The organism is Maribacter sp. 2-571 (assembly GCF_050589625.1).
In the GTDB taxonomy this organism is placed as follows: domain Bacteria; phylum Bacteroidota; class Bacteroidia; order Flavobacteriales; family Flavobacteriaceae; genus Pelagihabitans.
Map to the genome: position 1 here is coordinate 1 of NZ_JBNGOP010000017.1, position 57,671 is coordinate 57,671.

A 57,671-nucleotide genomic window follows, 5' to 3' on the forward strand; every position below is an offset into this window, starting at 1 on the left:
TGCCCTGATTCATTGGTAGTATATTTTAGTTTACCACCAAAAAACGAACATTTCAAATCAAAAAATCAAAGAACGGCTGTAACTTGTATATTTTTAAGGTCTTTACAAAGATTACTATTACATTAACCGGACACTATTGACTAACTACTCGGTACTTACTACTCGGTAATAACTATTAAATACTCACGACTCAGTACTAGGTACTCGGTACTCACAACTCGGTACTAACTACTTAATACTCACTACTCGGTACTCACTACTCGGTACTCACCACTCAATTAATCGTCCTGTTTCCAAAGAATCAAAACCTATTGTCTCCATCCAAAATATCTCCCAATCCTCCTAAAATACTTCCTTCGCCTTTACTGTTCCCTCTTCGCGGAAGCGCCGCCAAAACCCTTCCGGCCAATCGGCTAAAGGGTAGCGACTGTATGTAAACCGTACCGGGACCTCTTAAGGTGGCAAAAAACAGCCCTTCCCCTCCGAATATGGTATTTTTAATACCGCCGATAAATTCGATATCGTAGTCTACGTTCTGGGTAAAACCGACAATACACCCGGTATCCACTTTAAGGGTTTCCCCCATGGCCAAATCTTTACGTGCCAAGGTACCTCCCGCGTGGACGAATGCCATTCCGTCCCCTTCCAATTTTTGCATGATAAAGCCTTCGCCACCAAAGAGTCCCCTTCCCAGTTTTTTAGAAAATTCCACTCCTACCGCAACCCCTTTTGCGGCACATAAAAAGGCATCCTTTTGGCAAACGAACTTGCCTTGGTTTTCAGAAAGGTCGATCGGGACAATTTTTCCGGGATATGGCGAGGCAAAGCTTACCTTTCTTTTGTTTTGCCCAACGTTCAAAAAGGCCGTCATAAACAGACTCTCTCCGGTGAGAATACGTTTTCCAGCGGAAAAAATTTTTCCCAAAACCCCTTTTTCCTGATTGGAACCATCGCCAAATATGGTATCCATCTTAATATCGTTGTCCATCATCATAAAACTACCGGCCTCAGCGACCACCGCTTCCTGAGGGTCCAGTTCAATTTCGACATACTGCATTTCTTCCCCGTATATCTCGTAGTCTATTTCGTGTGAGTTCATAATAAGTTCGTTTTTAATTTTATTAAGGTAACAGCTGTTGGTAAGCGAATGCGCTCTTTTGTTACAAAAGATTTGGGAGGCACCTTCACCGTTCGCCCTTCAACCGTACCGTCCATTCAAAGTTAAAGGTGGAAACCGTTATTCCGGCCTCGTTTACGCCAACGGATTTCATCCAAAAGGTTTGCCCCTCCCCTGTTGCAATGGTGGCGTCCAATGCTTCCTTGATCAAGTGGCCGTCCTCGCAGGTAAATGTTATTTTTCCGGTAGCCTTTTTGGAAAAGTTCGCATTGTTGTTGGCCACCAACATCGATATCCGTTTTCCGGAGGTCCGTATTTGAACGGTGACCATGGCTCCGGTGGCATACTCCGCTGCCATACCCTGTACCGCCCAAAACATGGACTTAAAGGGGTTTTGATTGATCCATCGGTGCCTTACGGTTACGATAGCTTTCTTGTTATCGATGTATTTTAAACGTACACCGCACCACCACGCAGCCGGTAATTTAAAAAAAGAAAAGGTGTTGAATTTCCGCGGAGATACCGTCATTTATTGCTTGTTTGGGTTAAACCCGTTTTATGCATTAGAAAATCTACTACGGCGCGAAACTGCTTCAAAACCGGGCGTTTTACTATGTTTCCGGGTTTAACCGTAGCCCCGAAGTTTCGGGGCTATGCCCAAACCCGGGAACATCCGGTTTTATTGCATTTTCGACCCTCATAACGAAGTTCTAACGCATAAACCGGGTTAAAAGTATCAAAAATAACAGACATCAACAATGTTAATTAAATGTTAATTCTTAGTACTATGTGTTGCATAGTACCTTTGTTTAGATATATATTTGCATAAGAAAATAACATGCCATGACCAATACCTTATCAAAACACGAGCGAAATTTATCGGCCTTGATCCATGCGTCAACCTTCTCAAAATTCTTTATTCCGTTCGGGAATTTTATTATTCCGTTGGTACTATGGACCGCAAATAAAAAGGAATACGAGTTTGTGGATTACAACGGGAAGCAGGCATTGAACTTTCAATTGAGCCTACTGCTTTATTCCATCATCATCAGTCTTGCCAGCATTCCCTTTTTTATAGGGGTCCTCCCAGATCTTTTTGATTTTGGGCATCTGGGTTTTGACCGGCTACAAAACTTTAACAGTTTCAACATCCGATTCGATAGCGATGACTTTCGTTTTGGCAGGTGGTGGCTTCCATTTGGGATCAGCGGTCTGTTACAAGCCGCACTTATGATCGTCAATATCGTATATACTATTTTAGCCGTTATCCGAACCAACGAGGGGCAGGCCTTTGCCTATCCCATAACCGTAAAATTCATCAAATAATGAAACACATCATTTCTTTTTTGTCCGGTATATTTTTAATGGCCATTGGTAGTGTCGACGCCCAAGTGGCAAGGGATTCTGAATTGTACCAAACCCTAATGCAGCAAGACAGCATTTTGTTCGAGGCCGCCTTCGATACCTGCGACGTAGCGACTTTGGAAGGCATTTTCACGGAAGACTTTGAATTTTATCACGACAAGGGCGGCCTGTCGGAAGGTAGGGCCATGTTTCTGGGACCCATGCGTGAAAACTGCGAAAAACGGGATGCCTCAAAACCGCAAGCGTCCAAAAGGATCTTGATTACGAACAGCTTGGAGGTGTACCCCTTATATAAGAAAGATGTGCTCTATGGGGCCATACAACATGGTGTACACCGCTTTGAATCGCTGGACGAAAACAATACCTATGTAAAGGGCGATATCGCCAAGTTTACCCATGTGTGGATAAAGGAAGACAATATATGGAAGGTAAAACGGGAACTCAGTTATGACCATCAATACCGACCGCAACAATAAAGGGTACTCATCACACCCGTTACCTAGGAGTTTATTCATCAATCATCAGTATTTGGGTCGCTAAGCGACCCGCTCGAACAGCGCCGTTAAGGCGACGCACGGGCACATCAAAAAACGAACCGTTAACCATGCAGACATCATTCTCGAAAGAAAAGCAAGAGCGACCGAAGAGATCGGAACTGCGTCAAAAGCAAAAAGAAATTATGAATGTAGAAAACACAAAGGCACAAATGCGCAAAGGAGTGCTGGAGTATTGTATCCTTTCCATTCTGAACGGAAAGGATAAGTATGCCTCGGAAATCCTGAGCACGCTAAAAGATGCCAAAATGCTGGTAGTGGAGGGAACCATTTACCCTTTGCTTACCAGGTTAAAAAATGCCGGCCTGCTCAATTATCGTTGGGAAGAGTCCACTTCGGGCCCTCCTCGGAAATATTACACCCTTACCGAAACAGGAAAAATGTTTCTAAAAGAGCTGGATACCACATGGGACGAACTGCGGAACGCGACCAATTTGGTAACGCAAAACAAATAACCATCAACAAAAAACGCCGATCGCTATCCCATAACGATACGGTGCATAAAACAATCAGAAAATGAACAAGACAGTAAATATTAATCTAGCCAACATCCTCTTTCATATCGATGAGGATGCCTACAACAAAATGAGGCGCTATTTGGAATCCGTACGGCGTTCGTTCGCCAATACGCCCGGTAGCGACGAGATCTTGGCCGATATTGAAGCACGGATCGCCGAACTTTTTCATGAAAAATTGGAAAACGAACGACAGGTAATCACGCAAAAAGAAGTAGACGAGGTTATTACCATCATGGGACAGCCCGAAGATTACATGGTCGATGAAGATATTTTTGACGACAATCCCAAACAATCTGCCCAAAGCGCGCCCAATAGGGTAAAAAAACTGTATCGGGACACCGAACAAAAATATGTTGCGGGGGTTTCCTCCGGACTGGCCCATTACCTCGGTATCGACCCCTTATGGGTACGCCTATTGTGGATATTGCTTACGGTAGGATCGGGAGGCGGTTTCATATTATTGTACGGCCTATTGTGGATCCTGATTCCGGAAGCCGCTACCACGGCCCAAAAATTGGACATGCGGGGCGAAGCCGTTAACATCAGTAATATCGAGCGAAAAGTAAAGGAAGGTTTTGATGATGTTACCGAAAAAATTAAAAGTGTCGACTATGACAAGGTCGGCAACAGGGTAAAAAATAGTGGAAAAACGTTTTTTGATACCCTGGGCGACATCATCATGTTCTTGTTCAAAATATTCGGTAAGTTCATCGGCATCATACTTATCGTAACGGGAGCTTCCGTGATCATCGGTATGTTCATCGGTATGCTGACCGTGGGTACCTTGGATTGGATCCATTTGCCCGGTGTCGATAGCATAATGGCCGACGTTACCCAATCGCCGGTATGGCTATTGTCCCTGTTGTTATTTTTTGCAGTGGGCATCCCGTTTTTCTTTCTGTTATATCTAGGGCTAAAAATTCTGGTAACCAATCTTAAATCGATCGGGAACATCGCCAAATTTTCCCTATTGGGCCTATGGTTGCTATCGGTAATCTCTTTAGTGGTCATGGGTGTTCGCGAGGCGGCCTCCCATGCCTTCGAGGGTACCGTTAAAACCGAAAACAGCTATACCCTACCCGCTTCGGACACGCTACGCTTGAGTTTGACCTCAACTGACCTGTGGGACAAAAGGGAACAGATACGAATGGACGACCTTGTAAAAACCTACACTGACGAGGGAGACGCCATACTGCTATCGGACGACCTTCGTTTCAGGATACGGAAATCACGGGATAGCATGGTGCATATCCAAATACGGAAAGAGGCCAATGGCGCATCCGTATCCGAGGCACGGGAAACGGCCAGCACCATTAACTATGATTACGAGGTAATCGGAAATGAGCTGCGCTTCGACAGTTTTTTGACCGCAACGGAGCAATTTAAGTTCAAAGGCCAGCAAGTACGGGTCGATATTTATATACCCCAAGGGCGATTTCTAAAATTGGAAGCCCCTATGGGAAGGGCTAACTGGAGGGTAAGGGCCAATACCGACACCAACCGGCGTATTGAGGACAACCTATGGATGATGGGCTACGATGGTAGGCTCAAATGTCAGGAATGCCCCGAAGATGACGATGATGACAACGAAATGGAAGATGGCCGTATCATCATCAACGAAGATGGTATCGACATCAATTTTCAAGATGAGGATGGGGAATCCTTTAAAATGAAAATCGATGAAGATGGCGTGAATATTCGGGCGAAGGACAAGAACGGCAACAACATCGACAAAGTAATCATTAATGAAGAAGGTATGGATATCGATGTCAATAATGACAACGACTCCCAATAGCCACTTTTAACCCGGATTATGCATTAGAACTTCGTAATGAAGCTTTTAGCTACGATAAAATATGACATTTTATGAATGTAAGCATAGCCCCGAAGTTTCGGGGCTACGGTTACATTTAAAAATGTAGCGCAGCACCATAGTTTGAAGTAGCTGGAAGCTGTAATAGATTTTCTAATGCATAAAGCGGGTTTAAAGAAACTGTAGTAGCAAATATAGATTTTAACGTGGCGACTTACAGTTCATCCCCTTTATTTGACAATTCGGTATCATATATTAAAAAACATGTTGCCTAACTTGCATCTTTACATCAGTTAAAAAACAATCATCAACCGTCACATTCCAGGCAAGTGGGAATGTTGCAAAAAACAAACATCATGACAACACTAATTAAATTAACGATTGCCCTTTTATTGTCCCTTTTTCTTTCTTCTTGTGGTTTTGACATTAAAATCAATGGGGAGAGCTGGGGAAGCGGCACCAAAGGAAACGGTTCGGTAACTACGGAATCGCGATCGGTCTCCGAGGATTTTACGGAGATAACCGCTCAAGAAGGTCTTATGGTATATGTTACCCAAGCCGATGAATTTAAAATTGAAGTGGAGGCCGACGAGAATATTTTGGAGTTGATCGGAACCGATATCAGCAATGGGAGACTAAAGGTACATGCCCGTAAAAATATAGGCCGCGCCACGAAAAACGTTTACGTATCGTTACCGGATGTCAGTGCCTTAAAAAGTTCGAGCGGTGCACATTTAAAAACCAAGAATACCATTGTGGGCGACCGTATCGAAATAGATGCCAGTAGCGGTGCCAACCTATTTATCGATTTGGATGCCGACGATGTGGAGGTAGATGCCAGTAGCGGCGCCAACCTTGAAATCGTAGGAACTACCGATCAGGCCGATTTTGATATCAGTAGCGGAAGTAACGTCAATGCAAAAGATTTTGAATCGAATACCTGCGAGGCCGAGGCCAGCAGCGGAGCAAACCTTAAGATCTATGTTACGGAAGCGCTCGTTGCCAATGCCAGTAGCGGTGGCAACATTTCCTACTACGGAAACGCTTCTTTTGAAGGGCAAAAAAATATTTCGGGAAGTATCGTACATCGCGATTAAAAAAAACTCGCAGCCTCCTTCCGCAATTTCACCAAGCAGTTGGAAATGAATACCAAAAAAGGGCTTTCGGAAATACCGAAAGCCCTTTTTATAAACAGGAAGTAACACTACTCAACAACAAACTTTTTTAAGGATTCCGTATCCCCTTGAAGAATACGTACAAAATACATACCACTGGGATATTTGGCCACGTTTAAATCGTAACTTCCATCCACTCCCTTGGCTCGATGCAATTCTTGACCGATCATGTTGTACACCTTAATTTCCGTGAACAAGGAGCTACTGCCCCCATCCAACTGTATTCGTACCATTTCCTTGGCTGGATTGGGATACAGTGTAATACCGGTTCGGGAAAGGCCATTTTTTTGTTCAACGGCCGTTGGTCCGCTGCTTTTACCGGATAACTCGCCAACAGAAAGTAAGCGTGCATATAGTTTCACCTCATCGATACGGCCACTCCACGTATTCCAACTATTCCCGTTGCCCATGGCACCCAGAAACAATGTCCTATCAAATCGGGTACCTGCGGATACTGTACCAGTGTGGACGGAAACGCCATTTACGTATATTACATATTCCCCATTGGAAACGGTAAGGGCCACCAAATTCCATTGATCGAACGGAAAAGCCCCTGCCGCGGATTTGGTAAAATCACTATTGTTCTCGCCTTGGGTCTGAAATGCAATAGTACCGTCGGTAGTATCCCAAGAATTTACAAAAAAGTTAAATCCGGTTTCCGCGCCCGAATCATTGTTGCCCAACAACCAATTCTGATGCTCTTGCTCCCCGTTATTAAAGGCCCACATGGTTATGGTAAACGTATCGGGAAGCACAATGGTTCCAAGCTCGGCCATCGCACGGTCCGAAACCGATAAATCCAGTGAGGCACTACCAACAGAGGACTGATCGGCATACACCGCACCATTCACCAAACTGGCATCCTTATCCCCTACGATATCCTCGGGAGAATTGTCGAACTCCCAATGGTGTAACAATTTGGGGGTTTCGTTCCCTGCTACATAGGGAATAAGGGAACTTCCCGGGATTACTTCCGATGGTTCCGATGTCGGTTCTCCAGGTTTCGACCAGCCTACGGCAAGATTGTCCAACCCGTATCCCTCTTTCATAAGCGCTTCTATATAATATTTTTTACCGGCCTCCAATTGGATCTGCGCCGATCTTTGTGTTGTAAAAACATTCCAGTCGCGGGGTCCTGTCCAAGACGTATGGTAAGCTATTCTGTTGGCCGAATTCGGATCCTCGCCCGTTCCCAACCACAATGCCACATGATCATCGCCAGCGACCCAGAAACGATAGTTACCGGAAACCGGAGGACAAAGATGTCCTCGCATGCGCAGCCCATATTCGTCCAACACATCGGTTTCCGCCTCAAAGCTGGTCGCACTGTACGTGGTATCGGGATTATCAGGGTACTTGACCGAATTGGTCAGGTCGGAAATTGCGGTTCCTAAAATACCCTCGAAGCGTTCCACCAAAATTGTTCCGGTATTCGAACAACTCACCCCCGTTTGAGCAAAAGAAGCGGTAATGGACTTTGAGCCGTCCATGGTGATCGTAATCGGGTTTTCAGTTGTGTCGATGGCCCCTGACCATTGGTCAAATGCATATCCATCATTTGGTATTGCGGTCAACACTACCGATTCGCCAAGTTCATAACTCGCTTTATCCGGATCTTTGGTAACCGATCCTTCAGTGCCATTAACGGTCACGTCGAGTACGATGGCGTTGTTACAACCCAAATCCGATATCACAACATTTTTTTCCCCCGCTGGGGTTGGGAGCGATATTCTTCCCCTGTCGTCATAAGCCACAGCGGTAATCAATACTTCGGTACCGACATCAAGAGCAGGTTGCCACGTCAAGGCAAAATTATTTTGGGCGTCCCGGCTTTCCCCGATGTAATGCCATTCATAATAGTATTTGATTACTCTGGTATCGGCAGATGCAGATACCGAAAGTTCGCATCCGTTCTTTGAAAAATTCTGCCCTTCGGAAAGGTTCAATACAAGCGTTGGTCTGGGGTTTAACGTATACCGATTGCCAGAGGCATTTGAAGAAGCTTTTAAAAAGCCCATGGTATAGATCATATAATTGTTCTGTTGGTGGATGGTATATTCGCCACCTTGTATGCTGAACTTATTATAAAATTTAGATTCGGCCTCAGGCCATACGTTTGGCGTATCATTCGCTTGTGGGAAGGAGCCTCCCCTTGCAAAGAATTCTGAAAAGACCGAATCGGTAAACCAAAAGTTCATTGCACCAAAATAGGAGGTATACCCAATGTTGGCCTCATTATAATACACTTTACTATTGTAGTCGTTGACCAACCATCCATTGGGATTAAACACCCACTTATCGTCCCGTTCTCCCAATCCGGACAAGTAGGTAAGGTTCAATTGATTACCGCCCAATACGTAATTTGCAGCGTTTTGAACGGTGTTCAGGTATTTTTCATCTCCCGTAAGTCGGTGTGCCACCGCAACCAATGTCATACGGGGTGTTGTAAACGGTCCCAATTCAAAGGATTGATAATTTTCCATTCCATTGCGAAAAGCATTGATCTGGGAACGGTCGACCTTTAGATCGGTCGCCTTAGATCGGATTTCAGTTTTGATATCGTTTTGCAAGGCTACATCCAAATCATTAAAGGTCTGTGGTATCAATGCATAACTCGCGATAACCATGTCATACGAGTTTGGACCGGACCACTCGCCATAGGAACTATCGGGCTCCCAATCGCGATAAGTTCGAAAAGTATCCTGATATGTGCTATTACCGGTTGCGCGAAATAGATTGCCCGCAGCAAAGCCCCTCGCACGACGTTCTTCATTATTTAAATTGCCCCGTGCATTCGCCCAGGCATACGCTTCATTTGCCTCCCTTACCCATTCGTCAAACTCCGGGTGGTTGCCAGAACCGGTCAATTGGTGTAATTTATTTAAGCATACCGCGTACCACGATGCCAAACCGGCATACAGAAAGGTTTGTTCGGTGTTTTCCGCAGATACATACCAATCCCTGAAATCCGTCCAGGCCACGATACCATCGCCACCTTCTATCCCATCACGGCCGGTGTATCCTGGAACGCCCCCGGTTCCTCCATAATCCCGTTGTAGTACCGTTCTCGCCCTGCGATAATATTTGATCAACCACGATGCTTCATCCAACAGATCGGGAACCCCGTTTGTACCCTCATCGATCCATTGCGGATCGTTGGCATCCAACTTGTAGCGATTATCTACCTCCCCGTCATAAAATCGGCCCGGATACAGATCGTACAACAATAATAGCGACATCGGTGTCTTTGCATGCGAAATGTAAGCATCCCAATCCCCGGCATCATGGTAGTGTCCCCATATGTTTTTTACCTGTGGCGAACCGGTATTGAAAGTGGCATTTGTAGTTTCGCTACCCTCCCAATCCTTATCGTAGCGCCAAACAATATCATCCGGGTGGTGGTCCCTTGGCATTATTTTGCCGTTTTCCATTTCCTTTACAATACCTTGTCGTTGCCAAAACAGTCCTTTCATTGCGTAATAAAAGGTTTCCTTATTGATGTCATCATTTATTTCAAAGGGATACGAACATCCGATTCCCTCGACCGCCACAATATACTCCCCAACACTATTGAACGCAGTAAAATCGCATTGCCAAACATCGGCGTGCGAATAATTATTTTCTGGCCCATACGCTTGATTTTCGTTCTCCACTAGTGTTTTATCGGCGCGCTTTTCAATGGTTCCACTAAAAACCGTTTCTCCAGTACGATACTCAAGTATCCGAAATTCGTTGCCCAGCTTGTCGTCCAGATCGAGCCCTCCTTTTTGATGGGGACCGTTATCGAAATTGCCCATCCACTGCGAGAGGTATGCAAACTTTTGGCCGTTTCTTGGGAAACCGATCATGTTAACGTGTACCGTTTCGGAACGCAACCGATCAACATCATAAACAAAGGTGATCTCCTTCAGGTTGCCGACCAAATTCTCAACGTTCAACGTATACGTACTACCCTGCCGCAAAGCGGACGGAAGCTGTAGGTACAACTGGTGCCCCCATACATAAGGTACCGGATGCCATTGATTATTATATTCCGTTGCTTTTGACTTTCTACCGATGTATATCGGGTTTTGGGGGTTTTGGTAGTTGGCGTCGTCAGAACTGCTAATTTGATAGTTCGCCGTATTTCCCGTCTTAACAAGGTCTAAAGGACCAACATAGGTGATGTTGTCCTCCTGTGTTTGCCCAACCCCCCAATAATCAATTTGCCCTTCATCTATTTCCAGTGATAAAATTTTATCTGTTATGGGTACCACGGCTACCAGATCGGGGGACTCTTGTCCGGTAGCCGCCCGGGGGCAAAAAAGAAACATAAAACTAAGGGTAATGGTACCCATAAACGATAAAAAAGAGGAAGATGGTTTTTTCATGGAAGTTGCTTTTAAGATTATTAAATGGGGCTATCCGTAAAATCCCGAACATTCTCAAAGGATTTGAAAGAACCCCTAAATTAGGGCCCTTGGAGGATAAAAAGTTGTCAAATATTCCCAAAATACATTCAAGTGTTCCCAATTATCCATTCTCGTGCCAACGAATATGGTAGCTATGACAAAAAGCCCCTAAAACATGCTTTTTATCTCCTTGATCTGGAATCGCTCGCCAAGGGATGCACCCCCTAAACCAGTATCCTCCGAAATCTAAAAAACCTGCTGCACACGTACATATAAAGAACCAAACCTTTTGATTTTGAAACCCTCGCACCTTATCTCTTTGTTTTTGCAGTTGTTTTTCCTGGCAATTGGGAACGCTTTGATTTACGGACAGCATATTAATTCCGATTTCAAAGTGGTCCCTGTTGAACATTCCCTAAAGCTGAAGCACCCAAATGTAAATGCAATTCATCAGGATTCTTTGGGGTTTATGTGGTTTGCCGGGGAATATGGGCTTCAACGGTTCGATGGTATCCAATTCAAAAGCTATTCCCCGAGGACCACAGATCGGCAAAAAAAAATCGTTGGTCCCATCGAACAGATCATACCCGATAAAAATGGGAACTTTTGGCTTCTCTACACTGCAAAGGGAATAGGGCATTTCAATTATGCAAGGGAACAATTTGAGCACTATGATTATCACCCTAAGAAGGTCGGTGGTCTTCTTACCAATCAAACTACCAAGGTTGTTGTTACGGAAAGTGAATCTGTTTACGTTTGTTCCGATAACGGACTGCAGTTGTTCCGAGGTCCAGAAAATGGTTTTGAAACAATTTTAGGGGGTTTTGGAAGTGACCGTTTAGCGGTACTGGACGTTTTTGAAGATAAACGGGGAACTGTATGGATCGCCACAGAAAATGGCTTATATCAACGTTCCAAAAAACTCCAAAAACTTCAACAAGTTCGCTTTTTCGTTGTTAATGGTAAAAAGCGGGAACTCGGAAAAATCAACACCTTGGTCACAGATAGTAAAGGGACCTTATGGGCTGGTGGTGAAAATGGGCTTTTCAAACTCGATACGCTGACCGACACGCTTGTATTTGTACCGTTGATCAATGGAAAAACAGTTCCAAGAACACCCAGCATCAGTACGATCAAGGTACACCCCTTTAAGGAGGAACTCTGGATTACGACCACCGAGGCAGTCCTGAGAGTCGAAAAACCATTAGATGCAAGACGAACACAAACGCACTCTTTTTTTGAAAACCACAATTTTCAATTGAAAAATGTTTCCAAAAACTTTTCTCCCGTCTCCTTCGATCATCATGGAAACCCTTGGTTTTACCCCGGGATTAACGTTCCCGGAATATTTCGATTCGATTATGAAGGTCAACGTATCGATTCGTTGCTACATAATTCCAATTCCTCCCTTAGCATTTCCAACGCATCGGATGTTATCGCAGCCTATACCGATAATGATGACGTTCTTTGGGTTTCAACTGTGGACAAAGGGCTTTTAAAAGTGAACTTGCAACGCAAAAGGTTTCGAACTTTCACCAACAAACCATCCGACCCGCACAGTATAACTTCCAAGGATGTGTACGGGGTATACCGCTTAAAAGATGGTCGCATACTGGCCGGCGGACAATCCGGATTAGATCTTTATGACCCCTTGACCAAAAAATGGGAAAATTTTAATGCGGCACCGGAAAATTCTTCAGGCATGCCATCACAATTTGCGGGAACCATTCGCTGTTTCGATCCCAATGAACAAGTCTTTTGGGTCGGCTTTTGGGAAGGCTTACTCTCCAAATTCGATATTCGGACCAAACGTTTTACCAATTATACCTTTGACCCCCAAAATCCGAAATCCGCACGATGTTGGAGTGTTCGGGAAATCTACCAAGATAAGGATGACCCGGATATTTTATGGATAGGCAGTTCTTCCGAAGGATTGACCAAGTTGGATTTGAGAACGGACGAGTTCCGTTATTTTATGCCGAAACCAAGGGAAGGAAAGGAGGCATTGCAATACAATTGGGTACTTTCCATACACGACGATGAAGATGGGTATCTATGGTTAGGCACTCGAGAGGCAGGACTGGTATTGTTTTCAAAAAAAGAACAGCGGTTTATCGATAATTTTCCGGGAATAGCCGCCCATGAGGTATTACACAACAGTGAAATCAATTCAATTGTAAAGAGTGACTCCGATCAGGATGTATTGTGGTTGGGCACCGGAAGAGATGGATTGTTGGAATACCATAAAAAAAACGGAACCATAACAACCTACAACGACCAGAACGGCTTGCCGTCATCAAACTTGCAATATATTTTAAAGGAAAAACATGGCAACTTGTGGATTTCGACCATAGCCGGCGTTTCCAATTTTAACGTCAAAGAACGGTCGGCGACCAATTATCATTATTCCGATGGTTTGGGCAACTATGACTTTAATGAAAAATCAGGTCATCTTAGCGATGATGGGCACTTATTGTTCGGGGGTCCGAACGGGATTAGCATGTTTCATCCCGACAGTATCGGGCAAAACTACCACCGCCCTCGGTTGGCCCTGACCTCTTTTTTGGTAGACAATCATGAACTTTCGGTTACCTCAGGGGATGGGATGCAAACAACCCTGGGGCTTACAAGAAAGGTTACCCTAAATCACGCGCAAAACAATATTGCAATAAGCTTTGCATCAATGCATTACGCGCAACCTGAAAAGACCCGATTTCGCTATCGTCTCAAAGGCTATGACACCAATTGGAAATTCACCGATTACCCAAATAATACCGCACGATATACAGGTATTCCACCAGGGAACTATACTTTTCTGCTAGAACAAAAAAATGGAGCCCTTTGGGAGGGAAATGGCAACGCCCTTGAAGTAATTGTTAAACCTCCCTTTTATGGAACTTTATGGTTTTGGGGAGGCGTTTTTATACTTGCCGTTAGCGGTGTTTTCCTATACCATGGCAAACCAAAACCTTCCAGAAAGCCTAAGTACGCTGAACTGACCGGGGCGGAGACCATTTTTGGGCAGTTCGGGCAAACCGATAAAGAAGAATCTTTGACCAAAATTACGGATGGCCTGCGACCGGCCGAACTTGCGTTTATAGCGAAATGTAAATCGTTGATTCTAAAAAATAGTTCGGACAAAGGCTTTAACCATGAAACTTTGGGAACGGCCCTTGGCATGTCAAAATCAAAACTCTACCGCAAATTAAAAAGCCTCACGAACTATTCCCCGGGAGAATTTATATTACGGGTACGCATGGAAAAATCAGTAGAGGACCTCCGTTCAGGAAAATCAAATATTAGCCAAACTGCGTATGGGCTCGGTTACTCCTCGCCTTCTAACTTTAGTAGGGATTTTAAAAAAATCTTTGGAAAATCTCCCAGAGCCTTTGCGCAAACCTAAATCGATGGCCCATCCATCATACAGAACCGATCATAAAACGTGCTCGTTACCTTTAAAGGGCTTGTACAAATTGCTAAAAAAACCTTCTTTGTTTCCATTAAATTCCGGGAAGCACTTTATCTTAGGCAAAAAATAAGTTTATGAAGGTGCATCTTAAAAAGTATGTTCTCCCATTAAAGCATACCTTCAGTATTTCCCGAGAATCCCATGACTTCCAGGATTCGTTGATCGTTTCCCTGAGCCATAACGGACAAACGGGCTATGGGGAAGCCACGGCAAATCCATACTACGCCATAACCGTGGAAAGCATGATGAAGGAAATCGGGGCCATACAAGCGGAGTTGGAAGCGTTCGAATGGAACGACCCCAAAGTGCTGCATGCCTTTTTAACCGGTAAAGGCCTGAGCAATTTCGCTATTTGTGCATTGGACCTTGCCGCACATGACCTTTTCGGCAAACTTAAGGAAACGCCCCTACATGTCCTTTGGGGAACGGATTCCTCCCAATATCCTATTAGCAACTACACCATTGGTATAGACACTATTCCGAAAATGGTGGAAAAAATGAAAGAGACCCCTTGGCCCATTTACAAGATAAAATTGGGAACAGCTGACGATGTGGCCATTGTCAAGGAATTACGGTCCCATACCGACGCTATTTTTCGCATCGACGCCAATTGCGCCTGGTCGGCAGCGGAAACGGTCCGTAATGCCGAAGTCTTGAAAACATTGGGTGTCGAATTTTTGGAACAACCTTTAAAAGCGGACGATTGGGAAGGAATGGAGTATGTTGCCCACCATAGTGTATTGCCGGTTATAGCGGATGAAAGTTGTATCGTGGAGGCAGATGTCGCCCAATGCAGCCTTCATTTTAACGGCATCAACATCAAGCTTACCAAATGTGGCGGCCTTACCCCGGCGCTTCGCATGATCGCCCATGGAAAATCGTTAGGACTTCAAGTAATGGTCGGCTGTATGACGGAATCTACTGTGGGCATATCGGCCATAGCCCAATTGCTCCCACAGTTGGATTATGTAGATATGGATGGTGCCATGCTCTTAAAAAAGGACATTGCCAATGGTGTGCAACTACTGCCCGACGGAAAAGTACGTTTTCCCGAAATCGGTGGAAGCGGTGTAACGCTGTTCCAATGACGTATTATATCGACTCCTTTCCGGGCAGGCAACTGCCGATCAACGATGTGGCGTACCGCTATTTTGGGGGTACCGCTTATTTGGGCCTACAAATGGACCGCAGCTTTCAAGATCTTTTCATTAAAAACATTAGAATCCACGGTACCAATTACGGAGCTTCCAGAAAATCCAATATACGGCTCAACGTGTTCGATGAAGCCGAAAATTATCTGGCCGCACTCGTCGGAAGTGAGGCTTGTCTGACCATGTCCTCAGGGTATTTGGTGGGACAGTTGCTCGCACACCAATTGAGTGCCAAGCGTTATTGCCCGTTCTATGCGCCGGGTACCCATTCGGCTTTGCTGTCCGATACGGTATCTAGAGCTACCTCCTACCCCGAACTACGTTTACGACTGGAACACCATTTGAAAACAAGCCCGGAACGCGCTCCCGTACTGTTTTTGGATGCCATCGATTTTTTCGGGGAAAACTATCCGGATTTCTTGGGATTACGGGAACTCCCCTTAAAGGAGCTCATCGTCGTCATAGACGATTCCCATGGCCTGGGAATCGTGGGCGAACACGGAAGCGGGGTATATAAAACCGTTCGGGGGTTTGGCCCCAAGGAGCTAATGGTGTGCGGCTCTTTGGGAAAAGGTTTCGGCATTCAGGCCGGTGCGATTTTTGGGTCGAAAAAACGAATCGCGGCAATTCAAAATTCCGCTTTTTATGGAGGGGCCAGTCCATGCGCACCGGCGGCACTCGCTACGCTGTTGGAAGCCGAAAATATCTATGCACACAAAAGAACGGTTCTTCAAGAGCACATTGCCCTTTTCCGTTCCAAACTCGACTGCCCCGAAAGGTTTGCGAGCATGCCGCAACATCCTGCCTTTAGCTATACGGGAAAAGTACTTACCGATCATTTACGGAGTCGACAGATCATCACCACAAGTTTTAACTATCCCGAAGGTAGCGCTGCTTTAATGAACCGGATCGTACTCAGTGCGGGGCATACCAAAGCGGATATCCATGCCCTGATCGAAGGAATCAATAGTTTGTAGAAACAACGGTCCATTACAGGGGCGTTGTGGCACCCAAAAAAGACCCGCCTTATGTTTTCGACCCTATTCAAAATAAAAGGCCGAACGCGCTAAACGTTCGGCCTTATTTGTAATCTAACTTGAAGGTTGCCTATTTTACAACTACGATAGCGGTGTACATTAGGCCACCTCTTCCGGTGTTTCTATGGTCGCAAGGTAACGCTCGGCATCCAAAGCGGCCATACAGCCCGTTCCGGCAGCGGTAATGGCCTGTCGATACTCCTTGTCCTGAGAATCGCCACAAGCAAATACTCCCGGTCTGTTGGTTTTTGTGGATTTCCCTTTTGTAATGAGATATCCCGTATCATCCATATCTAACTGCCCTTTGAAGATATCGGTATTCGGAGTATGTCCGATAGCGATAAAGAGACCTGTAATGGCGATATCCTCTTTTTCACCGGTTTGGTTGTTCACCATACGTAGCCCTTCCACAACTTGGTCTCCCAAAACCTCGTCAACCTCGGTATTGTAGCGAAGGTCAACGTTTGGTAGACTGGTCACGCGATGCTGCATGGCCTTGGAGGCGCGCATATGATCTTTACGGACCAACATGGTCACCTTATTACAAATATTGGCCAAGTACGATGCTTCTTCGGCCGCAGTATCACCTCCACCGACAATGGCTACATCCTGTCCCTTATAGAAAAAACCGTCGCAAACGGCACATGCCGAAACACCGCCTCCCCGCAAGCGTTGCTCACTGGGAATATTCAGGTAACGTGCCGAGGCCCCTGTGCTTATGATTACCGTTTCGGCCTCTATGGTTTTATCGTTATCGACAGTTGCCACATGAATTCCGCCTACCTCATCGCTCAAGGTAATTGCGGTAATCATTCCGATACGTACTTCGGTACCGAAACGTTCTGCCTGTTGTTGTAGCTGCACCATCATGCTGGGGCCGTCGATGCCCTCCGGATAGCCCGGAAAGTTATCCACTTCGGTTGTGGTGGTAAGCTGACCGCCCGGTTCCATACCGGTATATACCACAGGCTTCAAATCGGCCCTGGCCGCATAAATTGCAGCGGTATATCCTGCTGGACCGGATCCTATGATCAATGTTTTAATTCGTTCGATTTGCGCTGACATATCCTTAAATTATTTTGTAGAACAAAAGTAGTTTTTTTTGAAAAAACCTTACTTCCTACTTATTAAAAGTTATTATCGTTCTTTGCCAATTCTGAGTGGCACTTCAATTTCATTTGTCTCCTTTTTCCACTAAAACTTTCAAAAAAGATTCCCGAAACTAAATTTTAAGGCAGTGACTTTATCGTAAAAATCAGAAAATTCTTATTAACCCTTAGGAATGTGTTAATTTTTAGAAGAATCTTACCTTTTTTTGATAAAATATGCTAATATCGCTCTTACCTTTGAGTAGTGGGCCCCAAATTAGACCTGCAAAGTATTGTTACGAAAAACGTAAACCGTGAACACAATTTTAAAGACCGTCATCATCGATGATTCAGGGATGCAGCTCAAAGTCATCTCTAAATTAGTAGAAAAAAATCCCCATTTGTCATTGGAATCTGCCTATGCGAACGGGGTTGCCGCACGTGAAGGAATCCAGAACAACAATATCGACCTTATTCTGTTGGATATTGAAATGCCGGTAATCAATGGTTTCGATTTCTTGGATGCCTTGGAACGCCGTCCACAGATCATCATCATATCGGGAAAGCCCGATTACGCTTTGCGGGCCTTTGAGTACGATGTTACCGACTACCTCCAAAAACCCATTACACCGGAGCGTTTTGATACCGCTATCCATAGGGCGGTTACAAACTATCACTACCAACGCGGCGAAAACCAATCGCAAGATTATATTTTTGTAAACAGCAATCTACAAAAGAAGAAGGTAATCGTCGATCAAATCAAATGGATCGAAGCCCTAGGTGATTATGTAAAAATCGTTACCGCGGAACAAAAAATATTAGTGCTTTCCACGATGAAGGCCTTTCTAAAGAAACTGCCGTCCCAATTTTTAAGGATCCATAAATCGTATTCGGTCAATGTAGAAAAAATTGAAAAATTCTCCAGTACTTACGTGGAAATTGGGGAGCAACGTATTCCGATGAGCCGCTTGCGAAAAGCGGAACTTGAAAAAGCGCTTACCGATTCCATTTGAAACGGACCGTTTCATTTATCTCAGTAACCATCTTGCGCCTACTCCTTTAAAAAATATCGCTTTACAAGAGTCCTTCAAAAGTGGGTTGGGCATGATTGTCCCAAAACCGGGCTTTTATTGAGCGCTACGTAACATCTCCGCTGTAACCACCGTGCGAAAACCCAAATGCTCCTGTGCCGAATCGAGACTGGTACCCATTCGGGCAGAAATACGATAATTGGCACAATACGAATCGCTACAGAGAAAAGACCCCCCTTTTATGACCCGTTCGCGAGCATAGGGATCTCTTTCATTAAAAGGTTGGGAAGCGCCATTGGGGTTTAGGGGCGCCGCTTTATCCGTTTTTGCCAAATCGGCATAGTAGGAACTGTTGTACCAATCACTGGTCCACTCCCAAACATTTCCGGCCATATCGTACAAGCCAAAATCATTCGGGCGATACGACTTTACCGCTGCCCTACCCTCAAAACCATCTTCTTTGGTATTGGCTACCGGAAATTCCCCCTCCCAGGTATTCGCCATCTTCCCTAGCATCGCAATATCATCTCCCCAGGTAAACGGCATTCCTTTTTTATCGCCACGAGCGGCACGCTCCCATTCCGCTTCGGTAGGTAGCCGCCTTCCGGCCCAATTACAATACGCCAACGCATCTTCATAGGCGATATGCACCACCGGTTCCAAATCTTTGCCCACAATGGAACTTCCCGGACCGTTAGGGTGTTTCCAGTTGGCGCCTATGGTCCAACGCCACCATTGCGAAAAGTCATATAAGTTGGGAGGTACGGTCTTTGTTTTTTTGAAGGTCAAAGAGCCGGGCTGCATAATACTGTCATGCGGTTTTGGTGTTCCTTCTGGAAGTTGGGACTTCATTTCTTCCCAATCGATTTCACGTTCGGCGATAGTTATGTAATCCGTAGCCGCTACAAATTTTTTAAAATCGGCATTGGTCACCTCGGAAACATCCATAAAAAACCCATCTACCTTTACTTTCGCTGCAGGCTTCTCATGTTGCATCGCCATGCGATCGCCGGGTACCGCTCCCTGTAAAAACGTACCTCCCGGAATCCATACCATCCCCTCCGGAGCTTTTAGGTCCTTTGGCCTATCTACCAATAAAGGGCTATTTATCGTCTCCGGCGATAATCCCTGCTCCGTTTTTTTTGAGGTGTCCTCCGTAGCAATCGATTCTGTACTTTTTTTACTTTTTTCTTGGCAGCCCGTTATACTGCTGCCTATTGCAATCAGTAAAAACAATTTGGTAAAAACCTTCATATTTTAGAATCTCTGGTATTTTCGCTAAAGTTAAACGCTATTTTTTAGTTCCCATGAAAAGGAATGTCCCAAAACTATGTTTATTTACAAAATCAAATATCCTCTTCATCGTTTCTGATTTGTTCGTATACCATTTCTGGTGTTCCTTTGTGCAGAACATCCACATAAAAAACCGGCCCACCTTTTAAAAAGTGGGCCGGTTATCATAAAACGTATTTTAAACTTTTCTGTTAGCATCGGGGCGACCCTACACGTAAACAACCTCGGGGCAAGCCCACGAGGTATTAGAACGAAAATTAACATTGATTTCGACGCAAGCGTCGAAGCATTTTAAATCTCGATTATCGAGTCAAAATTAAAATGCGTCTAGATGTATTGGTTCACAATGTTTTCGAACAATTCTTGCTTACCGCTCTCCAAAGATGGTTCCCCTTGCTCAGCGGCAATGGCATAAAGATCGTTCAATTCCAGAGCACCATTTTCAAAGTCTTTCCCTTTACCGGAATCGAACGAGGCGTATCGCTTTTTACGCAAGGTCTCGTACGAGGAGGAGGAAATGATCTTATCGGCTGCCAGCAAGGCCCGTGCAAAGGTATCGGCACCTCCGATGTGCGCATGGAAAACGTCGTCCATATCGGTAGAGTTCCTTCTGATTTTTGCGTCAAAATTGACTCCTCCGCCCTGTAGTCCGCCAGCTTCCAAAAATACCAGCATCGCCTCGGTCAGCTCCAAAACGTTGTTCGGAAATTGATCGGTATCCCAACCGTTTTGGTAATCGCCCCTATTGGCATCCATACTGCCCAACATTCCCGCTTTAGCGGCAACGGCAATCTCATGTTGGAACGTATGCTGTGCAAGGGTAGCATGGTTTACCTCGATATTCATTTTAAAATCTTTTTCCAGGCCGTACTCCTTCAAAAACCCGATTGCGGTGGCACAATCAAAATCGTACTGATGCTTCATGGGCTCCATCGGTTTGGGTTCGATAAAGAACGTTCCGGTAAAACCTTGCCCCCTGGCATAGTCCCTGGCCATAGTAAGAAAACGGCCCATATGATCCAGTTCCCTTCCCAAATCGGTATTCAATAAGGACATGTATCCTTCTCTTCCGCCCCAGAACACGTAATTCTCGCCACCCAAGGCTATAGTCGCATCCAAGGCCAACTTTATTTGCCCTCCGGCACGTGCAAGCACCTTAAAATCAGGATTGGTGGCGGCACCGTTCATATATCTGGGATTGGAAAAGCAATTGGCGGTTCCCCACAAGAGCTTAATTCCAGATGCTTCTTTTTTATCCTTTATGTAATCGGTGATCGTTGCCAAGCGCTTTTCGGATTCGGCAAAGCTATCCGCTTCCTGTACCAAGTCGAAATCGTGAAAACAGAAGTAATCGAAACCCATTTTTCCGATAAATTCAAAAGCGGCATCCGCCTTGTCCTTTGCTGCCTGTACGGGGTCGGATGCTTGGTCCCAAGCAAAATTTTGCGTGCCCGGTCCGAACGGGTCGGCACCTTGTCCGCAGAAGGTATGCCAATAGGCAATGGCAAACTTAAAATGTTCGCTCATGGTCTTCCCCGCTACTACCTTGTTGGCATCGTAATATTTGAACGCCAACGGATTGTCCGATTCTTTTCCTTCGTATTTTATTTCACCGATACCCTTAAAGTATTCTTTGTCTCCTGTGATGACCATAATGTATTCCTATTTATTATTTATTGATGATAGTTGTTAACTCGTTTTTCCATAGCGCATAGGCCTCCCGATACGGTTGTTGTGTTTCGGAAGGGGCGAAAGTGGTAATATAATCGTTATTCATAACATACTCCCCAAATTTATCGAAATCCCCTTGGTGGAGTCCGGCCGCTCTTGCCGCCCCTATGGCGCCGGTGGTGTTGTAAAGCTCGATTTCGTATCCGATCAATGTGGCAACGGTTATGGCAAAAATTTCAGAACGAAACAGATTATCGTTCCCTACGCGCATAACGTTTACGGTAATGCCGTCGGATTTCATGATTTCCATGCCATAAACAAAGGAAAAGGCGATACCTTCCAATGCCGCTCGGCACAAATGGGCCTTGTTATGGTTGTTCAGGTTCATGTGCAGTACATGGGAGCCGACCTCGCTATTGTTCAACATGCGTTCGGCACCATTTCCGAAGGGAATCATGCAGACCCCATCGGAACCGATCGGGACCGTATCGGCCAAATCGTTCATTTCTTTATAGGACTCTACCGACAGATTGTTCAACAACCATCGGTATTGTATGCCCGCTCCGTTGATACAAAGTAATTTTCCGATCCGGGGAGCACCATTTTGGGTATAATTGACATGCGCAAAGTTGTTCACCCTTGCGCTTTCTTTGGAGGACAGGCTATCCGTTACCGCGTAAACAACTCCCGAGGTACCGCCAGTGGCGGCAACTTCACCCGGTTGGAATACGTTTAATGAAAGTGCATTGTTCGGTTGATCTCCGGCCCTATAAAAAATTGCGGTTCCTTCAGAAAGACCGGATTCGGAAGCACCTGTTGCGTTTACCGTAGATTGCTTGCCGAAGGTTGGTACGATATCGGGCACCAGTGCGGCATCAATGCCGTAATGATCCAACAAAAGTTGTGCTACCGATCCCTTTTCAAAATCCCATAACATACCCTCAGAAAGCCCCGAAATGGTAGTATTGATGGTTCCTGACAATTTATACGCAATATAATCCCCGGGCAACATAAACTTATGGATCTTGGCATACAGCTCCGGTTCATTATCCTTTACCCATTTGAGTTTGGAGGCCGTAAAATTTGCGGGTGAATTCAGAAGACGTGTACTGCACTGCTCCGGACCTATGGCCTCGAACGCTTCATCCCCGATGCTTACCGCCCTACTATCGCACCAGATGATAGACGGCCGTAATACCGCTCCTTGCGCATCGACTACCACCAGACCGTGCATTTGATAGGAAATTCCGATGCCCGTAATTTCGTTCGCCTTTACCTGGTGTTCTTTTTGAAGTCTGGCTATGGCACGGCATACGTGTTTCCACCAGCGTTCCGGGTCTTGTTCCGCCCAGCCGTTTTTAAGGGCGATCATCCCCATTTCCGTTTCAGGTTCCTGCACCACGTCGATACTTTTACCCGTTGCCACGGCTACCAATGCCACTTTTATAGAGGAACTTCCAATATCCAATCCAAGATAATACATTCGCTTTCTTTCAAATTTATTCCCGTAAATCAAAAAGTGTGACTACATCCCACAACCCAATCGATTAAGCAGCCTTAAATATATAAAAAGGGACGCTTACTTTTATAGCAGATTTATGAAGCTGACAATATTAACGCATTGTTCATTAAAATTGAGTTGGGCCAAGCGCCATTTTCACAAACGATTTGAACGATCGGTCCATATTTTTTTAATCAAAAAAAATGCGCGCTATCCGAGATTCTTGCTTCATGGGAAAAATGGAAGAATCATTGAAAACATAGAAAAATCAATGGGTCGCGAAAGTCACTATTGTTTACGCAAGTGTATAATCATCTTTCCTATTTTCACGATCATTCGGCCAGTATTGCGTTAAAATGGTAAAATAGGGCCATTTTTGTTAGCGATAAAATAATTTTAAACTATCTTTTGCCCCGAAAAAGTCAGGTCTCCCTTCGGACTTTTAGCATATTGAAACAACACAACAACTGATAAACAAACAAACCTTCAAACATGGAAAATTCAGTATCACAACCTTCCGTAAACGCGAACAGGCTATTTTATGGTAGCTGTTTTGCACTTATTACCACCGCATTTTCATTTAGTATCGCCGCGGGGATTCTAGATCAATTGAAAACAGACTTGGCCCTGTCGGGCGAACAGGCGGGATTGATCGCTTCCATGTGGTTTTTTGGTTTTCCAGTTTCCATGATCATCGGCGGATTGATCTACCATAAAGTAGGCGGAAAAATCATCATGCAGTTTGCTTTTTTTGCCCATGCCATCGGTATTTTAATGGTAATTTTTTCTGGAAGCTATATGGGGCTGCTCATTGCCAATTTGCTCATCGGTTTGGGTAACGGATGTACCGAAGCGGCCTGTAATCCAATGATCGCGGATGCTTACCAGGGTACTAAAATGAGTAAGATGCTCAACCGTTTTCATATGTGGTTCCCAGGGGGTATCGTTATCGGGAGTTTAATTTCCAATTTCCTGACCAACATGGAAATCGGATGGCAAACGCAACTTGGTATCATTATCATTCCTACCCTTATTTACGCCTTTTTGTTTTTTGGCCAAAAATGGCCAAAGGCGAAGGTTCAGGAGGCCGCAACGATAACCGGAAATTTAAAGGCCATGGTCACGCCCTTGTTCCTTTTTATTGCCATGTGTATGACCTTGACCGCAATTTCTGAATTCGGTCCCAACCAGTGGGTAGGCCTTATTCTATCGAAAAGTGGCGCGCAACCCATGCTGATTTTGGCTTTGACCGCCGGTCTAATGGCTATTGCACGTTACTTCGGAGGCGATATGGTGAAAAAATTCGATCAAGTAGGGGTCCTTTTGGGGTCCGCCGTTTTGGCCACTTTGGGTATTTATCTTTTTAGTACACAAACCGGTGCCATGTCCTACGTTGCAGCGATATTTTTTGCACTGGGCATCGCTTATTTTTGGCCCAATATGATCGGTTTTGTTGCAGATAAAATACCAAAGAGCGGCGCCTTGGGCATGTCCATCATCGGGGCCATCGGTATGTTTATGAACGGACTCATACAACCCATCATCGGGGGGTGGATCGATAGCGACCGGGAAGCCGCAGCGGCTACGGGACTCACGGGCGACGAACTTATCTTGGTTTCGGGCCAGAATACCTTGGAAAAATTGACCTTGTTTCCCGGAATACTCATTATTCTGTTCACCATACTATGGTTTTGGATGAAAAACAGAAAGAAAACCGCAGTGGCCACCGCCTAGAACGCATTACCGGGAATCGTTTCCAAAATAAGAAAACGATAACGACCGACTTTACATAACGGTGTTCAGGCCCTTAAGGACATTGCAAAATATACCATAGCCTCGATCAAGTTGATCGAGGCTTTTTTTATGCGATTAGGAACGCTAACGCTATGATGCAAGGCACTCGAAATTCCACTCAAAACGCCAATTGCAGTTCACAAACGGCTTATACTATTTTAACTTCGGCATCTGCCATATCACGAGCACCATTGGATAAAAGCAGTGTCTTGTTCCTAAGAAACGACAGTCCGATTGTTTTATAAATTTTCATCCAAGCGTTTACGTCAAAGTTTTGATGGATGCCGTTAATACTATTGCAAAAACAAAGGGAATTTTGACATAGCAAAGGGAGAGGAAACCCTCCTTCTTTAATGTAGCGAAAACAACAGTCGAATACCTTAAAAACGATACGGAAATGACAGAATTGGATACTTTACAGTTAACGAAAAAAGCAACCACCGATCACGAAATTTTTCCATTGTTGCAGATGCGATGGAGCCCAAGAACGTTTAGCGATACACCAATACCCGAGGAAGAACTGTTGCGGCTCTTCGAAGCTGCCCGTTGGTCCGCCAGCTCCTTTAACCGACAACCATGGCGGTTTATCTATGCGATAAAGGGTACGGAGGCCTACCGATCCATTTTGGATTGTTTGAGTGAATTCAATAGGCAATGGGCCAGTTCGGCCCCTGTATTATTGCTCACGGCATACAAGGAACATACGGAAGAAGGTGATAAAAACTTTCACGCGTTGCACGATTTAGGGCTAAGCCTGGGGAACATGGGGGTACAGGCGGAACATATGGGAATCGCCATGCACCACATGGCCGGTTTGAATTGGGAAAAGGCCCAAGAGGTATTTTCGGTTCCGGAAGGTTTCCATATTACCACTGCCATTGCCGTCGGATACTATGGTGGCGACGTGGATTCGCTCTCCGAGGACTTAAGGGAACAGGAACGGCTAGAGCGGCAACGCAAACCTATTGCTTCCTTTGCGTTCAAAGAGGAATGGAAAGGATAAGTGTTACGGAATTAAAAATTAATAAGACAAGATACTATGCAAGTAATTTTTGAATATCATGATGTAAGTGCAAGTGAACGATTGGAAGCTTTGGCAACCGAAAAATTGGAACATTTGAAATTGAAATTCGATTTTGTGCATCGGGCCGATGTTTTTTTTAAGACGGAAAATAGAAGCGATAGCGAGGAGCAAATATGTGACATTCGCTTAAGCCTTCCAGGGCCACGGATTTTTGCCTCTACGAACGCCAACAGCTTTTCTGCTGCAATTACCGAAACTATAAACGATTTGGAAGACCAATTGCGAAAGAAAAAAGAAAAAATGAAGTCGTATTGAACAGAAAAAGAGGTTACCTTTAGCCGAAACAAGATGATTCAAGCACTGCTCAACTATTTATAAAAAAAGCGGTCAGCAAAATCAATAACAAGGCGACGACTATCCAGAAGTTGTAAAGGCGTTTTCTTCTTTTTTTCGATTTTCGTAACGATAGTTTCATAGGTTTTAAGATTGCAGTGAAATAACGTTTGGCAAAGAAAGAAATCCTACAGCGGAAAGTTTACCTCTTATGAAAGAAAATGGTGCCGAAATACCTCAGCTTCCTTGACGCGCATTAGGTTACCAAGCGGCCTAACGAAATTTCGTTACCGACATGACAGCAGGAAAAAAAACATATTTCACCAGAAAACGCATTGCAAAGTTTATTGCAATGCTTTTCCTTTTATTGGGGGCGCTGTTACTTTTCATCAGGAGTGAATGGGGACAACAGTTACTGGTACAAAAACTGGTGGACTATGTGGAAGCGCAAACCGGAGCTTCAGTGGATATTGAGCGACTGTACATCACTTTCTCGGGGGACATCGCCTTAGAGGGATTTTTATTACGGGATTTACAGGGCGATACCCTCCTCCACTCCCAACGCTTGGAGGCCGATCTCGGGCTTTATGGAATCGTATTTCAAAAAAAAGTGGCCTTGGAATCATTGGAATGGGAAGGCGTCCGTGCCAACATAAAGAGGTCGGAAAACCAAACGGACTACAATTTCGATTTTCTTATACAGGCGTTCGCAGATTCGACAGCTACGACAACGGAAACGACTGAAGATCCCTATACCTTTGTATTGGGCACGATTTCGTTAGAGGACATCCGTTTGGTTTTCCAAGATGAACCTATGGGTGTTTTTAGTACGAATACCATTGGAACCCTGAAAACCGATTTTGATCGAATCGATGTAGCACAAGCCTTATTCCATGTGGACAAGATCGTACTAAAAAACTCTAATTTTTCGTTAAAACAGACCAAGCCTTTTCCTGAAACAACGGAAGATTCCGTGAACACACCGCTACCCCGGTTGCGTTTTTCAGAAATACAACTTCAAGATGTTGCGGCGACCTACCGATCGCAAACGGACAGTATTGTCGCGGAGGTAAAAGTCGGTGATTTCCTGACCAAAATTCCCAAAATAGACCTTAACACCAATACATTCGAAATTGCCGAATTACGGTTGGAAAAGTCGGAATTACTCCTACTAAACTATAAAAACGATAGCCTATCGGGAACAACGGAAAATACCGAAGAAGTTATGGCCAGGTTCTTTGAGTGGCCCGAATACCATGTTCGTTTGCAAAATATAAAACTGAAGAACAATCGGTTTCGCAACACGGTCAATACCATTGATCCCGCTTTGAACAACAATGGTTTGGCCTTTTCCAATATTAACTTTTATGCGCCCTTATTGCATTACCGCCCGGGGAACTTAAAATGGAAAATATCCAACGCCCAACTGCGCACACCGGACGGTTTTGTGCTCAAGCAATTGATGTTGGACGGTACGGTAACCGATACCGAACTGGAAGTATCCAAAATACGCTTGCAAACCAATAGGAGTAGCCTTAAAGGAGCCCTTTCCGCCACCTATACTTCCGTAAATTCCGTATTGACCATGCCAGAACGGACCGCGCTCTCGCTTACCGTTCCCTCTTGGGAATTCGATTTGCGCGATATGTATCCCTTTCAACCGGATTTGGCCAAAGATGAACGGATTACCGCCTTAACGGCCCATCCGTTCAAGGGGCGTATTTCGGCAAAGGGCACCCTGTCCGAAATAAAAGATATAAACAGCACGACCACCTGGGGAAGCGTTACAAGTTTGGCGTTGGAAGGCAGCGTTCGCAATAGCACCGTTTTGGATTCCCTTAGCTATGATTTGGATAGAATAGAGGTAGTTTCGGGAAGAACGGATTTCGAAAAACTTCCGTTGGCCATGGACTCCACCCTCGTAATACCCCAAAATATACAGCTATCCGGCAGCGCAAAAGGTACCGTAACGACCATCAAAACCGATATGGAAATGGTTTCCTCGCTCGGGCGGGCCTCCTTTAAAGGAGAAGGGAAGTATACTAGCGTCCCTTCTATTAGCGGGAATATGGCAATCGACAGCCTGCAATTGGGAACCCTTTTAAGCAACGGCCAATTGGGCAGCATGTCATTGTCCGGTAATTTCAACCTCCGGGGAAAGGAACTGCACCAAATGTCCGGAACCTTGAATACCGTAATCGACCGATTCGATTTTAATGGCTACCCCTATAAAAATTTTAGTATTACCGGAGCCATGAACGAGGGTTCGGGAACGCTGTCAACGGCTTATCGCGATAAAAACCTCAACTTCACGTCTACCAACGCGATAACGCTTTCACCAAACGCCTATACCGTAGTATCCAACGTTATCATTATCGGTGCCGACCTCAACAACTTGGGCGTTACCGAAAACAGTATTAAAATAGGGGGCTCACTAAACATTGGCCTGGACGCTTCCCCGGGATCATTCCGTTTTACATCGGAACTAACGGAGGGCGTTGCCGTCAGGGACGATGAACAGTATCAGATGGGAAGTATCGATGCCACGGGATTTGTCGGGGAAAAAGTAACGGAAGCCTCGGTACGCAGTACTTTTTTAAATCTTGATTTTAAGGCAAATGGCGGACCGGACGATATGAACACGGCATTGACACAACAGCTACGCTCCTACTTTGAAAGACCATCGGATAGCGTTAGCAGGGATACCACAACCGTAGTTAACCTAGCTGCAAAGATTGCCCCTCGTCCGATACTAACCGAAGTCTTTTTTAAAGGGATCGAACAACTCGATACCATAACATTGGACGCTAGATTGAATACCAAGAGCGGGACGATCAATGCACAGCTACATGCACCGACCTTAGTGTACAACGGTACGGTGTTGGACAGCCTGCACTTTAGCCTTAAAGGGGACGGCGAAAACCTACGATTGGATTCGGGTCTGGCAAATGCGGATTATACTCCTATAAACATCAGAAAAACACACCTGAAGGCGGAACTTATCGATGAAAAATGGGCCATAGACTTTATGGCATATGACGAGGATGAAGCGCCGTTGATGCATGTAGGTACCGAAATGCAATGGGCGCAGGACACCGTATCGATCCACATTGTACCCAAAACACTGCTGTTACAGGGTTCGCCATGGGACATTCCGATGTCTAACCGTGCTATTTTCACTTCAGAAAATATGCTTTTTGAGAAGTTTTCCTTTTCCAAGGGCGAGCAGCAGCTTCAGCTGAGCAATACCCTGGACGACATCAACGGTCCGCATATAGCCGTACTTGCCGAAAATTTTGACCTGCAAACGTTTTTAAGCTTCTTAAATCCGGAATCAAATCTGCTTTCGGGTGAAGCCTCCGGTAGGCTGGTTTTGAAGCGACCCGCAGCCGATTCGGAGCTGGTCGCCGATATGCAGGTGCGTGATTTGGCGATAACGGAAAAACGACTTGGCAATCTGGACGTTCAGGTAAACCGCAAGAACCAAGAAACCTATGAGGGAACGGCAACCATTGGGGAAGGAAATTTAAATGTAGCCCTGTTCGGCACCTATGTTTCCAATGGAACGGAACCATTTTATGACCTTACAATGGAACTGAAACAGTTGAAAACAGCTCTGCTTACGGATTTTTTTGACACACAATTGGACAGTCCCAAGGGGTTTCTTTCCGGAAAATTCAGTTTTCTTGGCACCTTCAACAAACCCGATTTTGGTGGACAATTGGACTTTAATGGGGTATCCCTTAAAAGTATTCCCTTAAAAACGACGTTCAGTATACCAAAAGAGTCCATTGTTTTAAAGGAAAACCAATTGGTCTTGGACGATTTTTTAATAGCTGACGACACTAGGGGCGCGCTAACTATTGGAGGAACGATCGGAATGGAAAATTTGGGAAATCCCGATTTTGATCTCAACGTCACCGCCGATCGTTTTCGTTTTATAAACTCCGAAAAACAGGAGGGTGCGCCGTACTACGGTATCGGAAGCATTGATGCCAATGTTACCTTATCGGGCAACGCAACGGCGCCTAATGTGCAAGGCAGGTTACGGGTAAGGGAAATCACCGAGCTTACCTACATCATTCCCGAGGAGCAAATGACGGTCGAGGAGCGCGATGGTATCGTACTGTTCGTAAACAAGGAAAATCCGGAAGCGATACTCACTCGAAAAGAGGCCGCTGATCCGGAACTTTTTTTCGGTGCAGATGTGAACTTGGTATTGGAAATCGCCAATGACGCCGTCTTCACTTTGGTACTCGACGAAAAAACCGGGGACATGCTGCAAGTGGCCGGCGACGCCGATCTGAATTTGACCGTATCGCCCAATGGCATGATGGGACTTGCCGGAAAATATGAGTTGAAAGATGGCTTTTACCGAACCAGCCTTTACAATCTGGTTAGCCGTAAATTCGATCTGCAGGAAGGAAGTAACATTAGATGGTCAGGCGACCCTTTGTCCGCAACTTTGGATGTGACCGCCATTTATCGGCTGGAAACGTCCGCTGCACCTTTAATGGCCTCCGAAACCTCCGGTGTTGCGTCGAATTTAGCTTCAAAATACCAACAAGTAATGCCCTTTCTGGTTTCTTTGAACGTAGACGGGGAGCTTATGACACCAAAAATTTCTTTCGCCCTCGGCGTACCCGACAACGCCAAGGATGATCTGGGCGGAGCGGTATATGGTAAGGTCCAGCAGTTGAACGAACAGGAAACGGCCTTGAACAAACAGGTTTTTTCCTTATTGGCGCTGAACCGCTTTTTTCCGAATACGGTAAGCGATGGCAGTAACGGGGGAGCCGCTGGTTTGGCACGGAACAACGTGAACAAGGTACTCTCGGGAGAGTTGAATGCCTTTTCCGAAGCGATTTTTGATAACAGTAGCTTTGAGCTTGACTTCGACTTGGACAGTTTTACGGACTACTCCGGCGAAACCGCACAAGATCGGACCCAATTGAATATCAATGCCAGTAAGAAACTCTTCAACGATCGCTTGATCGTAACTGCCGGCAGTGCCGTGGATGTGGAGGGAAGTGCACAAGCGGGCCAAGAAGAGACCCCCATCATCGGTAATGTCAGCTTGGAATACATTTTAACGCCCAATGGACGCTATCGCCTAAAAGGTTTTCGAAAAAACGAATATGTGAACGTTATCGATGGGCAGCTTATCGTTACCGGTCTGGCCCTAATTTTCAATAGAGAGTTCAATGAATTTAGTGAACTGTTCAAACCTTCGGCAACGATTCCCGATGAGAACAAAGAGGAAAACGGCACCAAAAAAATCAACTAATAGTAATTACAAATGGAAACAAGATTCCGGATCATCGTTTTTGCAATCGGCCTTATCGGTCTGGCCCTCGGTGTTGAGAGCTGTAGCGTATCCCGCTTTGTTCCGGAAGGAAAGGCTTTGTACAATGGTGCATCCGTTTCGGTAAACGGTCCGGACAGCATCGGTAAAACGGGAAAAATCCAGCAAAAACTACAGGCCTTGTTATACCCGGAACCCAATACCTCATTTTTGGGAGGTCGGCTACCCTTATATTTTCATTACAAGGCACAAAAAGAAAAACCGGGCGTAATTATGAAATGGTTGGACAAAAAATTTGGTGAGCCACCGGTATACCTCGGCGATGTGAACCAAAACCGACAAAAAGAACTGTTGCTGAACAAATTGGACAACAGCGGTTTCTTTTATAGCAATGTACTAAAAGAGCTCGATAGCAGCGATAACGGCATTTCCATTGCCTATGAAGCCACGGTAAGGGCGCCCTATCGTATGGCGACCTATGGGCTGGAAAACGATAGTTTACCGGTGCACGATGCCATACAGCGGTCACTTTCGGAAACCGTTTTGGAAAAAGGGACCGTTTTTGACATTGGCACGCTCAAGGCCGAACGGGAACGAATAGACGGTTATCTAAAACGGCAGGGCTATTATTACTTTAATCCCGATTTTTTGATTTTTGAAGCCGATACCAACCGCTACAAGAACAAACAGTTCGATCTGTTCCTTCGTTTTAAAAGAGAAAGTCCGCCCAAGGCTTTTGTCCCACAGGTGATCAATAAGATTACGGTATACCCGGAATATCAGGTAACAAAGGACACTGCAACGCTTAAACATACCACCTATGGAGGAATGGAATTCGTTCAGGACGACGATTTTTTTCGACCAAAGCGGCTTGCGCCCTACATCCTTTTCGAAAAAGGACAACGTTACGATGCCGAACGTTCCAAACGTACCAGCAATCGCTTGGCGGACATCGGAAGCTATAAGTATGCCAACATACAGTTCGAAACGGCAAAAACCACGGGACCGCAAGACTCCCTTGGACTTTTGGATGTTTCTATTTTTCTTTCACCGCTCACACGACGATCGTTGCGGGTAGCGCTGCAGGCCACTACCAAATCCAACGGATTTACAGGTCCGGGAATCACGGCCACTTTTAGCAATCGCAACCTGTTCCATGGCGGTGAAACGTTCAATATTACCGGGAGCTTCGCCTATGAATCCCAATTGACCGGAAGCACGGGCAACGGATTGACCAGTATTGTAGGAGGGCTACAGACCGAACTGGTAATCCCCCGATTGGTCCCCTTCTCCCCCAGCCGTTTTAAGTATGCCGTTCCCAAGACCAGGGTAACCCTTGGGGGCGACTTTTTAAACCGTACCCAGTTGTACACGCTTACCTCTTTGACCACCAATTATGGGTACACCTGGAACGCCAACCGCTTTGTATATCACGAATTGAACCCGATCAGCATCAACTATGTCAATTTGGCCAATACTACCGAGGAATTTGATGCCATTTTAGAAGAAAACGCCTTTTTACGGGCCAGCTTTGAACAACAGTTCATTGCAGGGCTCAATTATAGTTTTACCTATAACGAACTCGCCGACGACCAAAAGAAAAAAGCTTTTTTCCTCGGCGCTAACTTGGATATCGCGGGCAACCTGCTACAAGCGTTGAGCGGTGGCCGGGAACGGGTACTTGGCCTGGAATATGCGCAATATGTGAAATTGGATGCAGACCTACGCTATTACTGGAAGCTTGGCGGAAACCAGACCCTGATCGGCCGGTTGTATTCGGGTTGGGGAATTCCGGTAGGGAATTCGAACACCTTGCCCTTTACAAAACAATTTTTTTCGGGAGGGCCCTACAGTGTAAGGGCATTTCCCATACGTGCCCTGGGGCCCGGTACGTTTCGTTCTACCGACGAAGGTAATGGGTCCTTTTTCGATCAATCGGGCAATTTGCAATTGGAAGCGAATGTGGAATACCGATTTCCCATATGGTCCTACCTAAAGGGCGCCCTATTTGCCGATGCCGGAAATGTTTGGTTGACCTATACCCCTGAAATAGACGCGGACGAAACCCAAGAAAGTAGGGACTTTAACCAACGGCTGTCCGAAAACGGAAGGTTTGGTTCGGATTGGGCGGGGGAACTTGGTGTCGGGGTCGGCCTAGGGTTTCGGGTAGATATCCAAAGTTTTGTGATCCGCCTGGACCTGGCCTCTCCCTGGCGTGTGCCGTACTTACCAAAAAAGGAACGCTCCAGGGTTCCTTTTTTCGATGGCGGGGACGATAACCTTATACTCAATTTTGCTATCGGTTATCCCTTTTAATAAAAAACGGCCCGAGGATAGTTCCCAAAGCGGATTCCTAAATTAAAAACTATGGAAGAAAACAAAATCCCCCAGAAATTTAAAATCGTACACCTGCCTTCGTTATTGGTGGCTACCTATAAGGCCTGGATGTCGGACAACCCTTTTCGATTAAGTGCTATCGTTGCCTATTACGCGGTGCTGTCCTTACCGGCACTATTGGTCATTTTATTGAACAGCGTGGGAGCGATATGGGGAACGGAAGTGGTACAGGGCAAACTTACCGACGAGTTCTCCATGGCATTGGGCCAGGATGCATCCATAGCCATAGAGGGAATGATACGGGAGACCCAAAACCAAAAGAAGAGTACTATTGCCACATTGCTCGGTATCGCCGTGGTATTGTATGGCGCAACGGGTGTTTTTTATCAATTTAAAATCTCCCTGAACAATATTTGGCAAATTCGTGAAAGCCCTAATGCCCCATGGAAAAAAATTGTACTAGATCGGGTACAGAGCTTTGTGTTCATATTGGTCATCGCTTTTTTATTGTTGGTCAGTTTTATGCTTACCGCCGTGCTTACCCTGCTTACGGAATTCATATCGTCACACCTGCCCGAAAGCGTGCTATATATCGCCTACTTCTTGGATATCGTAATCTCCATTGGTGTGATTACCCTGCTTTTCGCATTAATGTTCAAATACCTGCCGGATGCCCGGGTACAATGGAAATCGGTTTGGGCCGGGGCGTTCCTGACAGCAGTACTTTTTGTACTGGGCAAATTTCTGTTGAGTCTTTACTTCGGGCAGGCCGAACCGGGCTCTACCTATGGCGCTGCGGGTACGGTAGTACTTGTACTTCTATGGGTGTCCTATTCCAGTCTGTTGTTATTTTTTGGAGCACGGTTTACCTTCGTTTTTGCCCAAAGGTTCGGTCACGAAATCGTACCGAGCGCTATTGCCGAAAAGGATACCGGTGCAAATTCTAAATAAGCGTTTTTAACGACAGCTCGGTAAGGGCCGATACACTGTTCAGTATGCGTTCGGGACCGTAATATTTGAAGGAAATGGCAAAAGCGATAACGGATAAGATCATGCCGAGCATGAAAATGGTATAGGTCCATCGCAATATCCGATACTTCCGCTCCAAAACAATTCCTAAATAATACAAATCTTTGGTCAGGGATTTATAGATATAGTCCTTGTCCTTTAGCATGGTATCGATAGCGGCTTCATATGCGCTCAACTCCATTTTATGAAAGTTTCCGAAAAAAAGAAGGTTCACCTTTTTCTCCGCAACATCTTGTGGCGTGAACGTTCCGCTGGTGACATTGGGCCGCGTTGCCGAAATGGACATGATCATGGAAATGATGCTGAAAATAATAAAGATGATCGTGGGAACGATCAGATAATCATTGGAGGGGTTGTCCAGTTTTGGAATAAGATTGGAAAGTGCCAAAGAAATGATTATGGCATTTACCGAGAGTAGGATGTTGGACTTGGTATCGGCAATATCGCTCAATTTGATATGGTTTCTAAGCGTAGTGCGGTACAAGGTCTGTACCCCCCGGTCCGGGCTCTCATTTTTAAATTTGGCCTTTAGTTTCTCTTTTTTGATCAGCCGTCTTTCCTTTTTCTCGTCCTTTAACAAACGGCGTAGGTTTTTATCCTTCCCGGCCTGCCAGTTTTCAATGGCGTAGTCGGTGTAGTACCGATGACCGGTCCGAAAGAGTTGAATGTTCTCCTTCCGCCATTGCGTCACCGAAAAATGCTGTGTTGCGGTACGTTCCAACTCTTCCCTTAGGGTCTCCGATATGGCCCGATAACTTTTTACGGAAAGGTGTTTGGTGTCCGCATCCTTCATAATCGCCTCCAAGGGGGTCTTGGGATGGTAGTTGCGTTCCGTTGCCATAATAAGTTGTACCACAGCGGAAATAAAATCGGGCTCCGCTCCCATTTCCGTAAGAATGTTTTTGGCAATTTTTGCACTTTCTTCCTCGTGTCCCTTTCTTTTTACGGTATAACCGGTATCGTGAAACCAAGCGGCCGTTTCGAGCAATTCCCGTTCCCGTTTGGAACACCCCTGGCCCTCGGACAAGGTATTTACCGCACGTACCACCCGCTGGGTATGCCTTAAATTGTGGAACAGGTATTCCGGACCGAGTTGATCGGTAAGGATATCCGTTACTTTTGCTGCTACTTCTTCTCGTATGGAATCGCTCATTTGTATCTCTTTTTGTGTGCCATAGCGTAACGACCGCTATCTTTAAAAACCAAAACCGAATCCGGCCTGAACCATGGTTGCCTCGTTCGATCGGAACACGCCGGCATTAAAACCTAAGTAATTCCCAAGACCCAGCCAAACCCCAAGTCCATGGGAGGTATGCCATTGGTCGGAGTTCTCGTTGGGTTGCCATACACGGCCATAATCGAATCCGCCGTATGCGCCGACGGTCAGGGGGGCCACAGCCGTAACATATCGTTTTATGCGCCAACGCAGATCTGTCGATTGATAAAAATAAGACTTCCCTGTAAAACGCTCGTCCCTAAAACCTCTTAACCCATTGCTACCGCCCAAGGCCGGGGCGTGATAAAAAAAGTATTCCCCGCCGAAATTGGTTTTGTATTCCCCCGTGGTACCGACCACCAGATTACCGGAAGGAATCAGTTTTTGAATCACTTCGGCACGAAAGGAAAAATAACCGAACCGATTTTTCCTTAGGGAAGTGTTTGCCTTATACCCCAGGGTCATGCCCAGGTACAATCCCTTGGTCGGGAAATCGTTGGCGTCATCGTTGTAGTAGTAAAGCGAGGTTTCCCCACCGGTATAGAACTGACGGTCAAACACGGCGTTCCCGAGGTTATCGGAGGTGAACAATCGATCGCCGACCTCGCTCAACTGATACGATTCAAAAATGGGTTTGATCTTGAGCGTTCGGTAGGCCAATCCCGCACTTAACTTAAAATGTTCTAAACGCGCACGGTAATAATCCCTTCCCAGCTGTTCTTCATTGTTTTCGGAATCGTTTCCAAACCCGAAAAAATTATTGGCGTAGCGATCGGAGGTGGCATATGCATCTACCTCAAAGTTCCAGGTCGGAAAAACATTGGCAAAAATACCCGAATAGGAAAGCTCCGTAGCCTGGAAATTGAAATGATACTTTGCGTGGAGTAAGTGTTTTTGACGGAATGGATTGCCGTTGAACCCATTTTTGATATAGGTGTTCTTTAACCCTAGGAAGAGACCGTCGTCGGTTCTAAAACCGGCCGTTGGTACCAAAATGTTCCTGCTTGGCTTAAAGTAGCGCCAATGATAGGTGTTGGTCCGATATTGGTTGGAAAGTTGTTTTGCGGGTGATGGCCCCTTAAAATCGGTTTCTTCGTGCCGCCACTCGTATACCTTTACGCTCTTTTTGTTCTTTACATCGAAGGTGTCCGATCCGTAACCTCCTATCAATCGTACAAAAATGGTCGGCTTTCCCGTTCCTGTAACGGTAAACACATCATCGTCCCCGAGCCCATAGATCCAAATTTCATTGGTCTTTTCGGGGATGAAGGTCCGTTCATAAAAGGTTTCGTCCGGCGTATCGCTCAATTTTCGTTGTATGATCACCTTTGTGGTACCATCATCGTTTCGATGTACTCGAACCACATCGTCTTTTTCGGTGGCATGGACCGCCACCGTACGGTCCAAATACGCTCCATAGGCCTGTGCATAGTTCGGCAGGGCCTTTAAACGCTGCTTTAAGCTTTCTTTTATGTATTCGGCGGTATCGTCCCGAACGGGTTTTGGCAGTCTTAAAAACGCCTGATCGATAATGCTATCGGTCAGTTGCGCTTGAATAAATTCGGCCTCCGTTTTCCAATCTTTCGCGCTGTATTCGGTAATGAGGGCCTGGTCCAATCGACCACCGTTAAAATTAAGCCATTTTACATCCTTAATGGTAGGCCCGTACGACTGCCATTGTCTGGTAATCGGAATGAACCATTGTATGACCTTTACGGCGTTCCCGTCAAATTTGGGGAAAGCGTTGTCCCTATCCCTGGGAATGGGCATAAATTCCTTGTCCCCGTTCGGTTTTTCATACTCCGCCCATCGCCACTGGTCCTGATGCCGGTCCCAATCGCCCAGCAACATATCGAATATTCGAGCGCGTACGTACGCTTGTTGATCGATATGGTAGGATTCGTCGCTCTTTATTTTTTCCAGCATGTCGGTGGTACTTTCAAAATCCACCACTTTACCCTTTTCGTCGATGGTCCTCCGGTACCCCTTATATTGCGCCTGTTCATCCGAAGGCCGTTCCTCTATAAAATACAGCTCGTCCCCAAACTCCCTGTTCAGCGGACCTAGGGCGTTTTGTTTCGGAACAAAATAGAGTTTCGCCCTTGAATGGTTGACATCTACAGCTTTCGCCATGGGATCGATAACCATTTGCATATAGGGATGTGCGGTGGTAAAAAAATCGGAAATCAGTTTTTCGGGAACCGTACCCAAGTAATCGTCTTCCGTATACGCGACCCCTTGAACACTGAACTTGAGAAACTTTAAGGGATCCTTTCGAAGGGATCGCATGGAAAATTCACGTTGGTCGTCGTCTTCCAAGCGGATGGAATACGATTGGTGTCCGCCCCCTTTTTTGGTTACATGAACCCCTCCATAAAGCGTGTCCAACATCACTATCGGTGCCGCCACCGGTATGCCGTAATAGCTACGGTACCGTTTTCCCCACAGGTATTCGAAGAAAGCGGTTTTTTTGGTCGGCCGATCGGCATCGTACACCGCTTTGGACCTGCTGCCCGGTTCAGGAAGTTTGTATTTTTCGGCGGTACTGTCCTTGGGAAAAGGGGGCAACACCGAGAAGGTATAGTCCTTTTCCGCAGTAGTAAAGGTGACTTTTGATGACCCGTCATCAAAATAGCGGAGCCTTGCAAAACCCGGGGCACCATAGGTAAAGACGCCCTTATACGGCAATGTCCCCCCTACGGCGGTAATGTAACCGTCCGTTAAATGCGTTGGTGTTACTTGGCCCAGGCCCCCACTTATAATTTGGTGGATGTCCCCTCCCTCTAGGTATTGTAAATTTTTCTCGTGTCCGGAAACGACGGTCACGCGATCTGATTTTTTGGCCAATGCGCTGACCAATATTCGAAGATAGTTGTAGCGTCTAGAAAGTAGTTCGTTAGGTGAAAATGCGGCCAACGTTCCGAAACCCTTTACCAGCGTTCCGATGATCGGTACAGGGGTAAGGTGGTCTTTAAGCGAATATTGCCCGGCGTATTCCCCATTGCTGAAGATGGGATGGTGCATGGCGATGATCAAGTTTTTCCCTTGCGCATCATTGATATAGCCCTCCACTTCCTCGGCAAATCGCATTCGGGTGACGACATTGGTACATTTGCTGTTGATGCCCTTGATACGGGACCAATTGTTTATAAACCACTTGGAGTCGATCAACAACAGGTCCAAGTCATCGTTTATTACCCGATATTCCAACGGGCAACCGTTTTTTGGATAAACATACTCGTCTTGTTCGGGATAGTCGTCCAAAAACTCCTCTGTACGCTCCAGACCGCTCGTCCGGTCCGACTTCCATTCATTGGCACCTGGTAGAAATACCGTAGTGCCCTTAAATTCATCTATGATACCCAACTGTTCCCGAATCAACTGTTTGTCCCGCTTCCAAGATTTAGGCCTATCAGAAATCTGATTGCCCAAAAGCAACAAGGTCGCTGCGGTATCCGATTTTTTGAGCACCTGCCGCAAACGTTTGATCATTGTGGTATCGCGCTTTTCGATCTGGCTGCCGTAGCCCCCTGCCAAGATAAGCTCGTAAACCGGTTCTTTTACGTTGTCCTCGATATCGGTATTTTGATATTGCGGTCTATATGTCGCACATGAGGTCGCTACAATTACCAATACCAGTATAGCGAGCCATTTGTGCCAAGATCTTATTCCGTGCCGTTTCAACAATAGTATCATTTTGCCTTTTATGTGGATCTACCAAAAAAGGGAAGGACCGGTCCCCACCAAATCCTTCCCATGTTTTTAATGCGACATTGCCGCATTAACCAAACCATTTTTGTTACCAGGAGGTTTTGTTTCTCCCTCTCGTTATAAGACCAAATTTCGATAGTTACCGAACTACGATTTGGCCACCCAAGGTTTTATCTTCTTTTACTGTTTCCGGGTTACCATAAATCTCTATAGTACCCCCTGCAGTAACGTTTGCATCTACAAATTTGCTGCTTTTCACAATGGCATTTCCTCCTGCAAAAACGGTAACTTCGGACTGTTCGGAGGCAAGGTCTTGTCCATTGTAATCTCCTCCGCTTCTAATGTTGATTTCTTGATTTTTAGCCGAGCCGGTCACTTCCACTTCTCCTCCGGTCACCGCTTTGGCGTTCAGGTTTCTAGTGGCCACCGCTACATTTATTTTAGCGCCTTCCTGAGATCGTAAGGTCAAAAATACAGCGTCCAAAGGCTTTTCGGATGAAATTGTGGCACCTTCGTTTGCGTCCACCAAACGGAGGTCCTCCTTATGGTATAGCGTTACATAGGTCTTGTTTCCATCCAAAAAATTATCCGTCTCCATGGCCACCTTCAACAAACCGTCCTTGTTGTTCAAGGATACTTTTTCCTGGTCGTCCCCAGATACCACGGCGTAGTTTTTGTCTCCTTGTATCAGGGTTACATTAATTTGATCGTACGCTTTTATCTCGGTAAAACCGTCCAGCGTTACTGTTGTAGTGTTTTCTTGTGCTTGCATGGCAGAAATAAAAATAATGCCTGCAAGAAAGGTTTTCATTGCTTTTTTCATCTGTTCTAATTTTATAGTTCTCGTTCTACTTTTTAACAAAATTACCTACCGGAAACGCCAAGTGTTTGTCGTATCGATAGCATACTTGACCCAAATCCTATGACACGGTCATGGGACTACCAAATACGAATATGGAAACCAGCAACGCCGCGATCAATACCACTAAAAACCCGACAACGATAAAGGTTGCCGTTTTGGTTATCCCATTTTTTTGAAATATGTAGTCTCTGGTCGGTTCTTCCGGTTCTTTAACAAATTGTGTACTTTCTTCTCCTTGTTTCATGTTTTTAGTTTTTCGTTATATAAATTGTTTTTTTATTCACAAATTCCATAATCCCTTCTTTGGATAGCTCTCTTCCATAGCCGGAGTTTTTTGTTCCGCCGAAAGGTAGTCTTACATCGGATTTAACCATTTCATTGATAAAAAAAGCGCCATCGGGTATTTGGGAGATTACTTTTTTGGCCGCTTCAATATCCTCGGTAAATAGCATGGTACCCAGCCCAAATGTAGAATCAGCGGCCAAATCCAATGCTTCCTGCCGGTTGGCGACCTTTATTACCGTTGCCACGGGGCCGAAGGTCTCCTCCCTAAAAACAGGCATTTTGTTGGTTACGTTTGTCAGCATCGTAGGGGCATAATGTGTTCCTTCTCCGGTATGGCCCATCACTATTTTGGCCCCCATTTCAACAGATTCCGACACTTGGCCCCTAAGGGTGTCGGCCAGATCGGTCCGTGCCAAAACACTGATATCCGTATCTTCCTCATTTGGGTCCCCGATCCGTAACGCTTCCAACCGTTTTTTCAGTTGTGTTACGAAGGCATCATAGATGGGTGCAACCACAATAAAGCGCTTTGCAGCAATACAACTTTGACCATTGTTCTGCATTCGTGCCTTTACCATTACATCCATATACTTTTCCAAATCGGCATCTTCCCAAACAACACAACTGTTATTGCCGCCGAGTTCAAGAACCGCTTTCTTTAACTGTTTACCCGCAGTCTCTGCCACTGCCCTTCCCGCTTTTCCACTTCCGGTAAGGGATACTGCCTTGATGACATCGTGTGCAATCAGTTCCGAAACCGAGTCGTGGTCGGCCAAAATCACCTGAAAGCAACCTTTGGGATATCCAGCGTCCATAAAAAGGGATGCAATGGCCTGGGCGCAGCCACTTACGTTTTCCGCATGCTTTAAAATAATGGTATTCCCCGCGGTCAGCGTAGGTGCGGCGAAACGCATTACTTGCCAGAAGGGGTAGTTCCATGGCATGATGCCCAAAATAGTCCCTAGCGGATCATAACTTATAAAAGACTGCGCTGCTTCGGTTTCAATAACCGCATCCGCTAAAAAGGATGCTGCATTCTTGGCGTAAAATTTACATACCCAGATGCATTTGTCCAACTCGGCCCTGCTCTGACCGATAGGTTTCCCCATTTCATCGGTAATCAATTGTGCCAATGTTTCAGAACGTTCTTCCATCAACTGGGCCACCCTTTTCAATAACAAGGTCCGTTCGGAAATGGAAGTAATACCCCACACCGGATTGGCACCGGCGGCAGCACCCAAACATTGCTCCAATCGTTCTTTACTAAAATAACTGTACTCCTTTATTTTTTGCTGCGTGTAAGGGTTCTTGGTGTGAAAGTCGTGCATGATATTTTAGTTTCTGCAAACTTAAACCGTCAACCTAATCTTACTTAGTGCATTCGATAGCATTATTGATTCTTTTGACATCGGTAAAAAAGTCAAGCTTTCTCGTGTTTGAGCTAAGGAGTCTTTCTAAATAACACGAGATTTGCCTTAGTTATTAATCTTAAAATCAATTATATGAGTTCAAATTCAAATACAGCATTAGGAGTTTTGGCAGGTGCCGCCGTAGGTGCACTGGCCGGAATCTTATTTGCCCCCGACAAAGGAAGTAATACGAGAAAAAAAATAGCGGAACAATCGGCCGCTGCCCAAGCCAACATTAAGGAAAGTGCTTTGGACCTTCAGGAGCGTGTAAGCGAGACTGTAGCGGTGCAGAAACAAAACTTGGGTGCGAGGGTAGAGAACATCGTATCCGATGTGAGCTACAAAACGGAAGACGTCATCACCACTTTGGAAGCAAAGCTGAAAGAGCTAAAAGAAAAGAACAAACAACTTCAAAAGGGATAAATGGGAGCGTTCGACAAAATAAAGGCAAGCTCCAAAATGGCCATCGATGCCGGCGAAAGCTATGTTGAACATACTAAAGCGTATTATGAGCTTAAGGTGTTCAGGCATACCGCTACGGGAGTAATCACCGCATTAAAAATTTTGGTCATTGGCAGTACCCTACTATTGGGAATAGCCTTTTTGGTCCTTGCCAGCGCACTCGCCCTAGGAGCCCTTTTAGGGAACTTGGTGTACGGTTTTTTAATCACCGGGGTAGGCGCTTTGCTACTTGCTGTAGTCTTGTACTTATTTCGTAAAAAAATAGAAAAATGGGTACTATCGCGTTTAAGTGCGCTATTTTTTAAATCAGTATGAAAACATATACCTCTTTTGATGAAATAGATGCCGACTTAAAGCGGTTGAAATTGCGAAAACAGATTGCATTGGAAACGCTAAAAGGTAGTGGGCATCATATAAAAAATGAACTACAACCGGACTTTTGGTGGTCGACCATTTGGAATGCCATCAAAAAATATGGTATCCTATATTTAATCAGAAGGCTGTTTAAATAACCTATCACATAAAACTCCTAACAAGCGAACTTCGGTATGTACCGCAGTTCGTTTTTTTTTACCTAAATTCTTCACCTGCAGAAAACAATGTGGCTGAACCATCTATACCAAGTAACCAGGTCTTGAAACCTAGTGTCCCTGGAGTAGAACGGCGATGGTATGCTTGATTTCGCGCTGCGAAAAAATCAAAAAAAATAACTTGATTTAAGGAACCCTGATACCTAAGCAGTAATTCGGCCCATTGAAGGGGTAATTTTAAAGTAGAAAGGTGTTAATTATTGTTTCTGATGGACTGTCCAGAAGCGGTGAAGGAGAATCCCTTATTACCATTTTCACCTACCATAATGGCCTGCACAATAGGCGTTACTTGGTCACTTTTTGCACTCAAACAAACGATAAAGTTTGCCCCGGGGCCACCAAGATCGTTCTCCTTTTCAATCACATAATTTACCGTAGCCATCGGCGTTAGGCTTATGGTGTTCTCGATAAAGCTTTTCACCAATGTACCGTTCGTATCAAAATAGTCGATTTTGGAAACGTATAGGGAATCTGTATAGCTCGTATTCCGGATACTCAAGGTTGCGGCCAACATACTGTTCTGATTATTGGCGTCGACATAGATATCGCTATAAATGGGAACGTACAGCGTATCACGATAGGCGATACTACTTTTGTCGATGGGGTTTTCCAATTCCAGCGAACGTAATTCGTCCTGACCGGAGGCGTTCTGGTTCGGTTTGTTGTCGATACATGCGCTCAAAACGATCCATAGGGTGCACAGCAAGCAAACGGATGCCTTCATCATAACTAAGGGTTGTTTATTAAATGGTTTACGATAAGGCGATTTAAACATTCATTTTTCCCTTAATCACCATCGTTGCCCATCAGTATACTATCATTGCCACTATACAAACGGCTTTGTCTTGTTTACTACATCCAAATATAACGACTATTGCCCATTACCACGTGCTAATCATTGGTGGAAAGGCCAAAATTGACTTATGGACCGTTCGTTTCTTCCTGTGGTAATACCCTGTGCTCCCGGCGCGCAAATGACCAAAAAAGATTTCGATTTGCCGCTTAAGGCGTAATCACGCAAGAAAACCGATCGGTTAGACCGCTTCCGGCAGCCGTACATTCTCCTGATACTCGCTTGGACTGATACCAAACTTTCTTTTAAAAATTTTTGAAAAGTAGCTTCTACTGCTGAACCCGATAGAATATACAATTTCCGAAATGTTCATATCGGTGGTATTCATATAATCCCTAGCCTGTTCCAAACGTACGTGTCTGATATACTCGGTTACCGTTCTTGCGTACAATGCCTTAAACCCTTCTTGTAGTTTGGCTTGGGAAAGGCCCGAGGCAACCGAAAGGGCGTCCAAGGAATACTCTTGGGATACGTCTTTTACAATTTTCTTTGCGACCTGCCGTACCATTTGAAGTTCCCTGTTCAAGAGACTGGTTTTCGGTTTTTTGTTGGATACCACTTTATCGTGATCCAGGATGTGCATCGCCAGAATTTCATACACCAACCCTTCTATCTGCATTACACGGATCATCCCTTTTGCCCGTACTTTTCGCAAAGCGCCTATTTTGTCGGCCAATTTTAGGTCGTAGGTCCCATAAAAAGAATACGCTTTTTCGTGATCGGTATCCAAAAATACCTCGTAAAGTTTACGGTTCAATTCATCGACATTGTTGAGCCGCTTGTTCAAAAATTTCTTTCGCCCTATCTGTATGACGTTAATGGCCAATTTTTCCAATTTTGGAAAGTATCCAAAATTATAGCCGCCATCCCTACTGGTGATGATTACGGACTGAAACTGTTCCAATGTTCTTGCCGCTGATTCCGGTTGGTTTCCAAAACGGTGTTTACAATATCCTTCAAGGCAATAGGCAAAATGAATGGGGTTATATTCGGAGGCATCCATTTGCAACACCACATCGTCCATAAATGTAATGTCGTAATCCAATAAGTTAACGCCCCAATCAAAAGTGATAAAACGTATGGTACCTTTTGCGTTACCATTGTCTACCGTTAAAATATGCTCCCCCCACCGTTCGATTATGGTTCCACCGATTACTCCCTGTATCTGCTTTACCGTGCCCGCGGTACTGTCCGCATCAACAACAATTTTTATCATCCTACTTTATTTTAAACGTATTGTCATAATGTTCAAAGATAAGTGTTAGAAAGTTAAACAAAACTGTTAGATAATCGCTGATTTTTGCTCGTTCAAAAAAAAAAGAACCTAAAAAAGACGTTTCCGTGTTGGAAACGTCTTTTTTAGGTTCTTTTTACCTTGGCTTACTTTTTATTTGCTGTCGGTAACAAATTCATTTACAAAGAAGAAGTTACTGTCTTCCATCTTTTCAAATGCTATTCCTTTTCCAATTTTATAATGTACCGTATGGTCCTCTACATTTATTTGGAAGCCATCATTGGTAGCGGTCAGCTCAAAAGTATCCGCCAATTGCTTTTCATAGCGTACCACCAAGGTTCGATTTAAGGTTTTGTCCACATCACTGGTAACGGTGATTAGCTTTGCTACTTCCGCCGGCTCGTTTTTGCGTTCCCAATTCTCCATGTTTTTCTGGTTCTGCTCAAAAGAGGAACGGTAATACCGTTGTTCCTGTATTGTTACCTTATAGGGTATTTTTGATCCATTTTTTTCATAGTTCATGGTTTGTACCGTAGTCGTATTCATACTACCGGTTACGTTTGTGTCCTGGGCATTCACCATTCCAATGGACATAGCGAACACACCTAATGTTAGTATTACTGCTTTTTTCATTTTGTTCTTTTAATTTTATAAATTATTGCTTCGTTTTATCTTCATAAGGACAATTTTGTCCGGTCTATCTGCATTATAGTAGTAGGGCGTACGTTATGAAGCCATTTCTTTATCGGAAATTTTTAGCTGGTCTTGTGTATCCTTCCTAAAGGCATCCAACATCCAGCTCATTTTTTCCAATTGTCCGATATAGGCACCGACCATATCCAAGGTTCCTTCATCATTGGCTTCTTCGGCGGCATGCATGACCCTACCCATTTGCTTCAGTAAATCGCCATGGTCCTTAAGGATGGCCTCTACCATTTCAACATCCGATTTTAAGCTAGAAGTCTCTTTAATTGTGGACAACTGTAAGTACTCTGCATAGTTGCTTATCGGGTGGTAGCGTAAGGTTAGAATTCGTTCCGCCAGCTCATCGATTTTCACTTTTGCGTCATTGTATAATTCTTCGAACTTGTTGTGTAGGTCAAAAAAGTTCTTTCCTAGGATGTTCCAATGGAATCCTCTTAGTTTTTGATAGTACACATGATAGTCTGCCAACAACAGATTCAGTTCGTTTACGATAGGTTCAATTTTCTTTTCACTTATATTTAAATAACTCATAGTTATAAATTAATTTTAATGTAGTTGTCCATGGCTTTCATGACTTAACTTGTTGGTACAAAGATACCCGCAATGACAACCTGGTATTGGCTCATTTCATAGGGATGTTGACGGAAATCCTCTAAAATGGGTGTTTTTGAAGGGAAGTATTGCTTTATGCCTGTGGTGGTACCAACTGCATGTAGTAGTAGGCGACCTCTCCAACATGGTCATAGCTTTCGACCTTTTTCAAAAATGACGTTCGGGATAAGGTTTTCTCCAATTCCTCCTCACTATAAGTAGAAATAAAATCGTCGGACAACAAAATGTACTCGTCGAAGGGCACGTTATTTTTTAACAATCGGTGCGCTACTATAAGGTCTTCTCCCAACAGTTTAATTCTACTGCCCACCTTCACCGGTGCTATTTGGGTACCATAATGCAATATAATTTTAAGTCCTAGAATGGCCGGTATGCTATTGGCGTTCTCATTTTTCAGATACTGTTCGCGCAGCTCGTGTAATTTCCGGTAAAACTCGGTATAAAAATAATGACACTGGTCCAAGACCGATTGCAGGGATGGTAGTCGCCCCTGTCTGTAAAACAAAACGGCATCCCCTTCGATTTCCGAAATTTTAAGCCCGATCTCGTTGGAATAGATAATATTGTTCAATAAACTTGGGATAACCTTTGAACTCAGCTCAAAATCGGCTTCGCTCATAAATTCGGTAAAACCGCTGATATCCGGAATACAAATAAGTGTTCGTGTTTCTTTCATGGTCCCATTTTAAGAAGAAAGCGGCATCAGCAACTCCCTTCTATCCTTTTCGTGCTCAAAATTTTCCAGCACCTCTCTTTCGATACAGTCGAGTTCCTCCGTTAGGACATTCATTGCCTCAAGATTTTCGGGCAGCCCTTTTCGAACATGGCATAAAGCTACGATAAGTTCGGCCAACACCAACTTATCCGATTTCGAATATTGACGTATGGGAACAATGATTTTGTTCAAAAGGGTTTTAACGCTCATATACCTTTCGGAAATACTACCAAACTTCACGTTGTTGCGCTTTCCGATATGAGGAATATGTGATGCCTTGGCGAACAATTGACCCAGTTTACGGATAGCAGCTATGGCCGTTCCCGGATCGTTTATGCCCGGCGACATGGCTTTTACGGAAATTTCCATAAGTTGTACCATAGCATCATAATACCCTTCAGGTGCTTCCCTATCGTTGGTAAGGCGCAGGGCAACCAACAATTTTTCACGCTCCTTATCGGTTACCGCCACCGGTACTTTTAAAACAACATCGCCTTCCCAAACAAAAGTATCCGGACAGCAAACCACGGAAATCTCCTTAATTTTCTCCCATAGGACGGCAGAAATCAAATCGTCATCAAAACCTTTATAATTCCCTGTTTTTAAAGATTTTATGGGATGCCAATGCCGGATATGGGAAAACTGTATCCCGCTTTCTTTTGCAATCTTTTCCTTTGTTTCGCTGAGCTGACGGCAACCCGAGTCAAAAACGTTATCTATAATTCGGTGTATTTGTATGGAAGCGGAAATATTGTGTATGAAACTTACAAATAGTGCCAAACACAGCACGCCAAAAATAGCGGCGATCATTGTTGCGAATCCAAAATGTGTTTCGTCGGAAGCCTCGGATCCCAAAAAAATCAAATTCAGGAGACAATACAACAAGGTGCCCAAATAGCTACCCAAAATGAGTTGGTGTCGTTTATCGGAAACCAATCCCGGTAAAAGCCTCGGAGAAAAATTGGAAGATGCCTGCCCCAACACCCCCATCACCATTGTAAAACTAAAAACGGTCAAGGAAATGATACCGCCGATGAGTACGGAAAGCAGTGTTACCGCGACCTTGGCATCACGTATAATAAGACTTGGAAGCGTATTCTCTATGGCATCTATGGCCGGAGTGTACTCCAACCACAACATAAAAAATCCAAACGCCAAAAACCCGATACTCAGCAGAATGGGATAAAAAGCGATACTATTGTATAATTGGTACGCTTTCTTTTTAAAAAATTTAGGAACCCTTTTTAACATATTCTCTTGGTTAACGATACTCCGGATTTTCAAAATTCCAACGGGTTCCGTCATCCCAATCCTCTCTAGAGTTGCCATAAGCGGGATAACCCCCGATGGCCTTTAGCATTTTTGCCATGTGCAGCAAGTTGTAGGTCATGAACGTGGTGTTTCTATTGGTGAATGCATTGCGCTTTGCCCCGGACTCCTTGTCCAAATAACTGGGACCGGGGCCGGCTTCACCGATCCAGCCACAATCGGCTTGGGGAGGTATGGAAAAACCGAGATGTTGTAGCCCGTAAAGGATACCCATGGCACAATGCTTGACGCCGTCCTCGTTGCCGGTAATAACGCAACCCCCGGCCTTCCCGTAATAGATGTACTGTCCTTTGTCGTTCGTTCGGGCGCTCATACCATACATCCGTTCTACAAGTTTTGTGGCTATGGATGACTTTTCGCCTAACCAAATGGGCGTGCCGATCACCACGATATCGGCTTGAAGGATTTTATCAAAAACCTCGGGCCAATCGTCTTTTGACGCCCCTTGATCCCGCATGTCCGGCGCTAAGCCAACGGGAATATCGAAATCTGCTAAACGGAGGTACGTTACCCCCGCTCCTTCTGCGCGCATGATGTCCATTGCGAGCTTCATCAAACCTTCGGTATGGCTCTGCTCCGGCGATTTTTTAAGTGTACAATTGATGAATAGTGCATTGATATCGGAAAAATCGGGGGGTGTTTTCATTTGTAAAAAGATTTTATCAAATATCCTAAACCCCGGTCGATCTTACGACCTCAAACACCGTAGATGTTGTCCCTATTCGGAAATCGCACCAAATTCAACGTACGCCATTCCCGCCCTACCCCTAAGATTCGTAAAACGCCATCGTTTTGTAATGGAGCAGTCCGGCATAACGTTAACCTTTATGGAAATGGGGCATTGGGCAAGCTATCCTGGAAGGTTTGGGTATAAAACCGAAAAAACTTTTTTTTAAAACAGTCAATCAAACTTTTTTTACAGCACATTTTTGCAGTACCTACGCAATATCTTTGAAAAACACTTAAGGATTTATTGCTATAAATCCAGGCATATAAGTGATTTTAGTTGGTTGGTTGTTAAAATGGTTCTGCCCCATCAGGTCAGAACCATTTTCAATAGTGTCGGGTTTATGGCGCTGCACAACGGAAAACGGCTTTAGAAGCAACTGTATAATACTCAAAAAGGTATTGTCATAAACGGAGACTTGTACCAATTTTGCCTTCTTTTGTCGTACCTTACTCTTGATAGTTTTGGACCGAAACGGAGGGTTAAGGCTGGGAAAAACAGCCAACGCCCACCACAACTTCGCAACGAGAAAACGAATGCCATAAGCGCCATAGTTACACTAGCATGGAATTAATGAAAAAAACGGGCAAAGACCATTCTTTTTTAAAAGCGATGTTACAAACGCCGGAAACCGCCATTGAAAAATTGGACCTGATCTATGTAAATAGTGATCAATTGCCCATTGAACGCATCAAGCAGAACGAGCAATTTCAATACCTTCTCAACGGCCAGCAAATCCAAGAAGGAAATCGTTTGCAGCGCATAGAACAACTGGTAATACCTCCCGCTTGGGAAGAGGTAAAAATAGCTTCCCTGGAAAATGCCCATCTACAGGCGACGGGGAAAGATTTGCGAAAGCGCAAGCAATATCGATACCATCCCCTATGGAAACAGGTACGGAACCAAACAAAGTTTTACAAAATGTCGGTATTTGGACAACAATTGCCAAAAATCAGACGAAGGGTCGCGCAGGATCTGGAACAAAAAGGATGGCCAAAAACCAAAGTATTGGCCTTGGTGATACGGTTAATGGAGGATACCCATATCCGCGTCGGTAACGAACAGTATGCCAAGCGCAACAAAACATATGGTCTTTCGACCCTTCGTTCGAAACATGTTACGGCACTTCAGGATAAAATACGGTTCGAATTTGTAGGGAAACGGGGTAAAAAACACCGTATTACCGTAAAAAACAAACAATTGGTACGGCTCATAAACCGATGCGAAGAACTGCCCGGTTGGGAACTGTTCAAATTCTATGATACGGACGGTAAAAAAAAGACCATAGACAGTGGTATGGTAAACGAATACATACATCGGATAAGTGGTATTCTTTTTACCGCAAAGGACTTTAGGACCTGGGCTGCGACCGTCATCTTTTTTGAGCGTCTTATGGACATGAAATCCGGAAAGGATAAAAACAAGAACATGCTTATGGCCTACGACGAAACGGCAAAGGCGCTCGGCAACACCAGAAATGTATGTAGAAAGTATTATGTGCATCCATTGGTTCCCAGTTTTTATGAATCCGGTGAATTGGAGGATTATTTTAAAAAGGTCGCCTCCGATCCGGAACCCACCCCAGAGTTATCACAAACGGAAACAGTGGTATTGGATATGTTGGAACAGTTTAGCCCCTCTTTTATGGAAAAGTTATAGCCATAACGGGGCCTTAAGAAGTACGGCCGTTACAACGGACAGCATGCGATCCAGCCAGCGTGTGAATTACTTGAGAGCGGAAACGGTCGTGCAACCAACGGTTTTGATGATGGGGAATTTTAAAATACCCCGGCAGCTTATGATGCTAGAGTGACAATGGAAAAACCAAGATTGACAGCTAACAAATAGCATACAACATATTAACTAGAAGAACTTATGGAAACACAATTTTCGAATGCTTGGAACAAGATGATGGACAAGCTACAATCGTGGTTAGACGCCTTGATCTTGAACATACCCAATTTGATCATTGCTACCTTGGTTTTTACCGTAACACTTATTCTCTCCCGTTACATCAGCCGTTTGGCATTACGGTTGATGGATAGGAGCAGTTTGCAGGAGTCCATGAAAAATCTGATTTCCAAGGTCGTGGCCATCATTACGGTGTTATTGGGGCTTTTTATGGTACTGGGAATTTTAAATCTTGGAAAAGCATTGAACACCATTTTGGCGGGTGCCGGGGTCGTAGGTCTGGCCGTAGGTCTGGCTTTACAAGGTGCCCTGGCGAACACCTATTCCGGAATCGTACTGGCCTATATCAAACACCTAAAATTTGGCGATTGGATAGAAACCAACGGTTTTGAGGGAGAGGTGGTAGATCTTGATCTACGATCGGTCACCCTAAAGCAACCGGATAACAATTTGGTCTATATTCCCAACAAGCTCGTGGTGGAAAATCCGATTAAGAACTATTCTACTACGGCGCAATCCCGTGTTATTTTAGAATGCGGGGTAGCCTACGATTCCGATTTAAAGGCAGTTCGCGATTTGGTGGTAACCACCATCTCCAAAGCCTTTCAGGCCGTAGCGGATAAAGAGGACGTTATATTCCTTTATAAGGAATTCGGGGACAGTTCCATAAACTTTGAAACCCGTTTTTGGATCGATTCCACTTCTGCATTGGAGGTAGCAAAGGCGAAAACGAAGGCCATGATTACCATTAAGGCCGCCTTTGATCAAAATAACATTAATATTCCTTTCCCGATACGCACTTTGGACCTTCCCAAGGAATTGACGAACATGCTACCAACAAAAACGAAGAAATGATCGCATTTTTGAAACAATTGTATTCGCGTTACAGACGTTTTAAAATTGGGATGAGCCCACAACAGAACCTGTTGTTCGGCTTTTTCAGTTATGTTTTTTTTGGCTTTTTATTGTTAAACCTACCATGGACGACCAAAACTACGGTATCCGCCCTTGACCATTTGTTTACCACGGTATCGGCCGTATCTACTACCGGCCTGGTAACCGTTAGTATCAAGGACAGCTATACCTTATTAGGCCAGGTTGTGATTGTAATCCTGTTTCAACTTGGCGGAATCGGTTATTTGAGTTTTACCACCTTTTTTATCCTCTCCACAACAAGAAAGATGACCCATTGGCACAAACGCTTGTTGCGCTCCGAGTTTACGCTTCCGGCGACCATTAGGATAAGGGATTTTTTAAAATCGGTAATCCTGTTTACCGTTTTAATGGAAGTTTTAGGCAGTATAGCATTTTTGTGGGCGTTTACCGCTGGTGGCATGTCTTTGGCAGAAGCGCTATGGCCTGCTATCTTTCATAGTGTGAGCGCCTTCTGTACCGCCGGCTTCAGTTTGTTTGACACCGGGTTCGCGGGCTATGTGGACAACGGTTACGTCAATACCATCATTTCTATTCTGGCGATAGCCGGATCTTTGGGTTTTATTGTTGTTACAGATCTTTATTTGAGTATTCGAAAAAAAGAACACCGCATCAGCTTTACCACAAAAATCGTCTGTTGGGGATTTGTAATGTTATTGCTTCTTGGCACCGGTTTCTTTTATTTTTCCGAACCCAGTATCGTCGGTCTTTCGGATCGGACACGTTTTTACGCCGCTTTCTTTCAGGCGATGACGGCGATGACGACCGTTGGTTTCAATACGGTGGATTTTGGAAACTTTATAGTACCAATGTTGTTGACCACTTTTTTCTTGATGTATGTAGGGGCTTCGCCTTCTGGCACAGCGGGTGGACTCAAAATTACCACGCTCACGGCTGTTTTTGCCATTTTAAAAAGTCGTATCCGCGGTAAAAAAACCGTGACGTTCCTAAAGAGACAAATACCATATGAACGCCTTTATGTGGCGACTTCAAGTTTTATTTTTTACACCGCCATTCTCTTTCTCGGTTTTTATCTTCTCTCTTGGAGCGAGGTCCACGGCGCGGAGGCACTACTTTTTGAGGTGGCATCGGCGTTGGGAACGGTAGGCCTTAGTACGGGAATTACCGACGCCCTGTCCATTACGGGAAAAGCGACACTCATCTGCCTGATGTTCATAGGAAGGTTGGGAGTGCTCACTTTTGGTATCGCTATATGGTCCAAGACGACCAACAACAAGGAAGAAGTTTCTGTAATGGACGACTTGGCGGTATAATTAATCGTCGACCCGTTCGACCTCGTTCTCACTTTTAAGTACATGGTCGCCGTCCTCCTGTTCTATATAAAGCACTTTGTTGCCCTCTTCCCCATCGCGGGTGACTTTGCTACCCTTGATCGTTTTTGTGGTTTTGGTCGTATACGTTTCCACTACCTTTCCCTTGGCAGTACCACTGCCCCAGTTCCATTGTACCTGTGTTCCTTTTTTTATCATTTTGTTGTTTTTAAAATTCGTTGTGTCGGACCTCTTGCTTCCGACATTTTCAAAAGTCTTCAATGCCATGGAGTTACCCGAACTCGTTTCCGCTAAAAATTAGCGCATATCCCATTTGTAGGGCAACACTTAGGGAATCGAGTCAATGATAATCGCAATTGCACTAAACCAAAGCAGTGACGAAAAGTATTTTTGTAAGGCAAAACAGGCATACCATGGATATTATAATCGGAATGATTTCGGGTGTACTCATCACTATCGGCATCTCTTTCGCTTACAGCAACAGCTTGCGAAAATCGGATACGGGCAACGAGCCCGTTCAGGCCAACCCGGCACAACCTAATGTGGAAGAGAAGATTTCCCCTTTTGTTGAAATACACATGGAACACATGAACCAAGTCGTACACACCGGCACGGAGGAGTCGATCAACCGATTGAAACAAAAAATCGAACGTTTTAAACAGCGGAACCGATTTTATGGTGAGCCGAAAAGCGAACAGTAATCTTTTAACGATGTAAAGCGATACGCATCACAGAACAAAGTATCGTTAATTTAAAAAAATAAGAATATGAGCACGGATACGAATAGTATTTCAAGTAAATTAAACGACCTATTGGAGAAAACCTATGACGCGGAAAAGGGTTTTAAACAAGCTTCCGAAAAGGTAGAGAATACGAAATTAAAGACTTTTTTTGAAAGCAAATCGGCCGAACGCTATAATTTTGGCCACCAGTTAAAAGCAGAGATCAAAGGCTATGGGGAAGATGTGGAAAAGGGTGACAGCCTTACCGCAAAAGCACATCGTACCTGGATCGATATGAAAGCGTTTTTTGCATCCGATACGGACGAGGCTATGTTGGAAGAGGTTATTCGAGGCGAAAAAGCGGCAATACAAGAATATAATGAGGTATTATCCGAAACAGCTTTGCCCCCGACCACTTTGGAGGTACTGACCAGACATAGGGATACCATACAAAAGGAATTGGCCGTACTGAACAATCTGGAGACCATAAGTTAATGTAATTTTTTGGACCTTAGGAGTAACTACCCTTTCCCAAGGAAGGCAAATAGAAAAACCCTCTCGGAAATACGAGGGGGTTTTTTATTGAAACTGTTTGCATTTTTTGTTTCAAATGAAAAAACAGCCTTTTGAGGTGCTTAAGAAGTTTTTTTAAGGTACACCATTTTAACTTTGAAATGGTATTAGTATAGCGGCGGTAAGATGACTTAAACCGGTTAATATAAGTATAACATCCTTCTATCCTTAAATGTAATTTTCGGAAGTAACGGATAAGTGCGAAGGCATTCGTTATGCAGCCAAAAAAAGATTACCGGTCCTAAAGTCTATCGGTATTGATAGCGGTATGGTACTTGTCCAACTCCATCAAATACTTTACCGTCTCTTCACGTTCCTTGCGGTCAAGATCGCCCAAAACATCTTCCATGGTCTGAAACTCCTCTAGTATCGTAAACAGGGTTTTTCTACCTGACTCGCTAAGGGATACCAATTTCTCGCGTTTGTCGGAAGGGTTTTTACGCTCCTGTATCAAATTTGCCTTCAACATCCTTTTGAGCATATCCATACCGGTCGTCAATTCCACCAAATTCTCGAAAATCAAGTCTTTTTTGGTCAATTCCTCGGTATGTAAAAGTGTCGCTAAAATCGAGAACTCATCAAAAGAGGTCAGGCCCGCTTTTTTCATTATAGGCCTTGAATATATCTTGGAAAATTTATACAACCTGAAAATAGCGCGCCCGGCTTCCGCGGTCAGATACGGATATTCATGAACGGTATCCCCATGCTCCAAAACAGCTTTTTCAGCAGCTTCCTCCTCCTCCAATAAATAGCGTGCGAAATCTTTTAAATCGGTACTATTACCCTGCGCTAAAAAATCTTCCCACCTGTTTATCAGCGGTTTATAAGAAATAGAATGCTGCATATCTCCTTATTTTACATCACAAATATACTAAAAATAACGAAAACATTTTTTATTATAACGAAAACATTATATATTTGCTACGAAAACGTAACAAAATATGACGGATTCCTACATAGCTAAAGTTTCGAACGTATCAAAGGAATATGTTTCTGGCGACACTACCATTACGGCACTTCATCCGACATCGCTCAGAATAAGCAAAGGGGAATTGGTATTGTTGCTGGGACCTTCCGGGAGCGGTAAAACCACATTGCTCTCTCTTTTGGGCTGTGTAATCTATCCCACTGAAGGAGGCGTTTTTGTAAGTGGCCGATCGGTAACGGAGCTAAAAGACCGAGAGCTTTCCAATTTGCGACTGCAAGAAATCGGTTTTGTATTTCAAAGTTATAACCTGATCGCTCCTCTCACGGCATTGGAGAACGTAATGATGCCGTTACAGCTTCTTAAAATTTCTAAAAAGGAAACGAAGGAAAGGGCGATTGCCGCGCTAACATCATTGGGCATGGCCGATCGTATGAACAATATTCCCAAAAAACTAAGTGGCGGACAACAGCAACGTGTCGCCATTGCCAGGGCACTGGTCACCGACCCATCTCTTATCCTGTGTGACGAACCCACGGCATCCTTAGATCCAAAAAGCGTGACCTATACCATGGAGCGCTTAAAAGCGTTGACCAAAGAAAACCGGGCCGTAGTGATCGTAACCCACGACTTACGTTTGATTCCTTATGCAGATTGTATTTATGAAGTCGATAATGGCCATGTAACCGAAACCACAAAAGAAAATGCAACACATTAAAAACAATACCATGTTCAATCTTACCAGAATAATCTTGATATCGCTTTTTTTGGCCGCCTGCTCGGGAACGGAAGAAAAAGCGGCTACGGACAAAACCGATACCGCTAGCACGAGTACCGCGGTACTATCCCAAGCTTATGGAAACGGAAGAATTACATCGGCCTCCAAATTGGCGCAATTGGCCAGTCCGGCTTCGGGAGTAGTAATGGAAATCATTAAAAAAGAAAACGAAACGGTACGGGAGGGAGACATTTTGGCGACCCTGAATACCGCTGCCGAGGAAGCTGAAATTTCGCGCATCATCGCAACCATCAACAAACAACGGGCGTCCAACAAAATCGCTTCGGAAGAGGTACTGGAGAGCGAAAAGAAACTATTGAAACGAAAACGGGATTATGAAAGGTCGCTTGCCCTATCCAAGGTAAATGCAGAAACACAGGACGCTTTGGAAAGCGCCTCCTTGGAATATGAATTGGAAAAGTCGAACCTCAACAACGAGCTTAACGAAAAAAAAGTAACGAACACCGAATTGCAGGCGCTGAACGCGCAGCTTAAAATTGCAAAGGCCAAAAGGGACGAAAAGCGGATCATAGCCCCTTCGGACGGAAAGGTGCTCGAATGGTTGGTTACCAAAGGCGAAGGTACACAGGCCAATAGCAGTGTCGCCCAATTTGCCCCCAAGGGAGCATTGATCGCTACCTGCGAGATCGATGAACTTCTAGCAGATGAATTACGTTTGGGCCAGTCCGTAAACGTTCGCTCCCAAGACGGTCGCAAGCTGATCAGTACCGGAAAAGTTATTTATCTATCCGATTTTTTGAAACGGAAATCCATTTTTGGCGATGCCGCCTCCGAAGCGGAGGATCGAAGGGTAAGGACGGTAGAGATAAG

At 44.8% G+C, this 57,671-nt stretch carries 46 protein-coding genes (1 of these 46 running past the window's edge); 25 read left to right on the forward strand and 21 right to left on the reverse strand.

Annotation, left to right across the window (positions count from 1 at the left end; genetic code table 11):
- Positions 1 to 301 precede the first annotated feature (301 nt).
- Together ACRD7P_RS13005 and ACRD7P_RS13010 are read right to left on the reverse strand one after the other, a co-directional pair.
- A complete protein-coding gene (locus tag ACRD7P_RS13005; RefSeq protein WP_430908062.1) occupies positions 302 to 1,099 on the reverse strand; it encodes a TIGR00266 family protein in 798 nt (265 codons plus the stop codon).
- 85 nt (positions 1,100 to 1,184) lie between these two features.
- A complete protein-coding gene (locus ACRD7P_RS13010) occupies positions 1,185 to 1,646 on the reverse strand; it encodes a DUF4442 domain-containing protein (protein ID WP_430908063.1) in 462 nt (153 codons plus the stop codon).
- 314 nt (positions 1,647 to 1,960) lie between these two features.
- On the opposite strand from ACRD7P_RS13010, the gene ACRD7P_RS13015 reads away from it, so the two are divergent.
- From ACRD7P_RS13015 to ACRD7P_RS13035, 5 genes are all read left to right on the forward strand, one after another.
- Positions 1,961 to 2,443 carry a DUF4870 domain-containing protein gene (locus tag ACRD7P_RS13015; protein WP_430908064.1) on the forward strand — a complete coding sequence of 161 codons (483 nt, stop codon included), beginning with the start codon at positions 1,961 to 1,963 and terminating at the stop codon, positions 2,441 to 2,443.
- Positions 2,443 to 2,958 carry a nuclear transport factor 2 family protein gene (locus ACRD7P_RS13020; RefSeq protein WP_430908065.1) on the forward strand — a complete coding sequence of 172 codons (516 nt, stop codon included), beginning with the start codon at positions 2,443 to 2,445 and terminating at the stop codon, positions 2,956 to 2,958. Before ACRD7P_RS13015 ends, ACRD7P_RS13020 begins: the two co-directional genes overlap by 1 nt.
- A 203-nt stretch (positions 2,959 to 3,161) precedes the next feature.
- Positions 3,162 to 3,491, forward strand: coding sequence for a PadR family transcriptional regulator (locus ACRD7P_RS13025; RefSeq protein ID WP_430908149.1), 330 nt, complete (start codon positions 3,162 to 3,164; stop codon positions 3,489 to 3,491).
- 61 nt (positions 3,492 to 3,552) lie between these two features.
- Positions 3,553 to 5,349: a PspC domain-containing protein gene (locus tag ACRD7P_RS13030; protein WP_430908066.1), complete on the forward strand. Its 1,797-nt coding sequence runs from the start codon at positions 3,553 to 3,555 to the stop codon at positions 5,347 to 5,349.
- A 374-nt stretch (positions 5,350 to 5,723) separates the two neighbouring features.
- Positions 5,724 to 6,464, forward strand: a complete 741-nt coding sequence (locus ACRD7P_RS13035; protein WP_430908067.1) for a head GIN domain-containing protein — start codon at positions 5,724 to 5,726, stop codon at positions 6,462 to 6,464.
- A gap of 107 nt (positions 6,465 to 6,571) precedes the next feature.
- Here the strand turns inward: ACRD7P_RS13035 and ACRD7P_RS13040 are convergent, their stop codons facing one another.
- Positions 6,572 to 10,912, reverse strand: a complete 4,341-nt coding sequence (locus ACRD7P_RS13040; protein ID WP_430908068.1) for a LamG-like jellyroll fold domain-containing protein — start codon at positions 10,910 to 10,912, stop codon at positions 6,572 to 6,574.
- 316 nt (positions 10,913 to 11,228) lie between these two features.
- On the opposite strand from ACRD7P_RS13040, the gene ACRD7P_RS13045 reads away from it, so the two are divergent.
- From ACRD7P_RS13045 to ACRD7P_RS13055, 3 genes are all read left to right on the forward strand, one after another.
- A complete protein-coding gene (locus ACRD7P_RS13045) occupies positions 11,229 to 14,336 on the forward strand; it encodes a two-component regulator propeller domain-containing protein (RefSeq protein ID WP_430908069.1) in 3,108 nt (1,035 codons plus the stop codon).
- Positions 14,337 to 14,476: 140 nt separating this feature from the next.
- Positions 14,477 to 15,490, forward strand: a complete 1,014-nt coding sequence (locus ACRD7P_RS13050) for a dipeptide epimerase (protein ID WP_430908070.1) — start codon at positions 14,477 to 14,479, stop codon at positions 15,488 to 15,490.
- The gene (locus tag ACRD7P_RS13055; protein WP_430908071.1) at positions 15,487 to 16,530 is read left to right on the forward strand and encodes an aminotransferase class I/II-fold pyridoxal phosphate-dependent enzyme; all 1,044 of its coding nucleotides are present in this window, start codon (positions 15,487 to 15,489) and stop codon (positions 16,528 to 16,530) included. The genes ACRD7P_RS13050 and ACRD7P_RS13055 overlap by 4 nt, the downstream gene beginning before the upstream one ends.
- Positions 16,531 to 16,689: 159 nt before the next feature.
- On the opposite strand, the gene trxB is transcribed toward ACRD7P_RS13055, so the two are convergent.
- Positions 16,690 to 17,655, reverse strand: coding sequence for a thioredoxin-disulfide reductase (gene trxB / locus ACRD7P_RS13060; protein WP_430908072.1), 966 nt, complete (start codon positions 17,653 to 17,655; stop codon positions 16,690 to 16,692).
- A 337-nt stretch (positions 17,656 to 17,992) separates the two neighbouring features.
- Between trxB and ACRD7P_RS13065 the strand changes: the two genes are divergently transcribed.
- Positions 17,993 to 18,691, forward strand: a complete 699-nt coding sequence (locus ACRD7P_RS13065) for a LytR/AlgR family response regulator transcription factor (RefSeq protein WP_430908073.1) — start codon at positions 17,993 to 17,995, stop codon at positions 18,689 to 18,691.
- Positions 18,692 to 18,805: 114 nt separating this feature from the next.
- Here the strand turns inward: ACRD7P_RS13065 and ACRD7P_RS13070 are convergent, their stop codons facing one another.
- The 3 genes from ACRD7P_RS13070 to ACRD7P_RS13080 form a co-directional block, all read right to left on the reverse strand.
- Positions 18,806 to 19,963, reverse strand: coding sequence for a formylglycine-generating enzyme family protein (locus tag ACRD7P_RS13070; protein WP_430908074.1), 1,158 nt, complete (start codon positions 19,961 to 19,963; stop codon positions 18,806 to 18,808).
- A gap of 366 nt (positions 19,964 to 20,329) precedes the next feature.
- Entirely contained in the window at positions 20,330 to 21,655 is a 1,326-nt protein-coding gene (gene xylA, locus ACRD7P_RS13075) for a xylose isomerase (RefSeq protein ID WP_430908075.1), read from the reverse strand.
- Between the two features lie 16 nt (positions 21,656 to 21,671).
- Positions 21,672 to 23,156, reverse strand: a complete 1,485-nt coding sequence (locus ACRD7P_RS13080) for a xylulokinase (RefSeq protein ID WP_430908076.1) — start codon at positions 23,154 to 23,156, stop codon at positions 21,672 to 21,674.
- A gap of 510 nt (positions 23,157 to 23,666) precedes the next feature.
- Here ACRD7P_RS13080 and ACRD7P_RS13085 point away from each other — a divergent pair.
- The 6 genes from ACRD7P_RS13085 to ACRD7P_RS13110 all read left to right on the forward strand — a co-directional run bounded on the left by ACRD7P_RS13085 (position 23,667) and on the right by ACRD7P_RS13110 (position 34,918).
- Positions 23,667 to 24,908 (forward strand): MFS transporter, encoded by a 1,242-nt coding sequence (locus ACRD7P_RS13085; protein WP_430908077.1) that lies wholly within the window; start codon positions 23,667 to 23,669, stop codon positions 24,906 to 24,908.
- A gap of 457 nt (positions 24,909 to 25,365) precedes the next feature.
- Positions 25,366 to 25,971 (forward strand): nitroreductase family protein, encoded by a 606-nt coding sequence (locus ACRD7P_RS13090; RefSeq protein WP_430908078.1) that lies wholly within the window; start codon positions 25,366 to 25,368, stop codon positions 25,969 to 25,971.
- A 36-nt stretch (positions 25,972 to 26,007) separates the two neighbouring features.
- On the forward strand, positions 26,008 to 26,307 hold the full coding sequence (gene hpf, locus ACRD7P_RS13095) for a ribosome hibernation-promoting factor, HPF/YfiA family (protein ID WP_430908079.1): 300 nt from the start codon (positions 26,008 to 26,010) through the stop codon (positions 26,305 to 26,307).
- Positions 26,308 to 26,620: 313 nt separating this feature from the next.
- On the forward strand, positions 26,621 to 31,612 hold the full coding sequence (locus tag ACRD7P_RS13100; RefSeq protein ID WP_430908080.1) for a translocation/assembly module TamB domain-containing protein: 4,992 nt from the start codon (positions 26,621 to 26,623) through the stop codon (positions 31,610 to 31,612).
- A gap of 12 nt (positions 31,613 to 31,624) precedes the next feature.
- Positions 31,625 to 33,946 (forward strand): BamA/TamA family outer membrane protein, encoded by a 2,322-nt coding sequence (locus ACRD7P_RS13105; RefSeq protein ID WP_430908081.1) that lies wholly within the window; start codon positions 31,625 to 31,627, stop codon positions 33,944 to 33,946.
- 51 nt (positions 33,947 to 33,997) lie between these two features.
- Complete coding sequence (locus ACRD7P_RS13110; protein WP_430908082.1) at positions 33,998 to 34,918, forward strand: YihY/virulence factor BrkB family protein; 921 nt, start codon at positions 33,998 to 34,000, stop codon at positions 34,916 to 34,918.
- Here ACRD7P_RS13110 and ACRD7P_RS13115 read toward each other — a convergent pair.
- The 5 genes from ACRD7P_RS13115 to ACRD7P_RS13135 all read right to left on the reverse strand — a co-directional run bounded on the left by ACRD7P_RS13115 (position 34,911) and on the right by ACRD7P_RS13135 (position 42,398).
- Entirely contained in the window at positions 34,911 to 36,149 is a 1,239-nt protein-coding gene (locus ACRD7P_RS13115) for a Pycsar system effector family protein (RefSeq protein WP_430908083.1), read from the reverse strand. The genes ACRD7P_RS13110 and ACRD7P_RS13115 overlap by 8 nt on opposite strands.
- A gap of 42 nt (positions 36,150 to 36,191) precedes the next feature.
- Positions 36,192 to 39,908, reverse strand: coding sequence for a ShlB/FhaC/HecB family hemolysin secretion/activation protein (locus ACRD7P_RS13120; RefSeq protein ID WP_430908084.1), 3,717 nt, complete (start codon positions 39,906 to 39,908; stop codon positions 36,192 to 36,194).
- Positions 39,909 to 40,062: 154 nt separating this feature from the next.
- On the reverse strand, positions 40,063 to 40,746 hold the full coding sequence (locus tag ACRD7P_RS13125; RefSeq protein WP_430908085.1) for a head GIN domain-containing protein: 684 nt from the start codon (positions 40,744 to 40,746) through the stop codon (positions 40,063 to 40,065).
- Positions 40,747 to 40,843: 97 nt separating this feature from the next.
- On the reverse strand, positions 40,844 to 41,029 hold the full coding sequence (locus ACRD7P_RS13130) for a hypothetical protein (protein WP_430908086.1): 186 nt from the start codon (positions 41,027 to 41,029) through the stop codon (positions 40,844 to 40,846).
- A gap of 4 nt (positions 41,030 to 41,033) precedes the next feature.
- Positions 41,034 to 42,398: an NAD-dependent succinate-semialdehyde dehydrogenase gene (locus ACRD7P_RS13135; RefSeq protein ID WP_430908087.1), complete on the reverse strand. Its 1,365-nt coding sequence runs from the start codon at positions 42,396 to 42,398 to the stop codon at positions 41,034 to 41,036.
- Between the two features lie 174 nt (positions 42,399 to 42,572).
- On the opposite strand from ACRD7P_RS13135, the gene ACRD7P_RS13140 reads away from it, so the two are divergent.
- The 3 genes from ACRD7P_RS13140 to ACRD7P_RS13150 are packed head-to-tail and all read left to right on the forward strand — an operon-like array spanning position 42,573 to position 43,453.
- The gene (locus tag ACRD7P_RS13140) at positions 42,573 to 42,902 is read left to right on the forward strand and encodes a YtxH domain-containing protein (RefSeq protein WP_430908088.1); all 330 of its coding nucleotides are present in this window, start codon (positions 42,573 to 42,575) and stop codon (positions 42,900 to 42,902) included.
- Positions 42,903 to 43,256: a hypothetical protein gene (locus tag ACRD7P_RS13145; RefSeq protein ID WP_430908089.1), complete on the forward strand. Its 354-nt coding sequence runs from the start codon at positions 42,903 to 42,905 to the stop codon at positions 43,254 to 43,256. It begins immediately after the preceding gene.
- Positions 43,253 to 43,453, forward strand: a complete 201-nt coding sequence (locus tag ACRD7P_RS13150; RefSeq protein ID WP_430908090.1) for a DUF6327 family protein — start codon at positions 43,253 to 43,255, stop codon at positions 43,451 to 43,453. Before ACRD7P_RS13145 ends, ACRD7P_RS13150 begins: the two co-directional genes overlap by 4 nt.
- 271 nt (positions 43,454 to 43,724) lie before the next feature.
- On the opposite strand, the gene ACRD7P_RS13155 is transcribed toward ACRD7P_RS13150, so the two are convergent.
- The 7 genes from ACRD7P_RS13155 to ACRD7P_RS13185 form a co-directional block, all read right to left on the reverse strand.
- Positions 43,725 to 44,258 carry a DUF3124 domain-containing protein gene (locus tag ACRD7P_RS13155; protein WP_430908091.1) on the reverse strand — a complete coding sequence of 178 codons (534 nt, stop codon included), beginning with the start codon at positions 44,256 to 44,258 and terminating at the stop codon, positions 43,725 to 43,727.
- A 307-nt stretch (positions 44,259 to 44,565) separates the two neighbouring features.
- Positions 44,566 to 45,600: a helix-turn-helix domain-containing protein gene (locus ACRD7P_RS13160; RefSeq protein ID WP_430908092.1), complete on the reverse strand. Its 1,035-nt coding sequence runs from the start codon at positions 45,598 to 45,600 to the stop codon at positions 44,566 to 44,568.
- Between the two features lie 171 nt (positions 45,601 to 45,771).
- On the reverse strand, positions 45,772 to 46,251 hold the full coding sequence (locus tag ACRD7P_RS13165) for a hypothetical protein (RefSeq protein WP_430908093.1): 480 nt from the start codon (positions 46,249 to 46,251) through the stop codon (positions 45,772 to 45,774).
- Positions 46,252 to 46,344: 93 nt separating this feature from the next.
- Positions 46,345 to 46,854 carry a Dps family protein gene (locus ACRD7P_RS13170; protein ID WP_430908094.1) on the reverse strand — a complete coding sequence of 170 codons (510 nt, stop codon included), beginning with the start codon at positions 46,852 to 46,854 and terminating at the stop codon, positions 46,345 to 46,347.
- Between the two features lie 154 nt (positions 46,855 to 47,008).
- Positions 47,009 to 47,611: a DUF2652 domain-containing protein gene (locus tag ACRD7P_RS13175; protein ID WP_430908095.1), complete on the reverse strand. Its 603-nt coding sequence runs from the start codon at positions 47,609 to 47,611 to the stop codon at positions 47,009 to 47,011.
- A 9-nt stretch (positions 47,612 to 47,620) separates the two neighbouring features.
- A complete protein-coding gene (locus tag ACRD7P_RS13180) occupies positions 47,621 to 48,901 on the reverse strand; it encodes a DUF2254 domain-containing protein (RefSeq protein WP_430908096.1) in 1,281 nt (426 codons plus the stop codon).
- 10 nt (positions 48,902 to 48,911) lie between these two features.
- Complete coding sequence (locus ACRD7P_RS13185; protein ID WP_430908097.1) at positions 48,912 to 49,625, reverse strand: flavodoxin family protein; 714 nt, start codon at positions 49,623 to 49,625, stop codon at positions 48,912 to 48,914.
- 645 nt (positions 49,626 to 50,270) lie between these two features.
- Between ACRD7P_RS13185 and ACRD7P_RS13190 the strand changes: the two genes are divergently transcribed.
- From ACRD7P_RS13190 to ACRD7P_RS13200, 3 genes are all read left to right on the forward strand, one after another.
- Positions 50,271 to 51,365 carry a DNA topoisomerase IB gene (locus ACRD7P_RS13190; protein ID WP_430908098.1) on the forward strand — a complete coding sequence of 365 codons (1,095 nt, stop codon included), beginning with the start codon at positions 50,271 to 50,273 and terminating at the stop codon, positions 51,363 to 51,365.
- A gap of 216 nt (positions 51,366 to 51,581) precedes the next feature.
- A complete protein-coding gene (locus ACRD7P_RS13195; RefSeq protein WP_430908099.1) occupies positions 51,582 to 52,472 on the forward strand; it encodes a mechanosensitive ion channel family protein in 891 nt (296 codons plus the stop codon).
- A complete protein-coding gene (locus tag ACRD7P_RS13200) occupies positions 52,469 to 53,824 on the forward strand; it encodes a TrkH family potassium uptake protein (protein ID WP_430908100.1) in 1,356 nt (451 codons plus the stop codon). The genes ACRD7P_RS13195 and ACRD7P_RS13200 overlap by 4 nt, the downstream gene beginning before the upstream one ends.
- Here the strand turns inward: ACRD7P_RS13200 and ACRD7P_RS13205 are convergent, their stop codons facing one another.
- Positions 53,825 to 54,040 (reverse strand): DUF2945 domain-containing protein, encoded by a 216-nt coding sequence (locus ACRD7P_RS13205; RefSeq protein ID WP_430908101.1) that lies wholly within the window; start codon positions 54,038 to 54,040, stop codon positions 53,825 to 53,827. It abuts the gene before it with no gap.
- Positions 54,041 to 54,255: 215 nt separating this feature from the next.
- Between ACRD7P_RS13205 and ACRD7P_RS13210 the strand changes: the two genes are divergently transcribed.
- Positions 54,256 to 54,543 carry a hypothetical protein gene (locus tag ACRD7P_RS13210; protein WP_430908102.1) on the forward strand — a complete coding sequence of 96 codons (288 nt, stop codon included), beginning with the start codon at positions 54,256 to 54,258 and terminating at the stop codon, positions 54,541 to 54,543.
- A 66-nt stretch (positions 54,544 to 54,609) separates the two neighbouring features.
- Positions 54,610 to 55,059 (forward strand): ferritin-like domain-containing protein, encoded by a 450-nt coding sequence (locus tag ACRD7P_RS13215; protein ID WP_430908103.1) that lies wholly within the window; start codon positions 54,610 to 54,612, stop codon positions 55,057 to 55,059.
- A gap of 319 nt (positions 55,060 to 55,378) precedes the next feature.
- Here the strand turns inward: ACRD7P_RS13215 and ACRD7P_RS13220 are convergent, their stop codons facing one another.
- A complete protein-coding gene (locus tag ACRD7P_RS13220; protein WP_430908104.1) occupies positions 55,379 to 55,981 on the reverse strand; it encodes a MarR family winged helix-turn-helix transcriptional regulator in 603 nt (200 codons plus the stop codon).
- Positions 55,982 to 56,078: 97 nt separating this feature from the next.
- Here ACRD7P_RS13220 and ACRD7P_RS13225 point away from each other — a divergent pair, with 97 nt between their 5' ends.
- Positions 56,079 to 56,780 (forward strand): ABC transporter ATP-binding protein, encoded by a 702-nt coding sequence (locus ACRD7P_RS13225; RefSeq protein WP_430908105.1) that lies wholly within the window; start codon positions 56,079 to 56,081, stop codon positions 56,778 to 56,780.
- Positions 56,767 to 57,671, forward strand: the 5' portion of a protein-coding gene (locus tag ACRD7P_RS13230; RefSeq protein ID WP_430908106.1) for an HlyD family secretion protein. The gene runs 79 nt beyond the window's last position; only the first 905 of its 984 coding nucleotides appear in the window; its start codon is at positions 56,767 to 56,769; its stop codon lies off the right edge, out of view. Before ACRD7P_RS13225 ends, ACRD7P_RS13230 begins: the two co-directional genes overlap by 14 nt.

Coding starts and splice junctions, on each gene's coding strand:
- ACRD7P_RS13005 (WP_430908062.1), bottom strand. CDS start 1,099: ATGAACTCACACGAAATAGACTACGAGATATACGGGGAAGAAATGCAG.
- ACRD7P_RS13010 (WP_430908063.1), bottom strand. CDS start 1,646: ATGACGGTATCTCCGCGGAAATTCAACACCTTTTCTTTTTTTAAATTA.
- ACRD7P_RS13015 (WP_430908064.1), top strand. CDS start 1,961: ATGACCAATACCTTATCAAAACACGAGCGAAATTTATCGGCCTTGATC.
- ACRD7P_RS13020 (WP_430908065.1), top strand. CDS start 2,443: ATGAAACACATCATTTCTTTTTTGTCCGGTATATTTTTAATGGCCATT.
- ACRD7P_RS13025 (WP_430908149.1), top strand. CDS start 3,162: ATGAATGTAGAAAACACAAAGGCACAAATGCGCAAAGGAGTGCTGGAG.
- ACRD7P_RS13030 (WP_430908066.1), top strand. CDS start 3,553: ATGAACAAGACAGTAAATATTAATCTAGCCAACATCCTCTTTCATATC.
- ACRD7P_RS13035 (WP_430908067.1), top strand. CDS start 5,724: ATGACAACACTAATTAAATTAACGATTGCCCTTTTATTGTCCCTTTTT.
- ACRD7P_RS13040 (WP_430908068.1), bottom strand. CDS start 10,912: ATGAAAAAACCATCTTCCTCTTTTTTATCGTTTATGGGTACCATTACC.
- ACRD7P_RS13050 (WP_430908070.1), top strand. CDS start 14,477: ATGAAGGTGCATCTTAAAAAGTATGTTCTCCCATTAAAGCATACCTTC.
- ACRD7P_RS13055 (WP_430908071.1), top strand. CDS start 15,487: ATGACGTATTATATCGACTCCTTTCCGGGCAGGCAACTGCCGATCAAC.
- trxB (WP_430908072.1), bottom strand. CDS start 17,655: ATGTCAGCGCAAATCGAACGAATTAAAACATTGATCATAGGATCCGGT.
- ACRD7P_RS13070 (WP_430908074.1), bottom strand. CDS start 19,963: ATGAAGGTTTTTACCAAATTGTTTTTACTGATTGCAATAGGCAGCAGT.
- xylA (WP_430908075.1), bottom strand. CDS start 21,655: ATGGTCATCACAGGAGACAAAGAATACTTTAAGGGTATCGGTGAAATA.
- ACRD7P_RS13080 (WP_430908076.1), bottom strand. CDS start 23,156: ATGTATTATCTTGGATTGGATATTGGAAGTTCCTCTATAAAAGTGGCA.
- ACRD7P_RS13085 (WP_430908077.1), top strand. CDS start 23,667: ATGGAAAATTCAGTATCACAACCTTCCGTAAACGCGAACAGGCTATTT.
- ACRD7P_RS13090 (WP_430908078.1), top strand. CDS start 25,366: ATGACAGAATTGGATACTTTACAGTTAACGAAAAAAGCAACCACCGAT.
- hpf (WP_430908079.1), top strand. CDS start 26,008: ATGCAAGTAATTTTTGAATATCATGATGTAAGTGCAAGTGAACGATTG.
- ACRD7P_RS13100 (WP_430908080.1), top strand. CDS start 26,621: ATGACAGCAGGAAAAAAAACATATTTCACCAGAAAACGCATTGCAAAG.
- ACRD7P_RS13105 (WP_430908081.1), top strand. CDS start 31,625: ATGGAAACAAGATTCCGGATCATCGTTTTTGCAATCGGCCTTATCGGT.
- ACRD7P_RS13110 (WP_430908082.1), top strand. CDS start 33,998: ATGGAAGAAAACAAAATCCCCCAGAAATTTAAAATCGTACACCTGCCT.
- ACRD7P_RS13115 (WP_430908083.1), bottom strand. CDS start 36,149: ATGAGCGATTCCATACGAGAAGAAGTAGCAGCAAAAGTAACGGATATC.
- ACRD7P_RS13120 (WP_430908084.1), bottom strand. CDS start 39,908: ATGATACTATTGTTGAAACGGCACGGAATAAGATCTTGGCACAAATGG.
- ACRD7P_RS13125 (WP_430908085.1), bottom strand. CDS start 40,746: ATGAAAAAAGCAATGAAAACCTTTCTTGCAGGCATTATTTTTATTTCT.
- ACRD7P_RS13130 (WP_430908086.1), bottom strand. CDS start 41,029: ATGAAACAAGGAGAAGAAAGTACACAATTTGTTAAAGAACCGGAAGAA.
- ACRD7P_RS13135 (WP_430908087.1), bottom strand. CDS start 42,398: ATGCACGACTTTCACACCAAGAACCCTTACACGCAGCAAAAAATAAAG.
- ACRD7P_RS13140 (WP_430908088.1), top strand. CDS start 42,573: ATGAGTTCAAATTCAAATACAGCATTAGGAGTTTTGGCAGGTGCCGCC.
- ACRD7P_RS13145 (WP_430908089.1), top strand. CDS start 42,903: ATGGGAGCGTTCGACAAAATAAAGGCAAGCTCCAAAATGGCCATCGAT.
- ACRD7P_RS13150 (WP_430908090.1), top strand. CDS start 43,253: ATGAAAACATATACCTCTTTTGATGAAATAGATGCCGACTTAAAGCGG.
- ACRD7P_RS13155 (WP_430908091.1), bottom strand. CDS start 44,258: ATGATGAAGGCATCCGTTTGCTTGCTGTGCACCCTATGGATCGTTTTG.
- ACRD7P_RS13160 (WP_430908092.1), bottom strand. CDS start 45,600: ATGATAAAAATTGTTGTTGATGCGGACAGTACCGCGGGCACGGTAAAG.
- ACRD7P_RS13165 (WP_430908093.1), bottom strand. CDS start 46,251: ATGAAAAAAGCAGTAATACTAACATTAGGTGTGTTCGCTATGTCCATT.
- ACRD7P_RS13170 (WP_430908094.1), bottom strand. CDS start 46,854: ATGAGTTATTTAAATATAAGTGAAAAGAAAATTGAACCTATCGTAAAC.
- ACRD7P_RS13175 (WP_430908095.1), bottom strand. CDS start 47,611: ATGAAAGAAACACGAACACTTATTTGTATTCCGGATATCAGCGGTTTT.
- ACRD7P_RS13180 (WP_430908096.1), bottom strand. CDS start 48,901: ATGTTAAAAAGGGTTCCTAAATTTTTTAAAAAGAAAGCGTACCAATTA.
- ACRD7P_RS13185 (WP_430908097.1), bottom strand. CDS start 49,625: ATGAAAACACCCCCCGATTTTTCCGATATCAATGCACTATTCATCAAT.
- ACRD7P_RS13190 (WP_430908098.1), top strand. CDS start 50,271: ATGGAATTAATGAAAAAAACGGGCAAAGACCATTCTTTTTTAAAAGCG.
- ACRD7P_RS13195 (WP_430908099.1), top strand. CDS start 51,582: ATGGAAACACAATTTTCGAATGCTTGGAACAAGATGATGGACAAGCTA.
- ACRD7P_RS13200 (WP_430908100.1), top strand. CDS start 52,469: ATGATCGCATTTTTGAAACAATTGTATTCGCGTTACAGACGTTTTAAA.
- ACRD7P_RS13205 (WP_430908101.1), bottom strand. CDS start 54,040: ATGATAAAAAAAGGAACACAGGTACAATGGAACTGGGGCAGTGGTACT.
- ACRD7P_RS13210 (WP_430908102.1), top strand. CDS start 54,256: ATGGATATTATAATCGGAATGATTTCGGGTGTACTCATCACTATCGGC.
- ACRD7P_RS13215 (WP_430908103.1), top strand. CDS start 54,610: ATGAGCACGGATACGAATAGTATTTCAAGTAAATTAAACGACCTATTG.
- ACRD7P_RS13220 (WP_430908104.1), bottom strand. CDS start 55,981: ATGCAGCATTCTATTTCTTATAAACCGCTGATAAACAGGTGGGAAGAT.
- ACRD7P_RS13225 (WP_430908105.1), top strand. CDS start 56,079: ATGACGGATTCCTACATAGCTAAAGTTTCGAACGTATCAAAGGAATAT.